This is a genomic window from Levilactobacillus muriae, from assembly GCF_045862015.1.
In the GTDB taxonomy this organism is placed as follows: domain Bacteria; phylum Bacillota; class Bacilli; order Lactobacillales; family Lactobacillaceae; genus Levilactobacillus; species Levilactobacillus muriae.
The window spans coordinates 115,343-161,905 of record NZ_BAAFRU010000009.1; the positions used below are offsets into that span (position 1 = coordinate 115,343).

Annotated in this window: 42 protein-coding genes; 26 read left to right on the forward strand and 16 right to left on the reverse strand. The window is 47.7% G+C overall.

The features are described 5' to 3' along the window. Nucleotides 1-117: 117 nt before the first annotated feature. On the reverse strand, nt 118-1,257 hold the full coding sequence (gene dnaN, locus ACKTSF_RS08140; protein ID WP_407888350.1) for a DNA polymerase III subunit beta: 1,140 nt from the start codon (nt 1,255-1,257) through the stop codon (nt 118-120). 271 nt (nt 1,258-1,528) lie between these two features. Next, nucleotides 1,529-2,887: a chromosomal replication initiator protein DnaA gene (gene dnaA, locus ACKTSF_RS08145; RefSeq protein WP_407888352.1), complete on the reverse strand. Its 1,359-nt coding sequence runs from the start codon at nt 2,885-2,887 to the stop codon at nt 1,529-1,531. A 536-nt stretch (nt 2,888-3,423) separates the two neighbouring features. On the opposite strand from dnaA, the gene rpmH reads away from it, so the two are divergent. The 8 genes from rpmH to ACKTSF_RS08185 all read left to right on the forward strand — a co-directional run bounded on the left by rpmH (nt 3,424) and on the right by ACKTSF_RS08185 (nt 11,186). After that, nucleotides 3,424-3,558 carry a 50S ribosomal protein L34 gene (gene rpmH / locus ACKTSF_RS08150; RefSeq protein WP_081624573.1) on the forward strand — a complete coding sequence of 45 codons (135 nt, stop codon included), beginning with the start codon at nt 3,424-3,426 and terminating at the stop codon, nt 3,556-3,558. Between the two features lie 104 nt (nt 3,559-3,662). Then, nucleotides 3,663-4,019, forward strand: a complete 357-nt coding sequence (gene rnpA / locus ACKTSF_RS08155; protein WP_125701443.1) for a ribonuclease P protein component — start codon at nt 3,663-3,665, stop codon at nt 4,017-4,019. A 2-nt stretch (nt 4,020-4,021) separates the two neighbouring features. After that, nucleotides 4,022-4,855: a membrane protein insertase YidC gene (yidC, locus tag ACKTSF_RS08160; RefSeq protein WP_407888355.1), complete on the forward strand. Its 834-nt coding sequence runs from the start codon at nt 4,022-4,024 to the stop codon at nt 4,853-4,855. An 802-nt stretch (nt 4,856-5,657) separates the two neighbouring features. Then, nucleotides 5,658-6,458, forward strand: a complete 801-nt coding sequence (jag, locus tag ACKTSF_RS08165; RefSeq protein ID WP_407888357.1) for an RNA-binding cell elongation regulator Jag/EloR — start codon at nt 5,658-5,660, stop codon at nt 6,456-6,458. A gap of 256 nt (nt 6,459-6,714) precedes the next feature. Continuing rightward, nucleotides 6,715-8,109 (forward strand): tRNA uridine-5-carboxymethylaminomethyl(34) synthesis GTPase MnmE, encoded by a 1,395-nt coding sequence (mnmE, locus tag ACKTSF_RS08170; protein ID WP_407888359.1) that lies wholly within the window; start codon nt 6,715-6,717, stop codon nt 8,107-8,109. Between the two features lie 69 nt (nt 8,110-8,178). After that, nucleotides 8,179-10,089 (forward strand): tRNA uridine-5-carboxymethylaminomethyl(34) synthesis enzyme MnmG, encoded by a 1,911-nt coding sequence (gene mnmG / locus ACKTSF_RS08175; protein ID WP_407888361.1) that lies wholly within the window; start codon nt 8,179-8,181, stop codon nt 10,087-10,089. A 407-nt stretch (nt 10,090-10,496) separates the two neighbouring features. Then, nucleotides 10,497-10,874, forward strand: a complete 378-nt coding sequence (locus ACKTSF_RS08180; protein ID WP_407888363.1) for a hypothetical protein — start codon at nt 10,497-10,499, stop codon at nt 10,872-10,874. Between the two features lie 81 nt (nt 10,875-10,955). Then, on the forward strand, nt 10,956-11,186 hold the full coding sequence (locus tag ACKTSF_RS08185) for a type II toxin-antitoxin system Phd/YefM family antitoxin (protein ID WP_407888365.1): 231 nt from the start codon (nt 10,956-10,958) through the stop codon (nt 11,184-11,186). 38 nt (nt 11,187-11,224) lie between these two features. Here ACKTSF_RS08185 and ACKTSF_RS08190 read toward each other — a convergent pair whose 3' ends face one another. The 5 genes from ACKTSF_RS08190 to ACKTSF_RS08210 all read right to left on the reverse strand — a co-directional run bounded on the left by ACKTSF_RS08190 (nt 11,225) and on the right by ACKTSF_RS08210 (nt 16,026). Continuing rightward, nucleotides 11,225-11,488, reverse strand: a complete 264-nt coding sequence (locus ACKTSF_RS08190; protein ID WP_407888367.1) for a hypothetical protein — start codon at nt 11,486-11,488, stop codon at nt 11,225-11,227. A 175-nt stretch (nt 11,489-11,663) separates the two neighbouring features. Then, on the reverse strand, nt 11,664-12,347 hold the full coding sequence (locus tag ACKTSF_RS08195; RefSeq protein ID WP_407888369.1) for a YjjG family noncanonical pyrimidine nucleotidase: 684 nt from the start codon (nt 12,345-12,347) through the stop codon (nt 11,664-11,666). A gap of 91 nt (nt 12,348-12,438) precedes the next feature. Further along, a complete protein-coding gene (locus ACKTSF_RS08200; RefSeq protein ID WP_407888371.1) occupies nt 12,439-13,692 on the reverse strand; it encodes a Fic family protein in 1,254 nt (417 codons plus the stop codon). A gap of 243 nt (nt 13,693-13,935) precedes the next feature. After that, on the reverse strand, nt 13,936-15,279 hold the full coding sequence (brnQ, locus tag ACKTSF_RS08205) for a branched-chain amino acid transport system II carrier protein (protein ID WP_407888373.1): 1,344 nt from the start codon (nt 15,277-15,279) through the stop codon (nt 13,936-13,938). Nucleotides 15,280-15,378: 99 nt separating this feature from the next. After that, entirely contained in the window at nt 15,379-16,026 is a 648-nt protein-coding gene (locus ACKTSF_RS08210) for an NAD(P)-dependent oxidoreductase (RefSeq protein ID WP_407888375.1), read from the reverse strand. Nucleotides 16,027-16,147: 121 nt separating this feature from the next. On the opposite strand from ACKTSF_RS08210, the gene ACKTSF_RS08215 reads away from it, so the two are divergent. Further along, nucleotides 16,148-16,729, forward strand: coding sequence for a GNAT family N-acetyltransferase (locus tag ACKTSF_RS08215; RefSeq protein WP_407888377.1), 582 nt, complete (start codon nt 16,148-16,150; stop codon nt 16,727-16,729). A 28-nt stretch (nt 16,730-16,757) separates the two neighbouring features. Here the strand turns inward: ACKTSF_RS08215 and ACKTSF_RS08220 are convergent, their stop codons facing one another. Next, nucleotides 16,758-17,285, reverse strand: coding sequence for an acyl-CoA thioesterase (locus ACKTSF_RS08220; protein ID WP_407888379.1), 528 nt, complete (start codon nt 17,283-17,285; stop codon nt 16,758-16,760). A gap of 156 nt (nt 17,286-17,441) precedes the next feature. On the opposite strand from ACKTSF_RS08220, the gene ACKTSF_RS08225 reads away from it, so the two are divergent. Further along, a complete protein-coding gene (locus ACKTSF_RS08225) occupies nt 17,442-18,653 on the forward strand; it encodes a condensation domain-containing protein (protein ID WP_407888381.1) in 1,212 nt (403 codons plus the stop codon). A gap of 51 nt (nt 18,654-18,704) precedes the next feature. On the opposite strand, the gene ACKTSF_RS08230 is transcribed toward ACKTSF_RS08225, so the two are convergent. From ACKTSF_RS08230 to ACKTSF_RS08240, 3 genes are all read right to left on the reverse strand, one after another. Further along, nucleotides 18,705-20,522 carry a DUF5776 domain-containing protein gene (locus ACKTSF_RS08230; RefSeq protein ID WP_407888382.1) on the reverse strand — a complete coding sequence of 606 codons (1,818 nt, stop codon included), beginning with the start codon at nt 20,520-20,522 and terminating at the stop codon, nt 18,705-18,707. A gap of 247 nt (nt 20,523-20,769) precedes the next feature. Continuing rightward, complete coding sequence (locus tag ACKTSF_RS08235; protein WP_407888383.1) at nt 20,770-22,620, reverse strand: DUF5776 domain-containing protein; 1,851 nt, start codon at nt 22,618-22,620, stop codon at nt 20,770-20,772. A gap of 289 nt (nt 22,621-22,909) precedes the next feature. Then, complete coding sequence (locus ACKTSF_RS08240; protein WP_407888385.1) at nt 22,910-24,103, reverse strand: multidrug effflux MFS transporter; 1,194 nt, start codon at nt 24,101-24,103, stop codon at nt 22,910-22,912. A 342-nt stretch (nt 24,104-24,445) separates the two neighbouring features. On the opposite strand from ACKTSF_RS08240, the gene lepB reads away from it, so the two are divergent. From lepB to ACKTSF_RS08275, 7 genes are all read left to right on the forward strand, one after another. Continuing rightward, on the forward strand, nt 24,446-25,045 hold the full coding sequence (gene lepB / locus ACKTSF_RS08245) for a signal peptidase I (protein ID WP_407888387.1): 600 nt from the start codon (nt 24,446-24,448) through the stop codon (nt 25,043-25,045). 159 nt (nt 25,046-25,204) lie between these two features. After that, nucleotides 25,205-25,891, forward strand: coding sequence for a DUF6198 family protein (locus ACKTSF_RS08250; RefSeq protein WP_407888389.1), 687 nt, complete (start codon nt 25,205-25,207; stop codon nt 25,889-25,891). Beyond that, a complete protein-coding gene (locus ACKTSF_RS08255) occupies nt 25,854-26,309 on the forward strand; it encodes a DUF6198 family protein (protein WP_407888391.1) in 456 nt (151 codons plus the stop codon). Before ACKTSF_RS08250 ends, ACKTSF_RS08255 begins: the two co-directional genes overlap by 38 nt. A gap of 65 nt (nt 26,310-26,374) precedes the next feature. After that, on the forward strand, nt 26,375-26,833 hold the full coding sequence (locus tag ACKTSF_RS08260; protein WP_407888393.1) for a MarR family winged helix-turn-helix transcriptional regulator: 459 nt from the start codon (nt 26,375-26,377) through the stop codon (nt 26,831-26,833). Between the two features lie 170 nt (nt 26,834-27,003). Beyond that, on the forward strand, nt 27,004-27,747 hold the full coding sequence (locus ACKTSF_RS08265; protein ID WP_407888395.1) for an ABC transporter ATP-binding protein: 744 nt from the start codon (nt 27,004-27,006) through the stop codon (nt 27,745-27,747). Next, nucleotides 27,725-28,912: an ABC transporter permease gene (locus ACKTSF_RS08270; protein WP_407888397.1), complete on the forward strand. Its 1,188-nt coding sequence runs from the start codon at nt 27,725-27,727 to the stop codon at nt 28,910-28,912. Before ACKTSF_RS08265 ends, ACKTSF_RS08270 begins: the two co-directional genes overlap by 23 nt. 1 nt (nt 28,913) lies before the next feature. Next, a complete protein-coding gene (locus tag ACKTSF_RS08275) occupies nt 28,914-29,558 on the forward strand; it encodes a TetR/AcrR family transcriptional regulator (protein WP_407888399.1) in 645 nt (214 codons plus the stop codon). A gap of 34 nt (nt 29,559-29,592) precedes the next feature. Here ACKTSF_RS08275 and ACKTSF_RS08280 read toward each other — a convergent pair whose 3' ends face one another. Continuing rightward, nucleotides 29,593-30,519, reverse strand: a complete 927-nt coding sequence (locus ACKTSF_RS08280) for a LysR family transcriptional regulator (RefSeq protein WP_407888401.1) — start codon at nt 30,517-30,519, stop codon at nt 29,593-29,595. Between the two features lie 137 nt (nt 30,520-30,656). On the opposite strand from ACKTSF_RS08280, the gene ACKTSF_RS08285 reads away from it, so the two are divergent. After that, nucleotides 30,657-31,838 (forward strand): NADH-dependent flavin oxidoreductase, encoded by a 1,182-nt coding sequence (locus ACKTSF_RS08285; protein WP_407888403.1) that lies wholly within the window; start codon nt 30,657-30,659, stop codon nt 31,836-31,838. A gap of 267 nt (nt 31,839-32,105) precedes the next feature. Then, entirely contained in the window at nt 32,106-33,437 is a 1,332-nt protein-coding gene (locus ACKTSF_RS08290; protein ID WP_407888405.1) for a C1 family peptidase, read from the forward strand. Nucleotides 33,438-33,917: 480 nt separating this feature from the next. On the opposite strand, the gene ACKTSF_RS08295 is transcribed toward ACKTSF_RS08290, so the two are convergent. The 3 genes from ACKTSF_RS08295 to ACKTSF_RS08305 form a co-directional block, all read right to left on the reverse strand. Then, the gene (locus tag ACKTSF_RS08295; RefSeq protein ID WP_407888407.1) at nt 33,918-34,214 is read right to left on the reverse strand and encodes a transposase; all 297 of its coding nucleotides are present in this window, start codon (nt 34,212-34,214) and stop codon (nt 33,918-33,920) included. A gap of 78 nt (nt 34,215-34,292) precedes the next feature. Next, nucleotides 34,293-34,460 carry a hypothetical protein gene (locus ACKTSF_RS08300; protein WP_407888409.1) on the reverse strand — a complete coding sequence of 56 codons (168 nt, stop codon included), beginning with the start codon at nt 34,458-34,460 and terminating at the stop codon, nt 34,293-34,295. Nucleotides 34,461-34,533: 73 nt separating this feature from the next. Next, nucleotides 34,534-35,076, reverse strand: a complete 543-nt coding sequence (locus tag ACKTSF_RS08305; protein ID WP_407888411.1) for a hypothetical protein — start codon at nt 35,074-35,076, stop codon at nt 34,534-34,536. Between the two features lie 236 nt (nt 35,077-35,312). On the opposite strand from ACKTSF_RS08305, the gene ACKTSF_RS08310 reads away from it, so the two are divergent. Then, entirely contained in the window at nt 35,313-36,140 is an 828-nt protein-coding gene (locus ACKTSF_RS08310) for a DNA/RNA non-specific endonuclease (RefSeq protein WP_407888412.1), read from the forward strand. Between the two features lie 68 nt (nt 36,141-36,208). On the opposite strand, the gene ACKTSF_RS08315 is transcribed toward ACKTSF_RS08310, so the two are convergent. Then, entirely contained in the window at nt 36,209-36,364 is a 156-nt protein-coding gene (locus ACKTSF_RS08315; RefSeq protein WP_164508900.1) for a hypothetical protein, read from the reverse strand. 150 nt (nt 36,365-36,514) lie between these two features. On the opposite strand from ACKTSF_RS08315, the gene ACKTSF_RS08320 reads away from it, so the two are divergent. From ACKTSF_RS08320 to ACKTSF_RS08345, 6 genes are all read left to right on the forward strand, one after another. Next, nucleotides 36,515-37,735, forward strand: a complete 1,221-nt coding sequence (locus ACKTSF_RS08320; protein ID WP_407888415.1) for an RNA-guided endonuclease TnpB family protein — start codon at nt 36,515-36,517, stop codon at nt 37,733-37,735. 230 nt (nt 37,736-37,965) lie between these two features. Next, nucleotides 37,966-39,423 carry a cardiolipin synthase gene (cls, locus tag ACKTSF_RS08325; protein ID WP_407888416.1) on the forward strand — a complete coding sequence of 486 codons (1,458 nt, stop codon included), beginning with the start codon at nt 37,966-37,968 and terminating at the stop codon, nt 39,421-39,423. 226 nt (nt 39,424-39,649) lie between these two features. Next, nucleotides 39,650-40,555, forward strand: coding sequence for a helix-turn-helix domain-containing protein (locus ACKTSF_RS08330; protein ID WP_407888418.1), 906 nt, complete (start codon nt 39,650-39,652; stop codon nt 40,553-40,555). 432 nt (nt 40,556-40,987) lie between these two features. Continuing rightward, on the forward strand, nt 40,988-42,490 hold the full coding sequence (locus tag ACKTSF_RS08335) for an MFS transporter (protein ID WP_407888420.1): 1,503 nt from the start codon (nt 40,988-40,990) through the stop codon (nt 42,488-42,490). 48 nt (nt 42,491-42,538) lie between these two features. After that, the gene (locus tag ACKTSF_RS08340; RefSeq protein WP_407888422.1) at nt 42,539-44,194 is read left to right on the forward strand and encodes a glycoside hydrolase family 43 protein; all 1,656 of its coding nucleotides are present in this window, start codon (nt 42,539-42,541) and stop codon (nt 44,192-44,194) included. A gap of 409 nt (nt 44,195-44,603) precedes the next feature. Continuing rightward, a complete protein-coding gene (locus ACKTSF_RS08345) occupies nt 44,604-46,433 on the forward strand; it encodes a DUF2207 family protein (RefSeq protein WP_407888424.1) in 1,830 nt (609 codons plus the stop codon). Nucleotides 46,434-46,563: the final 130 nt, after the last annotated feature.

A 46,563-nucleotide genomic window follows, 5' to 3' on the forward strand; every position in this document is an offset into this window, starting at 1 on the left:
GGCCCGGGATTTTCTGCTTAATGACGTTAATGCTCAGGACCTAACCGCCTTCTTCCGCACTCTTTTTTACAAAAAAAGCGCCACCCTTTTGAGGTGACGCTCCGTTAGTTTCTAAATTTAGAAGGTTCGTACCGGCGTGATCAATTGAATGAAGTTGCTGGTATCTTCCGTTGGTACTAATGTAAATGGCCGCAAAGCCGACGTGAAGGCTACTCGAATCGTCGTTTGACCAAACGACCGCAGTGCATCCTTCATGTAGTCGGGGTTGAAGGAAATTTCTAGGTCATCCCCGGTGAGTTCCTTGGGATCTAGCGCTTCTTCAACGTTCCCGACATCTGGAGAGTTACTGAAGATGGTCACCTGATTATCCGCTGGCGTTAAGGTCAGCTTAACCACGTTGTTTCGGGATTCGTGGGACAACAATGAGGCCCGTTCAACAGCCGCCAATAATTCTGGCGCTTCGAATTCGACCGTGGTCGAGGCTTCCTTAGGAATTAACCGCGACGTATCTGGGTAGTTCCCTTCCAATAGTCGTGAATAGAACGAGGTGTCCCCGAGTAAGAACAACACTTGGTTTTCGGAGAATTGCATCTTCACGTCACTGTCATCGTCGCCGATCATTCGGGAAAGTTCGGTCAAACTCTTTCCGGGAATGATCACGTCAAAGGCTGCACTACTTGGTGTAGGCAATTCGATTTGGCGCTGTGATAACCGGTGACTATCCGTGGCAACGGCCAGGAATTGATTATCAGCCAACACAAAGTGAACCCCGGTCAAGATTGGCCGACTTTCTTGATTGGAAACGGCAATAACCGTTTGGCTGATCAGTTCCTTGAAGACGGCCCCAGAAAGCACAACGGAATCGGCAGCATCGACTTCTGGTAAGTGTGGATAGTTGTTGGCATCCTGTCCGTTGATGTTAAAGGCTGCGGACCCAGAGGTAATCTCCGTTTGAAACGCATCCTTGACCGTTACCGTCATAGTTTGTTCGGGCAATCGTTTCACAATTTCACTAAAGAAGCGTGCCGTTAAAACGATGGCGCCAGGGTCATCAATGGTGAGCCCAATATCTGGATCATCCGCACGAATCAAGGATTCGATCGAAATGTCAGCGTTAGAACCCGTTAGTAGGAGACCCGCATCACTGGCAACAATTTTGATCCCCGTTAAAATGGGAATCGTGGTCTTAGACGAAATGGCCCGTGACACATTATTGAGTTCCTTAATGAAGGCCGCCCGGTTAATGGAAAATTTCATAAGATTAGACACTCCTTTTTAGTGGTGCGTAGTTTACTTAATTAAAAGAAAAAGACAGTAGCCGTAGTAGAGCAGTGTATTCTGTGGATAACTCGACGAAACAGCCTGTGTTACTAGACTTTCCACCTGTGGATAACTTGTGGAAAACTTTGGCCGTTCTTCTTTTTTATCCACACGCGCCGTTAGCTATACGTCTATCATACCCTAGTTGGTCACCAAAAAACCGTCACGAGTCTGCTAACTTTGTCGCGCTGACTCGGACGATTTCGCCCTAGCGCCGTAATTCATCTTTCAGATTATCGATGTCCTTTTGTAATTCAGCATCGGTCTTCAGTGAATCCTGGATTTTATCGTAGGCGTGGATGACCGTAGTGTGGTCTTTGCCACCAAACTCGTTTCCGATACGTGGTAATGAGGCTTCCGTTAATTCACGCGAGAGGTACATGGCAATCTGCCGTGGCATGACGATGGCTTGCTTGCGTTTCTTCCCCTTTAAATCTTTGAGAGAAACGTGGAAATAGTTGGCCACGCGGTCTTGGATAACCGGAATCGTGATGGCATCCGTGGCATTAGCGAGTTTGAGGCTCTTGAGCGCTTCAGCGGCCAAGTCAGTCGTGATTGGTTGGTGCGTCAACTGATGGTAGGCCTGAACCCGGGCCAATGCGCCCTCGAGTTCTCGCACGTTAGAGTCGATCTGCCCAGCGATATAGCTTAAAGTATCGTCAGGGATGTCGATTTGATCGGCATCGGCTTTATTGCGGAGAATAGCAATTCGCGTTTCCAAGTCTGGTGGTGTGATGTCGACGGATAAGCCCCAAGCGAACCGCGAAACGAGGCGATCCTGTAACTTAGGGATCTCATTGGGTAGTCGATCGGAAGTCAGGACAATCTGCTTCTCATCATCGTAAAGTGCATTAAATGTATGGAAGAACTCTTCTTGGGTTCCTTCCTTATTAGCGAAGAACTGAATATCATCGACCAGTAGCAGATCAACGTTACGATACTCCTGACGGAACTGCTCCTGCGTTCGGGTCTGAATCGCATTAATAAAGTCATTTGTGAAGGCTTCGCTAGTGACATATTTGACCTTGGTGTCCGGGCGATCTTCGAGCATTTTATTGCCGATCGCATGCATCAAGTGGGTTTTACCAAGGCCCACGCCACCGTAGAAGAACAACGGATTATACATCACGCCGGGTTCTTCGGAGACAACTAAGGCCGCTGCGTGGGCCATCTGGTTGCCTTTTCCGATGACGAAAGTGTCAAAAGTGTAGCGGGAATTCAGCGCGGTTTCCTTCATGAAAGTCGGTGTTGGCTCTGCAGTGGCCGGTTCCTCAAGGGTCGCGGTCTTTGCTTTGCGCGTCGCCTGTTGTTGGCGTTCGCTTTCAATAATTAAAATCGGCTGAATATCTTCGTGAGCGGCTTGGTATGCGTATTCTACCAATTGCTGGTCCAGGTGTTGATGGGTCCAGTAATCACGATGCAGGGGTGACGGGAGTTCCAACGTCAATTTGTTGCCATCTAAGGCAATTGGCTTGGCAGTTTCAATCCAAGTCTTGTAGGTCGTTGGTGTGTTATTTTCCTCGAATAACGCCTTGATATCAGTCCATAAAGTTACCATATCTGGCACTGATGTATCCCCCTATTAATTATTTAGATAGTCATTTCCCATTTGAGCGCAAGAGGCCCAAACGAAAACGTAAGTCCAGTGTAGCATGAAGAAAAAAAGTTTTCCACAGGGTATTTGGAGCTGTGTATAATTGTTTCACAGGAAGTGAACAAAGTTATCCACAGGCAAATAAAAATCTGTGGAAAGTTTTGACTGTCTCAAGTTATGCACAGCATCGTGTAGACCGTTACTACAATAGCATCAGGTGTTTCACAAGTTATCCACAGAATCCACTGAACCTACAAAATTAAAATAAACAGGCTGTGGAACAGTGGATAACTGAGTGGGAAAGTCGGGAAAAACTTTTTGTGGATTTTAGAGTTATCCACAGTTAAAGTGCATGAAACAAATTTCGTCGGGGAGAACTTTTTTATGGAAATTCAAAGTTCCTATTTCCATTCGGCGAAATTTATGCTAATATGTTCAGGAAATGCATTTAGTATTTGTCTGGCTTCACCAGATAAAAAATAGTCATAGTTAAGAGAGGAGATTTTACGATGAAGCGCACTTTCCAACCAAAGAAACGTCACCGTTCACGTGTCCACGGCTTCCGCAAGCGTATGAGCACTAGCAATGGCCGTCAAGTTTTAGCACGTCGCCGTCAAAAGGGACGTAAAGTATTGTCTGCATAGGCCGCTGATGGTTCAGTGGTCTTTTTATTTTATCTGCGAGAAGACTGGGACCCTAATCTCTCGCGGACTGTTCAACAAATCGTTGAGAATTTTGGAGATGCACCATGCGAAAATCTTACCGCATTAAGAAAGAAGCGGAATTTCAGCAGGTCTTTGAAACCAGAAATTCGGTGGCAAACCGGCAATTTGTGGTGTATTCAATGGAAAAACCAGATCAACTACATTTTCGAGTTGGCATTTCAGTCGGTAAGAAAATTGGGAACGCGGTCCACCGTAATTGGGTGAAGCGCCGGATTCGGCAGAGTCTACTCGAGTTGAAGCCCTACCTCAAGCAGGATGTGGACTTCCTCGTAATTGCTCGGCCCCGGGCGGATGGCATTTCCATGACTGATGCGAAGAGCAGCCTGATTCATGTTTTGAAACTGGCAAAACTGCTGGATTCCAACTATAGCGAGGAATAAAAGTGAAAAAGTACAAACGTACCCTACTTATGCTAGGTATTGTGAGCTTAGTCTTTATCCTTTCCGCTTGTAGCAATGCACCAATCACCAATCAGAGTACCGGGATTTGGGACGGCTGGATCGTTCTGAACTTCTCTCGGGCAATTATTGGGTTGGCCAACATGTTCGGCGGAAGTTACGGTATCGGGATCATCATCTTTACCATTATCGTGCGGATTATTTTACTCCCACTGATGATCTTCCAGACCCGGAGCATGCGGAAGACGCAGGACTTACAGCCACAATTAAAAGCCTTACAGAAGAAATACTCCTCAAAAGATCGCGAAACGATGCAAAAGATGCAGGCCGAACAGCAAAAGCTGTATTCGGAAGCGGGCGTTCACCCCATGTTGGGTTGTTTGCCAGCTGTCGTTCAGTTGCCAATCATCTGGGCATTGTATCAAGCTATCTGGCGGACGGCCGTTCTGCGGTCTGGGAGCTTCCTGTGGTTGCAATTAGGCCACAAGGACCCGTATTTCATCCTACCTGTCTTGGCCGCTGTCGCCACGCTGATTAGTTCGTGGTTAAGCACCAAGTCAATGCCAGAGTCCAATTCAATGAGTACCATGATGATCGTCGGGATGCCGGTAGTGGTCTTCTTCACTGCCCTGAACGTGCCATCATCACTGTCCTTATACTGGACGATTTCGTATGTGTTCCAAGTTGGCCAAACCTTGTTAATTCAAAATCCGTGGAAGATTCAAGCGGAACGCGATGCCAAGGAAAAGGAAAAGAACGAACACGAACGCACGGTTAAAAAAGCAATTCGACGTGCAAAGCAAAGCAAACGTAAGTAAATAAGTTAGCATAAATGCATTTTATCGGCACAGGACTTCGGTTCTGTGCCTTTTTTGTATAAGAGAGTGAAGCAAGCCGATTAGATTCTGAGCATTAACGAGAATAAGGATTCTGGTCGGCAGCCGCCGGCCAGGAGTCTTATTTTTGTTAAGCGCAGGAATCTGGCTTGCGGAACTCGTTTCAGAGGCCGCATATCTCCGGATATAAAGGCGAGAGAAAACCCAACGAACCAAACCAGAATAGTCATTATCATCTATGCCGAGCCGGTGCTTATCTGGGTTAAGCGCAGAGGCCTGCCCGACTGAACACGTTTCAACAGCCGCATATCTCCGGATATAAAGGCGAGAGCAAGACTAACGAACCAAACTAGAAGAATCAGCAACCTCATTTGCCAGGAGTCTTATTTTTGTTAAGCGGAGGGGGCTGCCCGAGGGAGCGCGTTTCCGAGGCCGCATATCTCCGGATATAAAGGCGAGAGCAAACCCAACGAACTAAGCAAGAGAAATCAGTTCGTTGCGTTGGTCAGACATTCCTTAACGCCATCATCACAGGAGTTAGAACGTCAATCGGGACTGGTTATCGACCGGTATTGCCAATTACTTTCCCTCGGTCCCAACGTCCCCAAAAGCTGCCTTACACGAACTACTTATATAATTTCCCCTCAAAAGTCTCAATACCTATGGCAGCTTAACGGATTTATAGAGACGCATGTGCCCAATCATTTTCAGACTGAATTACGGGGCGTGCCATAAGCATTATGGTATACTGAATTTTAGCGAAAAAGACATGGAGGAATGGACGATGACAATCTACACGGGCAAAACGGAAGAGGCAGCGATTGCGGCGGGGTTAACTGCGCTCAACAGTCGCCGCGACCAAGTCATAATCAAGGTGGTCGCCACTCCGCGGAAGGGTTGGCTGGGAATCGGTCGGCGTGATGCCATGGTGGATGTTGTCCTAAAGACGGTTGCGGTAGCGTCATCCGCTACACCGGAACCACAATCGGTAGCATCGTCGTCAATGGCAAGTTCTACGACGCCAGTTAAGACGGCCGTTGCTTCGGCAGAACCAGTAGTCGCAGAACCGGCTACAGATGAAGCGCCGACATCGTCCGAACCCACAGTGACCCCTCAGGAGCGTCGTAAGCGGCGTGAGGCAGCAATCGAAAGCGTTCAGGACTACTTGGCAACGATTGTGGAACAGCTGGGCATAGACGCCACGATAGACGTTGAAGCGGGTGCCCATCGCCAAGTCCGGTTAGTCTTTACCACGGATAAGGAAGGGTTGCTAATTGGCAAGCATGGCCGAACCATCAACGCCTTACAGAGTTTGGCCCAATTATTCTTGAACCATCACGGCGCTGCTCATGTGGAGCTGGAACTAGATGTGGCGAATTACCGGGAGCGCCGTGCAGCCACGTTGAGCCGCTTAGCGGAGAGTACTGCACGGGAGGTCGTAGCGACTGGAAAACCAATCTATTTGGATCCGATGCCATCGTTTGAACGAAAGCAGATTCACGCCGTTCTGTCGAAGAACCGCTACGTTACGACATATTCAGCTGGGAAGGAACCGCATCGCGCGGTCGTCATCGAACCAGCATAAGTTTCGTTTGACAAACACGCCGTTACCCCTTATAGTGAAGACAATCATTCTTATCAAGTTTGCGATAAAGTAGTGAAAGTACTTTATCCACGCACAGTTAGGTGGCGTGGAGTAGGTGCTTTTTTTTATGGCGTTAAATGATACGCCCGGGGTGAGTGCCTAAGGAGTCAACGGACTTGGATCGGCACTGTCCCACAAAAATCCAAACTTGTTTAGGACAATTCAGACAGCAGTAAATATAAAAGGAGAATGGCTCATGACAGTCACCACAACAGAATTTGATACGATTGCAGCAATATCAACACCGCCTGGTGAAGGTGGCATCTCAATTATTCGATTGAGCGGTGAAGAAGTCTTTGACGTTGCCTGCAAGCTTTTCAAGGGCACGGATTTGACGAAGGTTGCGACCCACACGATTCATTACGGCCACATCATCGACCCCGAGAATGGGGAAGAAGTGGATGAGGTAATGGTCACTGTGATGCGGGCACCCAAGACCTATACCAAAGAAGATATTATTGAGATTAACTGTCACGGTGGTATCGTGGCTACGAATAGGATCCTTCAATTGTGCCTGAGTTATGGGGCGCGATTGGCTGAACCTGGCGAATACACCAAGCGGGCTTTCTTAAATGGCCGGATTGATTTGACTCAGGCAGAATCCGTCATGGATCTGATCCGAGCTAAGACTGACAAGTCGATGAAGGTGGCATTGAACCAATTAGACGGTGACCTGTCGAAATTGCTCAGAAATCTTCGCCAAGACATCTTAGATGCCTTGGCCCAGGTCGAAGTCAACATCGACTATCCCGAATACGATGGCGTAGAAGCGATGACAACGAAGATGCTGTTGGAGAAGGCCCAAGAGGTCAAGCAGCAGATCAAGACGCTATTGGCAACCGCTAAGCAGGGGAAGGTTCTCCGTGAGGGCCTTGCCACAGCAATTATTGGCCGACCAAATGTTGGAAAGAGTAGTCTACTCAACCACTTACTTCACGAGGATAAAGCAATCGTGACTGATGTTGCTGGGACTACGCGTGATGTGATTGAAGAATACGTCAACGTCAAAGGGGTGCCGTTAAAGCTGATCGATACGGCCGGCATCCGCGATACAACGGATAAGGTCGAAAAAATTGGGGTTGAACGGTCGCGTAAGGCGATCAATACAGCTGATTTGGTCATGCTGGTCTTAAACGCTAGCGAGCCTTTAACGACTGAGGATACGCAGCTACTGGACGCCACGGCTGACACGCAACGGATTTTAATTTTAAACAAGACGGATCTACCGCAGAAGCTGGATATGGCGACTTTAAAGCAGGCCGCTGGGGACAGCCCCATCCTTGAGACTTCTATCCTGAAGAGCTCAGGGCTGGATAAGCTAGAAGAAACGATCGCGCATCTATTCTTCGATGAGGGTATTGAATCTAGTCAGAATACCGTGATGGTTACGAACGCCCGCCACATTGGGTTGTTACATCAGGCTAGTGACGCCTTAGACGACGTCATGCAGGGCATCGCTGCGGGGATGCCTGTTGATCTGGTACAGATTGACATGACGCATGCCTGGGATCTGCTCGGTGAGATTACGGGAGACAGCTACCAAGACGAGCTACTCGATCAACTGTTCAGTCAGTTCTGTGTCGGGAAATAACGTTAAATTAAGTCCACAAAGAGACCGTGTGACCGTCGTTACGACGATCACACATGGAGGGAAAGAACCATGACTGAAGTAATTGCATATCCGGGACAGGACTTCGACGTTATCGTCGTCGGGGCCGGTCATGCCGGTAGTGAAGCCGCGCTAGCCGCAGCTCGGATGGGAAACAAGACCTTACTAATGACGATCAACTTGGATATGGTGGCATTTATGCCATGTAATCCATCCGTTGGGGGTCCAGCTAAAGGAATCGTCGTCCGTGAAATTGACGCCTTGGGTGGCGAGATGGGGCGTAATATTGACAAGACTTACGTCCAGATGCGGATGCTGAACACCGGTAAGGGTCCAGCCGTCCGCGCTTTACGTGCCCAAGCTGATAAGCATGCCTACCATGCTGAAATGAAACACACCATCGAACGCGAACCCAACTTAACCTTGCGTCAGGGTATCGTGGATGATTTGATCGTGGAAGATGGTGCCTGCAAAGGGGTCATCACCAACACGGGAGCGCGCTATAGTGCCAAGGCCGTCGTGATTGCGGCTGGAACTGCTGCACGAGGGAAGATCATTATTGGTGAATTGATGTACGCTTCTGGTCCCAACAATTCCCAACCAGCCAACAAATTGACGGCGAACCTGCCTAAGTATGGTTTTGAACTGGAACGCTTTAAGACCGGGACACCACCACGGGTCGACGGGAACACAATTCATTACGACGAGACTGAAGAACAACCGGGTGACAAGGAGCCGAACCACTTTAGCTTCACGACGCCAGATAGCGCCTACCTTGACCTCAAGAACCAATTGTCTTGTTGGTTGACTTACACGAATCAGAAAACACACGAAATTATCAAGGCAAACCTCGACCGCGCACCGATGTTTACGGGCGTTATTGAGGGTGTCGGCCCCCGGTATTGTCCATCGATCGAAGATAAAATCGTCCGATTTGCCGATAAGCCACGCCACCAACTCTTCCTAGAACCAGAAGGCCGAAACACTGATGAATGGTACGTTCAGGGACTTTCAACATCTATGCCGGAAGAAGTGCAACAGAAGATTTTGCACTCTATTCAAGGTCTCGAGGATGCGCAAATGATGCGGCCAGGCTACGCTATCGAATATGATGTCGTTTCCCCTTACCAACTGCGGCCAACCTTGGAAACCAAGCCGTTGAAGAATCTGTTTACGGCGGGGCAAACTAACGGAACTTCTGGGTATGAAGAAGCTGCTGGTCAAGGGCTGCTAGCCGGAATCAATGCCGGGTTGCGGGCATTAGGCAAGCCTGGCTTCACGTTGAAGCGGTCCGATGCCTATATTGGGGTGATGGTCGATGATTTGGTAACTAAAGGCACCAACGAGCCTTATCGTCTATTGACGAGTCGCGCCGAATACCGTTTGATCTTGCGGCACGACAACGCTGACTTACGTTTGACGACCAAGGGTCATGAATTGGGACTAATCAGCGACGATCGTTACGACGCTTTCTTAGCTAAGAAGGCCGCGCTACAGGCTGAACTTGATCGGCTGAACAGTATCCGAATCAAGCCCAACGAGGCCATTAATACCTTCATTGAGAGCAATGGCGACAAGCCCCTGCAAGATGGTGTGTTAGCTGCCGTCTTCTTGCGTCGGCCATATGTGGACTACCAGACGTTGCTGCAGTTCATTCCGGCGCCTGAACAACCGCTAGATCGGCACATCGTGGAAGAAATTGAGATTTCATTGAAGTACGCCGGTTACATCAAGAAAGCCGAGGCCAACGTGGCGAAGCTGAAACGGATGGAAGCTAAGGCGATTCCCGCCAACATCGATTACGATGCGATCGACGGCTTAGCCACTGAAGCGCACCAGAAGTTAAAGAAGATCCAACCTGAAACGTTGGCACAAGCTAGTCGAATCAGTGGGGTCAACCCAGCTGATATCGCGATTTTGAGTGTGTACATCGAACAAGGGAAGATTGCAAAAGTGAAGTAACGAGTAAGGAAGAACGCGATAATTAACGCGTCCTCCCTTTTTTATTATCATTGAATTAATTATTAGTAATTATAGATTAATTACTAATAGCAATACGAAATCTTTACAGGTTCTTTGCAAAAACCACATATAGGCTTGTTAAGCTAACTGATGAGTGAGACGACTGCCCGCTGCTTAATCGGTTTGATGAAAGATCAGTTCTGCTGGTGTATAGGGGTGGTTCCTGCCGTGCGGAAGCAAAAATGGCGTTTGTCACGGGGAATTTGGGATGACATCCTGCGTGGATTAGAGCATAGTAGCTGGTCATGATTAAGTCACTAATAAAAAGAGTGCCTAGGAATCACAGTCAAATTTCGGTAAAATTAAACTCTGGGGAATACAATACAAATCACTGGGGAGTTTTACATATGCGAATGAGTCTGTTGTGTCTGGGAATTATCTTGGTTCTGATCAGTCACGGGTTGCACCACCATACGCTACGTCAGCTGCAATCAGGTACCACGCGGTCACAACGGTGCGTTGCGGTATACCATGGTTTCTTGTATCTCGGTTTGGCATACGTGGCGGTGGGATTGTGGCGACCAGCATGGTTGAATCCGCGAGTCATCAGCCTGCTGTTATTGGTAGATGGTCTGGCTCTCGTCACAAGTTATTATCAGCACCGCCACCAGCAATATCCGGCCACCATGCGGGCATTGTGGCGGCGACAGGCGTGGTATTTAGTCAGTAGTCAGATCTTGCTGGCAGTTGTCTTACTGGGGACGTTGGTGACCTTACCAGCGTAAATTTTAGATGGTCATTCGGAGAACCCGTTAACGCTGGCAAATCAACGCTAATGGGATTTTTAAGTCATTGGGGGACAGATTATGAAACGTTATTCACCGGCTGCCGCACAACAAGCATTGTTGCAAATTTTAGATGAAGTGACACGCAAGCAAGAGCTAGTCGTCGTAACACCGACGGACGGCAACGATGCGAATTCGGCTATCATTGTTGCTAAGGATGAGTGGGAAGCACTGAAAGCCGCTTTAGATGCGACTAAACAACCAGCTCAGGATACGGGTTACCTGGATCTCGATAAGATCGAATGGGGTTAAAAAAAGCCGCGCATCCCTGAAGATAGCGTGGCTAATTGTTAATTCCCACCAAGGATAAATGCTCTACCAATGGAAGAAATTAAGAAAACGATTTGAATAGTCAGGTCGATCCGATTTAACGGATTGGCGTCGGTCGTACTCTCGAAGACGTTAAAATGCAGCATTGCCGTGATTAACGAACTAAAGCAGAGAAAAGCAACGATTTTAGGATCCTGGAGAAACAACATAGCCAACAGTAGAATTAGCGTTAAAATAGTGACGGCAATTTTAGCGGGAGTTGCTGGAAATCGCGTTTCGGTCATGGGTCTTCACCTCGTTTCACTCAAATGAGAATATGAGATTTCGGTTATAACTTGTTACCATCATACCAGAAAATCTGGTTAAAGAGGTAAATTAGTGCTTGAGATTTTATCACAAGCTTTGAATTAAAAAAATCGCCTGTTAGCATCATCGATTGCTAACGGGCGATGCGTCTATCTAGGCGAGTAGAACTTGCTTAAGTGCCGTGTAGGAATCGGCTTCGTAAGTGGGATGGTAATTGACTGAACTAACGGTGTGTTGGGGGTTAAACCAAACGCTGTCGAGATGTGCATTGGTAGCACCCAGAATGTCGGAGTGGAGACTATCACCAACCATCACGGTATTTGCAGGGGTCATCGTCGGATATTGGGTGAAGATGGGCGCGAAGAATCGTTCGTCCGGCTTGTCGTACCCGACATCTTCAGAGATGAAGACACTGTCGAAGAAATGCGTTAGTTGGGAACCCGCAAGACGATTGAGCTGAATGGACTTGGTACCATTGGTTCCTGCAATGACGGTCACGCCAGCACGAATAAGCGCAGTTAGAAAGTCGGTAGCACCAGGCAACGTGTAGTAGTTATGATCGAGCATGCTTTTGTACTGCTTCTCGACGGCGGGGCCATCCACGGTGACACCCATAGCACCGAAAGCTTTGGCGAAGCGCGTGTCCAACAGGGGTGCGCGGTCGGCACCTAGCTCGATTTGGTGCCAGATGTCCTGATTGATTTTAACGTAGGTGGCAAGTCCGCGCTGTACATCGGTCACGCCATATTTTTGGAGCAAGCGGGTAACACCCTCGTTTTCACCACGGGTAAAGTCGAGGAGGGTGTCATCTAAGTCAATAATTGCGTATTTTTTCATGAGAGCGCGCCTTTCGAATTGGTTTTGTCGAGTTTAGCATAAATTCTGGGGATGATAAAGAAAAAATGATTCCCCAGATTTTGGAGAACCATTAGTTAGAAAACAGGACTTGCTGTGTCTTGAGTGTTAATTTATGGGTCTTTGGATTGGCTTGCATCAGTTCAATATAGCCGGATTGAATCAAACTATCTAAGACTTTATTTAAGCGAAAGCGACTGAGGCCGGTGTATTCAGATAGAGACTTGTCTGTCAGCGATTTAACGTACTTTCTGAAGATAGTGGCTTGGCACAGAATAAATAGAACGTTTTCGGCCGATTGTTCAAGCTGGGCGTCATCAGTCAAATTATTCGCCTTTTTAAGGAGGTCAATGTCATCGTCTAGCTTTTCAATAACCTGCTGTTGCCCAGATAATAAGAGTTGCATCATAGAAATGATAAAAAATGTGGCCTCACCAGCATTATAGGGATTCGCCATTTCCACAAATGCTTTGTAGTAGGTGTCCTTATTTTTAAGAATTGCGGAAGAGAAGGTAATAGCTGACATCATGTCTAATTTACGTGAAAGATAAGAGCAAACGATAAAGCGACCCGTTCGTCCGTTTCCATCATAGAAGGGATGAACATATTCGTAGAAGTAGTGAGCAATAAAACATTTGGGAAGGGAAGGAATGTCGTCATCGTTCATTTCGTTAACAAGCTTCCCTAGGTCCGAGATAATCTGTTCTTCAGATTCGTCACCACGATGAACGACGCGATCACCAGAACGAATGATTTCTCCCTCTTTCCTAAACTGTTTGCCATCAGGGAGATCATCGGATTTAATTTCTTGACTAACAAGCTCATCCCAGATTGTTCGGAAGTCTTGGACGTCATGAATCTTGTTATATTTATTGTCTTGGAACTTAATATATTGATTGGCCAGTCCGGAGAAGCGACCTTTGTCACTCTTATTTTGTTTAATACGGTCGATGACGGTGCCCAGCTCTTCTCGAGAGCTACGGACATTTTCAATTTCGTTAGTACTTTGTAGCTCATCAATAAGATTGCTGATAAATACTTGGTCGCGTGCAACTGGGGGGAGCGATAACATTTTCTTTTCAATTTCACTAGAAAGTTTAGTAATCTGTTCCTCAAGTTGGTTAATTTTTAAGACAGGAAGATAAAAAATTTCAAAATGGTTGTTTGTTCTAAATCCACGCTTAAATGGTGAAATTAGTAAGCCGGTTTTTATTGCCAGAAGGTTATCCCGACGCTGCGTTACAGCATCTTGGTAGCCAGTTAAGTTACCAGCAGCCTGATTTTGGTAGTAGATGGATTTTAGACTGGGATATTCTTGAATAGTCATAAACGACCTCCTAATTTTGAAGCGCTTTTGAATGTTGGCGAATAAAACGGGAACCAATAGTAAAAAAATCGCGATTTCTTTAATGTTGCGGGTTAAAAATAGGGTGAACATTCAAAAAATAGCACTTTTTTGAATGTTGATCGTCGGATTTTACCTGGATAATCAAAATATGCCAGTTCTTTGAATATGGAAATTTGGCCATATAAAAACCGCGTCACTTAAGAGCAATGCGGCCTTATAAACTTAAACGGCTTTTGACCGGAACACGCGTCCCAGAATCCAACCCAGGACAACCCCAATCAATGCTGGAACAACCCAGCTGAAGCCTTGTTCGGCTAGTGGTAATTGGTTGTTAAGGGCGAGAATTGCGCGACTCCAGCCGGCCTGTCGGAGACTGCTGGGGAGTGCCGCTATGGCCGAGAAGATGGCCGGTACCAGCGTGAACAACATCGCCAAGCCAAACAGCCAGCGACTGGTACCCAGCAGGGGTGAGAGCACTGCCAGCACAATCAAGACAATCGCTAGTGGGTACAGGAACATCAGCACGGGTGACGAATAGCTGATCAACTTGGTCAGACCCACGTTTGCGAAGAGACAGGGTAACGCGCTGGCCACGACAATCAACCAGGTGTAGGACAGGCGCGGAAACATTTCGTGAAAAGTATCCCCAAACGCCGAGATCAAGCCAATCGCCGTTTTTAGGCAGGCAATAATCACAATCAGAGCTAGAAGAATATTTCCGAATGTGCCAAAGTATTGGTTGGCAATCTGTGCTAGGGTGATACCACCATTGGCGGCTGGTGCGAATTTGCCCAGACTCATCGTCCCCATCAGTGCGAGTAACGTGTAGATCAGGCCCATCAAGACGACACTAATGGTTCCGGACTTGATCACGTCCTTGGCAATTTGACCGGGCTCGGTGACGCCCAGTGCGCGAATACTGTCGATGACGACGATGCCAAACGCTAACGACGCCAAGGCATCTAGCGTGTTGTACCCTTCAGTAAATCCCGTTGCCATCGGACTGGTTGCGTAGGCGCCACGTGCTGGTGTGGAGAAGCCACCCATCGGTTTGATAAAGGTGGCCAGGATTAATAGGCCAAGTAAGATTAGAAAAATTGGTGTTAGCCACTTACCAATGTAGGTCATCAGTTTTCCGGGATTACGGGCCAACAGCCACGCAATCACGAAGAACAGAATAGAAAAGCTAGCTAGGACCAGGCCTTGATGCCCGCGACTCACGAAAGGCGCGAGGCCAATCTGATAGGATGTTGTGGCCAGTCGGGGAAGCGCGAAAAACGGCCCCACAGTCAGGTAGAGCAACACCGTAAATATGTAGGCAAAGGGTCGGTTGACGTTGGTTGCCAGGTCAAAGACACCCTCGCTACGGGTCAGACCGATCCCGGTGACTCCCAAGAGTGGCAGGCCAATTCCAGTCAGGAGGAGGCCGATGACCGCCCACCCAACATTGTGGCCAGCTTGCTGACCCAGAAAGACGGGAAAAATCAGGTTACCGGCGCCGAAGAAGAGACCAAAGAGCATCATGCCGATAAACAGGAGTTCCCGCCAAGATAATCGAGTTTTCAAAGTAATCGCAACTTTCTGTAAGCACAAAGTATGGTCGTGTAGACCTTAGGTAAGCATATCAAAAAAGGGCCTCCGTGGGAACGGGAACCCCCTATAAATTTATTTATCAGCGACCGTGAAGCGCACTTGGTGGTGTTGTGGCTGTTCAATTTCGTCTAAAATAGCGACGGCCATGGTACCGGAGGAGGTTTCAGATTCCTGGTTGGCGTTGACTAAGAGTTCATCGTCACCCACTAAGAATGGTGTTGCAGCGCCGGCGTGGAAGTTCGCCGCCGGTGACACGCCGACCCAGTTGACGTTGTCTACGTCGCGCAGGAAGTTGAGTTCCTTCAACTGATTTTGCGGGATGCTCAGGAAGCTCGCGGCGTTAGGATCTTTGGCAATGTCGTTAACGAACAGGTGGTGATCATCCCCAGTTTGAAGGCTGCCAGCACCCAAGATAAAGACGAGGCGGGGATGCGTCGTTTCCCGTAATTCGGCAACGAGGCGCGTTGCGAGATCAACGTGTTGAAAAGCCAGACTAGGTGCGGTTGCAAAAGCATCGATGACTACGTCGGTCGTTGTGAGGTCGGCGGCGGTTAAGGTAAAGGCATCTTGTACCTTAGTTGTCAGATTAGGATTGGCAGGCAGTGTGGCGAGCTTTTCTGCCGAGCGGGCCAATGCTGTGACGCTGTGACCACGCCGAAGCGCCTCTGCGACTAACGCTGAACCGGTCATCCCGGTAGCACCAATAATTGTGATTTTCATGAAAGGACCTCCTGTATTTGCTGCGATCAGTATACCGGTTTTGGCGGAGTCCGCCAACAATTATGGCTCGACGTGGTTGCGGGTGTGGTAGAGTAAGAGAAAACACCGAGGAGGCACTATCATGAAAAGTGTAGTTCAAGGACAATTGGTTCATTTAACGGAAATGCGTGATGGGGATGCGGAGTGGCTTCAAGATACGCAGTGGGAGCCAGGACTCTTACGGAATTTGTCAGCCGATGCTCTACATCCCTGGACGGCGGCGGAATACGCTGAACTGGCAGCGGACCCGGATAGCGACGATAAATTTTTCTTTATGGTGCGTGCTAATGCGGACGATGGTCTACTAGGTTGGGTCATTCTCGATGAGATTCAGCTGAAGAATCGACGCGCTGAACTGGGAATTGCGCTCCCAGTGGCGAGTGATCGGGGTCAGGGCTACGGCGTGGATACGCTTAACACGATCTTGTCATTTGCCTTCAATGAGTTAGGACTACATAAGGTGACGCTGGACGTCAACGCCAATAATCAAGCGGCGCTGCGGGCATATGCGGCCGTTGGATTTGTTCGTGAGGGTATCAATCGCGAAGCCGTTTATCAGGATGGTCAGTGGCTCGATTTGTATCAATTTGGCATTCTAGCCAAGGAGTGGTGGGTTGTTTCACGTGGAACAATTCCAGACGAAAACACCACCGCCGACAAGTAAAGTCGCAGTGGTGTTTCACATGAAACATTTAGTCGACAGGCCAAGGTGAATCGGTCGTGACGTGCGTATTTAGGGCGACTTGTTCCTGGCGGCGTTCCTTACGTTGTGCCGCTCGTTGCGAATAGCCGGCACAGAGGTAGCGTTGCTCATCAGTGATTGGTGTGACGCCGGGAAGTAGTGCCGTGACGGATTTATCATCGATCACATAGGTAATAAAGCAAGTAAACCCAACGAAGCGGTCGCCAGTTGTCAGGTTCTCGCCAACGATCTTGACGAATACCTCCAGCGAGCGTGTCCCCGTGCCACTGACATAGGCCTCCAGAATCATGGAATCGTCGAGGTGAAATGGTCGTAGAAAACTCACGTGGTCGAAAGACGCGGTTACAACAGTCTTGTGCGTGAGGCGAACGGCCGCTACGGAGGCGCTGTCGTCTACCAGTGAGAGAATCTTACCGCCAAAGACGGTCTGATGTTCATTTAAATCAGGTTGAAAAACGCGGTGCGTGGTCACAATGCGCGTGGCATTGCAGGATACAGGTGTAGGTTGAGTTGTCACAAGCGTCACTCCATTCGTTAACAGTTACCTTCATTCTAACAGACTGAAAATTTGGTTACAGTATTATTAACTTTTCGCTATATCTTGTCGGATTCATAGAGGTTTGGATGATGGTTTTGCTATACTGAACCTAAATTAAGCAGGAGGGGTGATCGTGTGAATTATCGTGGCGAACCGTTGGATTTAATTCCAACGCTAGACTTGGCGCAGACGTATCCATTGTTGGAATGCACGCTAAGTCTGATGCACCCCATCGATGTCAAGCGACTGACGGAGGCGGTTAAAACAACCCAGACGGTGGTTCCACAGATCCTCAGTCGCTATAATCTGCGTCGTAATCGATTCGAGGAGCAACCTGCGAGTCTTGATCGGGTGATCACGGAGTATAGTGCCAGTCACGATCCTGGCCGCGGACAACTGGATGTTTTACAGGGGCCGCAGCTAAAGATTCAAGTGATTCATTACGCCGATTACGATCAGTTGCGATTGATCATGAGTCGATTATTGACTGATGGTGAGGGGTTTAAACACTACCTGTATCTGTTGGCCGCAGCTTATGATGGTCAGAATCTGGCGGACTTTGTGAATGAACGAAGTGTTCGGCGGATTTTGAATTACTTGCGGCATCCCCACCGGCCAATCCCACAAACGACAGACGCGCCAGTGGCGGACGGATTTCCGCAGTTACAAGGAAATGTCCACCATCATAAGGGTGAGGCCCTGATTCCCCGCGTGGAGAGTCGGCGCTTGCGGCAACGCGCACGGCAACAGGGTGTCACCATGAATGCCGTGCTCTTGTCGGCGTATGCGCTAGCGCTATTCTCTTTGACGGGTGAACGACGCCTGGTGATTCCGTATCAAGTTGACTTACGTTTACAGGGACCGGTAGCGGCGACCAATGTGGTACAAGTTGCCAACTTGACCAGCGAGATGGCGGTGCCAATCACGGTGCAGGAAGGGGATACCCTACAGGACGTGGTTGCACGGACTCAGGCAACCATTAGCCAGTTACGTGATAGCTTGGCCTATCTGGCACCATTGGTAGAAATTAACCGGATGAGCCGTGCCCTGCCGCCAGAACTCGTTCGGCGGTTAGCGGGTAAACATCGTGAACAGGCGATGGTCTCCTTTGCCAACTTTGGGCATGTCGACCATACGCGTCTAAAATTTGGCGACACCCGCGTCACGCAGATCTACTTCGCGGGAACCTATCGGGCAATGCCGAATTTTCAATTGACAGTGAGTGCCTATCATGAGGCGTGGACGTTGGCATTTCGGATGCTGGGGTCGGAACCGGACTATCAATTAGGCATTAAAATTCTGAAGAATGTCGTGGCCCAGCTGAATCAGTGGGATCATGGCAAATAAAAACGCGCGTTTTACCATTTCTGGTAAGGCGCGCATTTTTTTGAAAATAAATTAATTGATGGCCTTAACGTAGTTGTGATTAGCGGTAATGTAGCCACCAGCAACGCGATAGCGGAGGGTGCCAGAAGCCGAGGTGCTAGTACCACGGGAGTAATCCCAGCCGAGAATCTTGAAGACTTGATGAGCCTTCTTGGGGTAGTGGCGATTTCGCTGGGTCAAGTTAACGGCGGCATAGCGATTAACGGCGGTCTTGGCCCGAACCTTGGTAGGGACTTCATACTTGCCGGCAATAACAAAGTGCTTATTGGCAGAAATGTAGTGGCCATTCGTCAGTAAGAAACGGGTGGTAGCTCTCTGGGTCACAACCTTCTTGACGGTCAATTGGGTGCCTTGTCGGTAGCTGGTCTTGGGCTGTTTGAGCGTAGCACTATCGTAGCCGTTGATCCCCCCGGGATTGATCACAGTTACAGTTTTAGGAGAATTTTCATAGTAGGCGTGAGTGACGTAGGCTGATTGCGCTGTGATATAACCCGTTTTGCCATATGTGCTAGAGTATCGGTTAGTATCACGAACTTGGTAACGCGCATTACCGGCTTTCGATGTTGTGGTTTCGAGCACGGTAAAGGTGGGCTGCTTCATCTGTGGTTTTTGAACAAACCAGGCGAGCCGGTTGGCAGTCGAGAAGTTCCGGCTACTGTAGAGACCAATCTTCTTGATGGCCGAGACGTTGAATTGCTGGAAGGTCGCAGTGTCGGGTTCAGTTGTTTCGGTCGCGCTAGGAGCTGATGGTGTGCTGGGCTTTGGCGTCGTGAATCGGTAGCTATCCTGTGGCTCCCAAACGTAGGTTTCATTATCAGGTAGATTGGCGGTATTGGCACCACTGTAACGGGCATAGAGTTCATCCAGAGTGTAGGTTGGTCCCTGTGGATCATAATCTTGATAGGCTTGGAGCGGATCGTTATTGATAAAATCAACTGCGCCAGTCCCCACGGATTGCCAGCTTCCCGTAAAGTCGGTAGTTGGCGTGGCATTAATGACCAATCCTGAAGATTGCAATATAAAGCCTTGTTGTATCACCAGATTTTTACTGAAAGTGATGTTCCGCAAGTTGGGTGCTTGGAGAAATAGGGCAGCCGATGAAGCCGGCTTCGACCAATTTCCAATATTTAGTGTTTGTAGAGCATTATCATTCTGAATCAGTTGTCTGTAATTGGTGGCATTATTATTATCTAAGTGGTATAGATCTAAGTTGACTAAGGCTGTATCATTTGCGAATAGCTCCTGAAGTGAATGAGGATGAGCATCTGAGAGACGGGGTGCAGTAAAGGTCTTGAGACTTGAATCGTAGGCAAACATATCCAGAAGTCCAGCAGAGGTCTGATCCATGCTATCATCGACGTTACTAACATCTAAGTAGTCCAATCCAGAAAAGGAGGTCACATTTTCTAAATGGGCAAAAAAGTACGCTGCTGAAGAATCATAATGGCTGTCTTGATTTTCTGCCAAACTTAACTTTCCGGTAAGTTGAACCTTAGTGATTGCGGCTACAAAACTAGCATAAAGAGAGTCATATGAGCTATCCGACTGGCTGGCTACTGACGTGACTAGATCGTTAAGCAGTTGGCCATTTGCTACAGGTGTCGTTGGGGATGAAATCGAATATGGAAGCGCGCCTCCGCTTAACGTGAGCACGCCATTTTTTAGAGTCCATGTCACATCATTGTTTATAGTGCCCTGCTGTGGTAGCGAATCAGCGTGAGCTACCGTTATGTTTGGAATCGTATTGTTACTGTAAGGCTGACTTACTCCCAATAAGGGACTCATCCCCAAGAAAACGCCTAATGTGATCAGTCCAATCTTCCACTTCATCGTTGTATCCCCCTAATAAGTAATTGATCTGTTGTTTAACTTAAGGCAAGTGTAGTGTGTAACTGAAAGATTTAATGGTATTTAGCAGTTGATTTACGGCAATATAAGCAAAGTGGTTAGAATTTGGGCGGTGTTTGGTAACTTAACAAATAGGGATTGGGCAGAATAGGGAGTAATGACACGGTCCGGGGAGTACAAAAAGGGCCTGGGGGATAGTCTCCCAGACCCTTTCGTTGAAAGTACTAACTTAATTCAAAGCCTTAACGTAGTTGTGATTAGCGGTAATGTAGCCACCAGCAACCCGATAGCGGAGGGTGCCAGAAGCCGAGGTGCTAGTACCACGGGAGTAATCCCAGCCGAGAATCTTGAAGACTTGATGAGTCTTCTTGGTGTAGTGGTGATTTCGCTGAGTTAGGTTAACGGTGTCATAGCGATTAACGGCGGTCTTGGCCTGAACCTTGGTAGGAACTTCATACTTGCCGGCGATAACAAAGTGCTTATTGGCGGAAATGTAGTGGCCATTAGTGAGCAGAAAACGTGTCGTTGAACCCTGAGTCACAACCTGCTTGACGATCAACTGCGTCCCTTGTTTGTAACTGGTCTTGGGCTGTTTGAGTGCAGCGCTATCGTAGCCGTGGATGCCCCTAGGGTTGATGACAGTTACGGATGTAGGTGTATTCTCATAGTAAGTTCGGGTGACATAAGTTGATCGAGTTGTGATGTAGCCAGTCTGGCCATAAGTAGCGGAACGACGATTGGTGTCACGAACCTGATAACGCGCGCGACCGGCTGTAGATTTAGTCGTACCCATAACCGTAAAGACGGGTTGCTTCATCTGTGGCTTTTTGACGAACCAGGCAATGCGATGAGCAGCGGAGAAATCCTTGCTGCTGTAGAGGCCAATCTTCTTGATGGCCGAGACGTTGAACTGCTGGAAAGCAGCCGTGTCCGACTCAGCGGGTGCTGGAGTCGACGGCGTTACCGGGGTGACCGGATCGGGTGTGGTGAAACGGGCTTTATCAGTGGGTTGCCAAACATAGGTTTCATTAGCCGGAAGTTCGGCGGTGAGTGTGCCATTGTATAAGCCATAAAGTTCGTCATTCGTATAAGTACTATCGCCTAAAGGATTATTGTTAAGATAACCATCTGTCGGATAATTATTTATGAAGTTAACTTTACCAGCACCAAGGGTTTGCCAAAGGCCAGTGAGGTCGGTGGTTGTATCTGGTCCCGTTAGATGGACGCCAGCAGTGTCTCCCCATTCGGGATCAACAGTATCTTTGGTTAGAATCATGGAAGAGTTTAGTGTAATTTTGGCTATTTGAGGTGAACCAGTAAACATATTCTGGTAATCACAGTCATTGGTGAAACTAAGATTTGCGAGATTCACTTCGCGCAATTTAGGATTATTAGAGAAAAGACTATCTGTGGATGCTACGGGGTTGCTGGGACCAGCGAGGTTTGAAAGATCAGCACTGGCTAAATCTTTATCATTCGCAAATAAATTATCGATATCGATTGCGGAACCTGTGCTAAGATTGAAGTTTGGAAGAGATATTGTTGTTAACGCTGCATTGGATGAAAACATACTACCCATTGAAATGGTAGATGAAGTAGTAGATCCTAAACGACTTAAATCTAAATTTTGCAGATTGGTATATTCTCTAACATGGGTTAAATTAGCAAAGAAGTAAGATGCGCCAATATTTGAGCTCTGAATGGTGAGTTTGTTCGAAATATTTACTTTGGTGATTAAATTTGCGAAATCAATGTTTGCAGGTGACGTACCGTCAGAAACTGTGGCTGTCTTTTCCAAAGTATAGAGTAGCTGTCCCTGCTGTATGTCAAACACATTTCCAGACATGACAGGGAAGGTTCCCCCGCCAAGAGTTAGGGTGCCATCCTTCAGCTGCCATTGAACAAGGGTCCCGTCGGTTTGAGAGCCCAATGTCCCTGAATAATTAGAGGTCGTACTATCTGCCAGTGCCACGCTGGGAGTGTGACCATTTTCGGAATTATTATGACCATTTCCTAGCCCAAATAAAGGACTCAACCCAACAGCTACCCCCAATGCAATTAAACCAAATTTCCATTTCATGCTGCAAGACGCCTCCCTTAAGAATAATTGATCAACGATTTAAACTAATTAACGAAGCCTATATTTAGATTAACATTTCACAAAGGAAAAAGTTGCAATTTTGCCTCGTTAACTCCAATGATAATTTGCATCTATTCGGTGATGAGCAAGCTGTATAAACTAAACTGAAAACGACGTAATTCGCAAGATAATGGTGGTTAAGGTATAGAATTTGCTCAAATATAAGCAAATAAATTCAAAAAAAGACATCCAGAATGACCTTCTGAATGTCTCTTAGATTCAACCTGAATTAGGCTTGAGTCGTTTTCCCTTGAAGCTTCACCAGGCCCAGGGCACCAGCATTGCAGGCAAATAGCATGACCGCCATGGCGGCGTATGATTGTCCTGTCAGACCGACTAACGGTGAGGCTAAGCCCCCGCAGGCGTTCTGTGCCAGGCCGATTACAGCGGACGCACCGCCGGCATTCTTAGAGGCTTGATCCATGATGATAGTTACCGTCAGTGTCAGTAGGGCCCCGATTAAGATGACCATGACCAAGACGAGGGCACTAACAACCCAGACATTGGCCGGGAATAAGAGGCTTGCCAAGAGAACAAGACTAACAGTCGATGCAATCACCAGTAAGCCTGTCACCTGTTGACGGTTGGAGTAGCGCCGGGATAATTGCCCCGGTAAGTTGCTACCGACCACGATGCCCAAGCCGTTGAAGGCGTACAGTAGGCTAAATGTCTGTGGCGCCATGCCAAAGCCCGTTTGGAAGACGAAGGTTGAGGCTGAAATATAACTGAATAAGCCACCATAGACCAGTCCAGTAGCCAGAATCAGTGGCCAGAAAGCCGGTTGAACGACCAGCCGACCCATGGCACCCAGTGAGCTTTGGAAGCCGCCAGTCTGCCGTTCGCTGACAGGTAAAGACTCCGGTAAACCCAGGGCAATCGCTAGAGCAATCACCCAGCCAATCACCGCTAACAGAATGAAGATGGCTTCCCAATCAACGTAATGGATCATAAAGCCCCCGATAATGGGCGCAATGATCGGAAAAACCCCGTTGACGGTGTTGAGTAGCGCGTAGAAGCGTGTCAGTTTCTTCCCAGAGAAGAGGTCGCGCGCAACAGCCCGAGCCATAACCTGCCCGGTCGCGCCTGCTAGGCCTTGAACGAATCGTAGGACGATTAATAAAGTAATAGCATGGATAAACGCCATTGCGAGTGAGACCAGGCCAAAGATAATGAAGCCCACAATGAGAGGCTTACGGCGGCCATATTGGTCCGATAGTGGCCCAGCAATCAGCTGACCGAGTGCCAGTCCAATTAGACAAGCTGTGATGCTCAGTTGCATGAGTGACGCACTCGTGGCAAACTGAGTCCGCATTTGCGGCAAGGCTGGCAGGTACAGGTCAATGGCCAGTGGCCCGGTGGCACTGACGGTCCCCAGCAAAAGTGTAAGCCAGATTTGTCGGCGCCGTGTAAGGATAGGATTCAAAAACAGTCAGCCCTTTCAACGTATTATAATTTTCGCAATAACCAGGGGTGACGACGCTGGACCGCCACTCTACTAGCAGAATGGCGGTCCAGAACGGTCATTATGTAAGGCAAAGCGTATTGTATTATTATTGCTGGAAACCGCTGAATTTGCAAGCCGAAAAGTAACAGGAACCTTGCAATTCCGTCTCAATCGTGTAAATTTTGCGTAAAGCTTGGGACTTTGAGAAGGTTAATGATATGATTAAAAGCGTCCCTGTCAGCCAAAATAAATGTTCGTAGCGCGGCGGGTGGTGTATGATAATAACATAATTAGTGATTCCCGAAAATAAGGAGTGCCATCATGAAAAACTTAAAGGAAATTTTGAGTTGGATTGTGCCAGTCGTCATCGGGCTAGCGATTGCCTTAGCCCTTAAACAGTTCGTGTTCACGCGCGTGCGAGTCGATGGGCCATCCATGGAGCCTAACCTGAACAATAATGAAAAAGTCTTTGCTTGGAAAATGTCGAAGGTCAAGCACCTCAGCGTCATTGTCTTTGACGCCCACGGTGAAGACCCGGCTGCCAAGGCCAATACCAACTACGTGAAGCGGGTCATTGGTCTGCCAGGGGACTCGGTGAAAAGCAAGAATGGTTACATCTATGTGAATAACAAGCGGATTAACCAGAGCTTTATCAGTACTAGCGAACGGACCTCTGGAACTGGCAATTGGACATTGGCTAGCCTCCAACGCCAGAATGATTGGCAGGGCGGTAACAATGGGACAATCGCCACGGTTGTACCTAAAGGCAAGTACTTTGTCTTAGGGGACCACCGCAGCGTGTCTAACGATAGTCGTTACTGGGGCTTCGTTGATAAGGACAAGGTCTTAGGTGTCGTCAAGGTACCGTTCTGGGCTTCCAGCAAGACCAAGCGAGTCAACATCAACTCACTCGCTTACTAGCTTAAAACAATCAAGATAAATAATGCGTCGTCAGTCACAGCCATTGGGGGTTGAGGCTGACGACGTTTTTTTGAAGAGCAACCAGATTAATTTGAAGGAGACGCTTACATTTCACAAGAATCGTAGTATCGTAGGAGTTATATGAAATAAAATGAGGAGATGAATCCCATCAAGAACACATTAAAGCAGCGCTGGACGGCCTTGATTCTAGGCTTGGTCATCAACGCTTTTGGGAGTGGCCTCACGGTAGCTGCCAACATGGGAGCCAGTCCGTGGATGGCGTCCGAAGTTAACCTGAGTGAGTGGTTTAAGATAGGTATTGGCTGGCCGGTATTCGTGGTCAGTTGTCTGGCCGCAGTTGCTAATCAATTTTTACTACGGCGTTGGGAACCACGGCGCTTCTTTGGCGAAATTGGCTTCATGTTTTTCGTGAGCTTTTTCGTCAACTTTTTCACGAATATGTTCTATCGCATGGGCATTCTCAAACTGTCGATGTTTACCCGCGGTTTTCTCGCAGTGGCGGGAGTCACAATCTTCTGTATTGCCATTTCGCTGTATCAGCGGGCCAACCTGGTCATGCATCCCAATGACGATACGACGAATATTTTGCGGTTCATGTACTGTCATGGCAATGTGCTTCACGCGCAGCTGTTGAATTTCATTCCACCCGTCACAATTATCGTGGTCAGCTGGATCGTGACCCACAACCTCTTCGCGATTAATCTGGGGACGGTCTTCGCGTTGATCTTCACGGGTACGATTATTAATCTAACGGATCGGTTTATTTGGCCGGAGCTCAAACACAACTTTGCGGTACGTCCTGTCGAGGAGCCGACAAACGATTAAGAATCCACTGCCCCAGCGCTGGCTGGCGTTAGTATTGGCGTTAGTCGTCAATGCGTTTGGTAATGGACTGTCGGTGGCGTCCAACATGGGAACTAGTCCTTGGACGGCGTCGAAAGTTAATCTGAGTCATTGGCTGGGCACGAGTGTGGGCCTGGCCATCTTTGTGGTCAGCTGTCTGGCAACGATTGCTAACCAGCTGCTTTTAACCTGTCACGATAACGTGGTGATTGCCCAATTGCTCACGTTTACGCCGCCGGTCACTATCATCTTAGTGTGCTGGATCAACACGCATCAACTGCATGCGGTCAATTGTGGGACGCTGTTTACGTTGCTCTTCAATGGGGCTCTGATTGGTTTGGCAGATCGCTTTGTTTGGCCGCAACTTCACCATAATTTTAGGGCGAAGCCGGTTCACTGAGCAGCTTGACTTTTTGGTGGATTTAGAATATGCTTGCGCACGTAGTTTAGGGAAGGAGGCGGCTCATGGTCACCACAGGAAATGACTCAGACATTGTGAAATGGCTTTCGATTGCGAACCGGTATACACGGATTGCCTTGGATCGGCGACTACAGCCGTATCGCCTGAATGCTAGCATGTACTACTATATTCTCCGGCTCCACGAGCAGCCACGGCTCACGCAAGATAAGTTGATCAGTCTGACTTATCTCAACCCCAGTAACGTGACGCGAGCGGTTAATCAGTTGGTCAACTTAGGTTACGTGCGTAAGCGCCAGTCCAAGCTGGATCGGCGGGTCTATGAGCTATCGTTGACCAAGCGTGGTGAACGACTCTATCCGGAAATTGTCAAAATTCGGCAAGAGGTAGCAAACAGTCTGCTTACGGAAATTCCAACGGCGGATCACGATGCTTTGGTTGAACAGATTCGCCAGTTGGCACTGACGGCGGTGGCCAACGAGACACCAGGACAAGCGCAGGATTAAAATAAAATAGGTTGGATGGTGGCTCACTAATAGATGGTGAGCCATTTTTGTGACATTTATTTGTAACCGGTTACAAATAAGGATTGACAGGAGCCACTGGGGGTCGTATGCTTAGTTCGTAAATGAGTGAGCACACGCTCATGATGAGAAGCAAGTTAGGAGGAGTTAACATGGCAACCAACACGATTGACGTACGAGATGTGGCGAAGAAGTTCGGCAACAATCCCGTGCTCAAAAAAATCAGTTTACAACTACCCGTTGGCCAGATCATGGGGCTGATTGGTCCCTCGGGTGCCGGTAAGACGACGTTGGTCAAGGCGATCCTGGGGATGGAGAAGGTTGATGCTGGGACGACGACGGTATTGGGAACGGCGATGCCGAACCGCAAAGTCATGCAGCGCATTGGCTACATGGCCCAGAGCGATGCACTCTACGAGGACTTAACGGCGCGGGAGAACATTCGATTTTTTGCTGAATTGATGAGCGTTCCGAAAAAGGATTTGACGGGGGCCATCGCACATGCGGCTCAGGTTGTGAATTTAAATGATGCCCTTGATCGCCGCGTGTCGGCGTATTCCGGGGGGATGAAGCGGCGGTTGTCTTTGGCCATTGCGTTGGTTCAAGACCCAGAGCTATTAATCCTGGATGAACCGACCGTAGGGATTGATCCCGAATTACGGCAACAAATTTGGTCGGAACTCTATCAACTTAAGGCGCAAGGCAAGTCGATACTGGTCACGACGCACGTGATGGATGAGGCCGAACACTGCGATTACCTCATGTTGATTCGTGAGGGGATCGCTTTGGCGCAAGGGACGCCGGCACAGTTGGAAAAGGATTATGATGTGACAACGATCGAACAAGTCTTTTTGAAAGCGGGGCGACTACAAGATGAGAGTCATCGCAATCTTTAAACGTGTTTTACGTGAAATGATCCGGGACAAACGGACGCTGGCACTGATGTTCATCGCACCCCTGTTCATCCTGACGTTGATGTATTTTCTCTTCAACACGAGTTCGGATACCGTGGCGAAGATTGGCGTCAGTCGAGTGGATACGACGGTGGTCACAGCCATCAAAAACAAGCATGTTAAAATAACCCACTATAGCGCCAACGCAACGGCGAAGGATAAGGTGCGAGAGGACAATCTCGCTGCCTTCATCAAGCAAAAGGATGGTAAGCTGACGGTGACGTATCAGAACAGCCAGCCCAGCGACTCGGCTCTGGTGCGTCAGGCGTTGCAGGGCGGTCTGACGAAGATCAAAGTTCAAGCTTTGGCTGCCGCGACGCAAGCTCAGAAAAAGGCCTTGCAACAACAGGCCAAAGTGTTGCAGACCTTAGTTGCGCAACAACAAAAGATGGCGGCTGCTCAGGGTGCGAAGACGGGTACACTGCCAGTTCAATCGCAACAGACGAAGCTCAAGGCGCCGACAACTTACAGCATCACGAGCCACTATCTCTATGGCAGTTCGGACTCAACTTTCTTTGACACGTTCCTGCCAATTCTATTGGGATTCTTTGTGTTCTTCTTCGTCTTCCTAATCTCAGGGATCTCGCTGCTAAACGAACGGACGACGGGAACATTGACACGCTTGCTGGCGACACCGATTCGCCGTGGGGAGATTATCACTGGTTATCTGATGGGGTATGGGTTGTTCGCGTTGGTTCAGACCGTAATCACCGTCACCTTTGCGTTGACAGTCTTTCGGATCCATATGATTGGGAGTGTCTGGCTGATTCTCTTGATTAACTTTCTTTTGGCACTGGTGGCCTTATCCATGGGGATCTTCGTATCAACCTTTGCCAATTCGGAATTTCAAATGATGCAATTCATCCCGATTCTCGTGATTCCACAGGTCTTCTTCTCTGGGTTGATTCCGGTCGACCAGATGGCTAACTGGCTGCAGTGGATTGCGCACATCTTCCCACTCTACTATGGCGGAAATGCCTTGATGAATGTCGCTACCCGGGGTGTGGGCTTCGCTGGCATTGCCGGGGAGTTAAGCATTCTGGTACTGTTTGCGGTTCTTTTCACCGTTTTGAATGTCGTTGGCATGAAGCGTTATCGGAGGGTCTAAGATGGAAAAAGATACGAGTGTTAGCGCGGCGTTTCAGGCCGTCATGGCGGCGAATGGTGATATTCCGCCCAAACAACAGCAGGTCCTAGCGGCGAGTCTGGAACTCTTTGCACAGCAGGGGTTTGACAATACGACGACCAAGCAGATTGCTGAAAAGGCCGGTGTTGCTGAAGGAACCGTGTATCGGCGATATAAGAATAAGGATGAACTGCTAGCAGGGGTGTTGGCCCCTTTCATGACCCAGGTCTTGCCCAACCTGATCCAGGAGTTTGCCCAGCAAGTGGTGGCGCAGCCGTATCTAACCCGTCACGAAATGCTTCGTGCAATCGTTGAGGACCGTCTCGCCTTTATGAAGGAGAATGGTGCCATCCTGCGAATTTTGATTCGCGAGGTTTCGGTAAGAAATGACTTAAGAAGTCAATTTGTGATGTACGCGACGCCGCTACTTCAGGATAATTTATTTCCGGTGTTGGATCGACTAAAGGCTAGTGGTGAGCTGGTTGACTGGCCTGATTCGCGGACTGCGCAATTCATGATTGGGACAATGCTTACGGAATTGGTGCGGGTCGTTTTACTCCCAGAAGATGTAACCGTTGCTGCACCAACTATTATTGAATTTATAGAAAAGGGTTTAGCACCCCAATAATAGGATTAAGAAAAGTGGCGGTTACGTCACTTTTTTAGTCGTCACGGTGTTTAATTTGCGTCGCAGGATCGATATCGAAGACATTTTGGGCAACATGCAGAAAGGCCATCATTTCCGGTGTGTTTTCCTTGCTGGTCCGGTGAGCCATGATGAGTTGGTAGGTCAATAGATGCGGATCGAGGGGGATGGATCGGACAGTCGGAGCGATCACCGCTGGTGTGGGTAGGAGGGTCCAGCCGCAGCCATGTTCAACCAGTTGCTGAATCGTCGAGAGGCTGTTCAACGTCAGGGCAGGCTGCAAGAAGAGGTGATTTTCTGCCATAAAGTGTCGTGTGATTTCGCCCAGCACCATCTGGAAGTTACAGCCGATAAAGGGCTGATGGAGGAGTGAGGTTAATTGCTGGGCATGCGTGACCTGGGGCAATGAGAAGGGATAAGCCGTTGGTACTAGGATGCTGAAAGATTGATTGTGCATGATGCGATAGAAAAATGCACTGTGGTGCGCCGATTTAGGGCCGATGTAGACATCACTTTGGTTGTCGGTCACGGCTTTTTCTGCTGCGAGCGAAGGCATTTCGTGGATATCGAGGTGGTACTGCGGATATTCTTGGAGAAATTGACTACCCAGTTCGGGAAGAATTTGAGTGGCCATACTTTCGGATAGGGCAATTGAGAGATGGCCAGATTTGGATTGTGCAAGTTCGTGCATAGTTTGGTCGAGGTCACTGAGTTGTTGTTTAATCTTTTGGAGGCCAGCGAGGTATTGGGCGCCGGCATAGGTCAAGCGAGTGGGCTTAGTTGTCCGGTCGATCAGCTGAATACCAAGTTGCTGTTCAGCTTCCTTAATCGTCCGGCTGATATAGGGTTGAGAAACGAATAGATGCTGGGAAGCGGCTGTGATACTCCCCAAATTTTTAACTGCCGTTAGAATTTCGGCGAGTCGCGTGGTACTGAATGCCATGGTAATCACCTCACTATTAGTATAACCATTCGGTTCTGAAAACGGTATCACAAAAGTATTCGACTTTGTGATTTATCAAACTATACTGGAATTATTCAGTTAGGATTCTTCAGAATAGGTAGGAAAGGTGAATTCAGATGCGTAAAAAGTACAAGTTTCTTGAACCCTATACGTTTGCGAACGGCGTCAAAGTAAAGAACCGGGTGGTTATTCCGCCAATGACCGAAGCCTCAGGTTTTGAGGAAGGGTCGATCACGTCCGATGAGCTTCGGTATTTTCGGATGCATAGCGGTGGTGCGGGACTGTTCATTTCTCCCGTCGCTAATGTTTCAGTGAGTGGTAAGGGATTCGAGGGTGAGCTGGCCATTACCGATGATCGCTACCTGCCTGGTTTAACGAAGATGGCCAGTGCTATGAAACAGAATGGCACCAAGGCGATTCTACAGATCTTCCATGCGGGGCGCATGTCGAATTCTAAAGTTTTACGTGGTGAACGGCCCGTCAGTGCGAGTGTCGTCGCTGCCGAACGACCAAATGCCGAGGTGCCCCGTGAGCTGACCAGCGACGAGATTAATCAAATTATCACGGACTTTGGTGACGCCACACGGCGGGCTATCCTAGCTGGATTCGATGGCGTCGAACTCCATGGGGCGAATACTTATCTGTTGCAACAGTTTTTCTCTCCGCACTCTAATCGGCGAACCGATAAGTGGGGCGGCGATGTTGATGGCCGAATGAGTTTCGCATTGGCCGTGATCAAACGGTGCCACGAGGTGATCGTGCAGTATGCCGACCGGCCATTTATTCTCGGCTACCGGCTCTCACCCGAAGAGATTGAGAGGCCCGGAATTCGACTGGCTGATACGCTGCATCTGGTGGATGTCTTGTGTGGCCAACCGTTGGATTATCTGCATATCTCGATGGGGTACACTTGGCGGACATCACTTAATGACCAGGCCGATACGGAACCGCTGATCTTGAAGATTAAGCGACAGGTTGCGGGTCGATTACCATTGATTGCCGTTGGATCCGTGGAAAAACCGGCCGATGCGGAGGCAGTCATGGCTGCTGGCATCGATTTTGTGGCATTGGGTCGCGAAATGTTGCGGGAGCCCAACTGGGTTCAAAAGGTTGAGACCGATGATGAAGCTGGCATTCGCTACACTATTTCCGAACAGGACCTGGATGAACTGGGGATCACGCCAGCAATGTGGCATTTCTTAGTTGTCAGATTGCAGTCAGCGATGCATATTTCAAATCAGCCGGATTACGACAAGGATCAATTTGACCATAAGTTAGCACCACACGAAGGCGCCTAAACGCTGGTGGGGTGCGAGGAGCCTGGGATAAAACCCCAGACTCTTTTTTCGCTCTTCTAAACTATATTGCTGAAACGTGGGACAGAAGGCCGCTGACTCCGCTATCAGCCTTAATGCTCGTCAGCTAACCGTCTTTTGTCCCACTCTCTTTGTATGAGTTGCCAAGATTAATTGCGTCCATCCCGGGAAAGGGTTAGAATGAATTTAGATTAAATTATGAGATTTCAATGAGATTTCTTGTAAGCCATTTGAGAGAGGAGTCATTTTATGTCAGAAAACAAGACCGATCATGAATTAACTGCTGCCGAAACGGCGGATTTACACGCTGATCTCCAGCAACAGCCTGCCCACGACGTCGTGAGCCGGGCGGTCATTAAAAACGGGGTGCTCGCTGCTGCTGAGGATCCACAAGCGGCCGTGCGATTGAACCGAACCTTTTCCGTGGAACTTGATACCGGGAAGGTCTCTAATCAAAAGCATTCTGGTCGTTGCTGGCTCTTCTCCACTTTGAATACAATTCGCCATCAATTTGCGGCGAAGTATAATGTGAAGGATTTTGAACTGTCACAGAGTTACCTGTTCTTCTGGGATAAGGTTGAACGGGCCAATATCTTTTATGACAATATTTTACGGACGGCGGACAAGCCAATCGATGATCGGGAAGTTGCGTTCTACCTGAGCCGACCTGGTGATGACGGTGGTCAGTGGGCCATGGGGGCCGCACTTGTTCAAAAATACGGGGTCGTTCCCACCAGTGCAATGCCAGAATCCTTTAACACCAACGACACGACTGGTTTTGCAACCACGCTGAACCTGAAGCTGCGTAAGGATGCATTAGCCTTACGGCAGTTGGTGGCTGATGGTGCCACTGAAGATCAGATTGCGACGACGCGGGCCCAAGCCTTGAAGGAAGTTTATCGGATGGCGGCCTATTCATTTGGCGAACCACCGACAACGTTTGATCTCGAATACAAGGACGATAAGCACCAGTATCACCGCGATGCTGGCTTAACGCCCCGGGGCTTTTTTGAAAAATACTTTGATATTGATTTGGACGACTATGTTGTGATCTCCAATTCACCAGACAAGCCATTTGATCAGTTGTATAGCTTACCCAGCCAGGATAATATCGTTGGTGGCAAGCACATTACCTTCTTGAACCTGCCGATGGCAGAGTTGAAGCGGACGGCAATCGCCCAATTACAGAGTGGTGAGGCCGTTTGGTTTGGCAACGATGTCTTACAACAGATGAGTCGTGAACGGGGATTCCTCGATAGTCAATTGTTTAAGACGGCCGACTTGTTTGGCATTGACCTGAGTCTGACAAAGGCGCAACGGCTGGCAACGGGTGAGGCCGAAGTGACCCACGCGATGACGCTGACCGGGGTTGACTTAGTTGCTGATGACTCGACGCGTTGGAAGGTTGAAAATAGTTGGGGTGAGAAGAATGGCGACAAGGGTTACTTTGTGATGACGGATGACTGGATGGATGATTTTGTCTATGAAGTCGTCGTTCACAAGCGTTTCTTGACCCCTGAACAACAAGCTGTGTTAGCGACAACGCCTCGGGCCTTACCTGCTTGGGATTCCTTACAATAATTAAGATGGAAAGTATCTTGACAGTCATGTTGAGATACTTTTTTACTTCCGAAAATCTACGCGGAAAATTAAAAAGCCGCCCCTGGTTAGGAAGCGGCGGTCGTTGCTTGGTTAGGCAACGGCATGTCATCGTTAATGACAAAAATAAAGTTGGTTAAATCGGTTTCTGAATTAAACTCATCTTAAATCGAAAATATGAAGAAATTGTGAAGAAAAAATCCGGATTATTGATATAAACAATTAGTTATTACTTTAAATTTGAGTGAATGCGGTCAATTCAGGCATTATATTACCTTTTTCTAATTGATTAGGCACATTTATTACTGAATTATGGGTGAGTCAGGGGGCTATATTTGAAAATAAATACGATAATTTATGAATGCCATAACTAAAATACAATTGTTTAAATTAAAAAGTCGCCAACTAAATTTTAGTCGGTGACTTTTCATTTATAAGTGTCGTATCTGTTAGTTTCAGAATTTAATGATGAAAGAGTCCGTGGTGGGGGTGAGCAACGAGTGGGTGCGGTTGACCATCGTGGTAACCCGGACGGAAGCGATCAATCTGCATTTGCTTCGTACGTTCGCGTTCAATCCGTAGTTGTGTCTTCAGTTGACGATTCTTCCAGAATCCGTGAGCCGCGACCGTTACAGGGATGACTTGCAAGAGGACCGTGGCCGGAATGATCCAGCTTTTGTCACTGATTAGGTCGGTGAGCCGATGAATATCCTCTTGATCCAGTGGGGCAGCAATTGGTAAACATTTATGTTTTAACATCTGTCATCACACTCCTTTAGGCCCTATCATAACCCAAAGTGTGGGTACTGTCAGCCGTTGTGTTCCACGTGAAACAAACTAGCGGTTACGCCAATGGCTAATGAGGTGGAGTACTCCTAAGATTGCCGCAATCCCTAAGATGCCGGTCTCTAACATAGCAATTCCGCTGACATGGCGAAACTGTTGGTAGAGTAAGACGCCGCCAATTAGCAGAAGGCCGCATAATCCGGATAATATTCTTTTCATGACGACCGCCTCCAAACTAAAAAACGACACCACATTTGCGGCGTCGTTTCGGATTACATGACTACCCAATTAATTAGTTGCCAACCTTGACCATAACGGCTTGGGTGACATCGTTGTCGATATCGCGCGAAATGTGGTAACCGGCGACTTTCAGCTTGGTGGCCTTGTTGGTGCCAGTCAGCGTCTTCTTAACGGTGAACTTTTGTGTCATCGGAATGTCGGACAGCTTACCTTTGAAGTTGATGACAGTATTGTCACCCTTAGTCTTGAAGGTCGTGTTCAACTCGCCAGACTTGTTCAATGCATTAGCTTTCTTGGCGGCAGCATAGGTCTTGTAGAATTTGTTGACGTTGTAGACCGTTACCTTACCGTCTTTGTTAAAGCGGTAGGCTTCCATCCCGGAATTACTCTTGGCGTTGACCGCACCGGTCACGTACCAGAGCTTGGTTGAGTTAGTCAACGTCGACTTCACGTCGGCCTTCTTCGTCGTTTTGTTTTTAAAACTTGCTTGTTGGGTACTCCCCGATTTACTACTCTTACTGCTGCAGCCGGCTAAGCCAATGGTCAAAATGGCCAATAGGCTAAAGACGGCAGCCAGTGTCCGGGTCTTCTTCATAATCCAATCACCTCATCAAAAATGATAACAGTTTTAGAGTCCGCGTACAAATAGCGTGCTCCCCGTTCTCCAACAGTATAGCATGCTGGCTTCCGGAAAAACCGGAACGCTCCGTTAAAAAAGCGTTAAGTTCCCGTAACAAAATTGGTGGAATTTGGAAAAGCAAAGACGAACACATGTTTTTCTGATAAAATATAACTTAAGCGCATCATGGCATTTGAGAGGGGAATTTGATTATGAGTAAACGGCACAATCGCCGGGGTCGACGGGGAAGTCGTATTTCTATTTATGCAGCAATCCTGCTGATTTTTATTGGGGCTATCGGCAGTATGGGTAGTCAGGGTAACTCGACGGCACGGCATCTGACGACTGCCGTCAACAAGGTCGTAGGGACATCAGCTAGCAGCCAGTCTACTGACAATGCGACCAACAGCGCACCGAAGCAATCAGTCGCAAGTAAGGCGTTGGCACAGCAAAAATATCAAGGAACCCAAATTGTTGCAGTCAATCACAACAAGCCCACGTTTAGTCAGTCGCAACTGTCCACCAAGAAGGGTGGTTGGGCCACTTACGGGACGTTGGATAAGTTGAACCGAGTCACAACGGCAAACGCATTATTAAATAAGCAACTAATGCCAACGGCCAAGCGAGAACCACTGTACGTCAGTCCGACAGGTTGGAAGAATAAACCGTACACAGTCAATGGTAAGCGGGGGTATCTATACAATCGAAGCCATTTGATCGGGTACCAGCTGACGGGGCAGAACAATAACCTGAAAAATTTGATGACCGGGACGCGATCACTCAATGATCCGGGGATGACGGCTTACGAGAATCCGGTGGCAAGTTATTTGAAGAGCCATCCTAGCGATTACGTCCGTTATCAGGTGGAGCCGGTCTTTCGGGGTAGCGAACTGGTTGCACGTGGGGTTCACATGCAGGCGCAATCGGTTGGAAGCAAAGGTGTCTCGTATAACGTCTACATCTTTAACATTCAGGCGGGCGTTAAGATTAATTACAGTAGTGGGACCAGTCAATACGGTGACCCAGCTGCTGCGTTCTAAGATAGGTGACGATTCGTAAAGCGCGTAACTTCTCAGTTGGGAAGCGACGCGCTTTTTGTGAACGTGTTTTACCGTCGATTCATGTAGCGATAGATGAGATAGAGGACAAGGCCGACAATCAGAATCGTCCCAATCATGGGGTTTTCGCGAAATATCCAGTGGAAGATGCGCACAGAGTGGAGTCCATGCAGGCCGCCGATTAAAGTATAGAACTGTGTAAACATGGAAGACCTCCTAATGATTTATTTAAAACTAAGCAGAAAACCTGCGATTTTAATCGCGTGATGAATGCCAGAATTCGACATTTTAAAACATGCGTTCCCCTAGAAGACTAAACATGGTATACTTAACCCAATCTACAGGGGAGGTATCCGTTGGTTAAATTAGGGCGAACAATCAAGCTGAGACTCTATCCGGACACTAATCAAGCAGAACAATTTCTAGCGATGAGCCAGGAGTATCAACGACTAGCTAACATTGTCAGTCAATGGATTTTTGACCATGATTTTCAGTTGAGCTGGCTAAAAATCAATCACCATCTGTACAAAATATTTAGACAAAAATCAGAGCTCAATAGCCAGATGATTCAGTCTGTCTTTCGGACGGTCTCAGCGCGCTATAAGACTGTTCGAGAACAAATGAAACAACATCCTTACCGCTACAAGAACGCAGAAAATAAATGGACTCAAGTTTCTAGAGACCTGAACTGGTTGGTGAAGCCAATTCAGTTTCGTCGACCACAAGCAGATTTGGTTCGCCAAAGTAATTATTCTTTCGTCAATGGCATGACCCAGATCTCCATCACCACCCTTGGGAAGCGAACGAAGCTAGCTTTTACCAATAAAGGTTTTGAAGACTACTTTCAGGGCGACTGGAAGTTAGGGACTGGCAAACTGGTCCACAACCAAGGAAAATGGTTCCTACATATTGGCATCACTAAGAATGTAGCTGATTTTGACAAAGAAAATAGTCCCCAGATTGTCGGTATTGACCGTGGCTTGCGCTTCTTGGCTACCGCCCACGACCATCTGGGAAAGACTACCTTTTTCGATGGCCAGAAGATCCTACTTCGGCGAAAAAAGTTCTTGGAGAATCGGCGTCGCCTTCAAAGCAAAGGGTCCAAGTCAGCCAAGAAGAAGCTGAAGCAACTGGCCCAACGAGAGAACCGCTGGATGGCCGATGTGAATCATCGGTTGACTAAGACACTCGTTGCATTATACGGTTCGCATACGGTTTTTGTTTTGGAAGACTTAACTAACGTAACCTTCAATACCGAAGATTTACCAAAATCCTTACGTAACAGCCATCGTTCTTGGGCCTTTTTCCAACTGGAAGTATTCCTAACGTATAAAGCGCAAGCGGTTCAGAGTACCGTCGTGAAGGTATCACCAGCATATACCTCACAACGCTGTCCAAAGTGTGGGCTGATTGCGAAGACTAATCGCCATCATGACACGCACGAGTATTGGTGTGCGCAGTGCCAGTATCGTTGCAATGATGATCGATTGGGCGCAATGAATATTGAGATACTTGGACAGGAATGGTTGAGCGATGTCAAACGACCAAAGATTCAAAAGCTAACAACTACCGGGTAAACCTGGTAGTTAAACGGGTAGCCGTCAATTACCCGACGATGTTGCCACTACGAGTAGGAGTGTCTAATAGGCATGTTGGACTACTGTGTTGTAAGACACGTGAGCGACAAGCCTCTGAATTCATTCAGAGGCAATTGACAGCAATTATAGTCGAAAATTTTAAAAAAACTAAAGACTTTTGAGTGTTTTGGCGTATGATAAAAAGACAGAGAGTAGAGGAGGGTTTACCCGTGAGCGTGAATTATATGCTTATCTTTGAAATTGTCGTCGTCATTAACTCGGCGTTAGCCTTGGTGACGGTATTTCGAGAAAAGCGCGATATCGCCGCAACTTGGGCCTGGATGTTGGTGCTCGTCTTATTGCCGGTGGTGGGTTTTATTGCCTACGCCTTCATTGGACGAAAGTTACCGAAGGGCCGGATGTTTCGATTACAACATCAAGTGGCGGTTCAACTGAATGAACGGTTGAGTCAGCAGCGTGAACAACTGGGCACGGAGATTATGCCGGCCGATAAGATTAGCCACTCGGTCATCAACATGGTCAATATGTTTATGGAGACTGATCAGGCATTCCTAGCTCGGCAAAACCGGGTGAAAATTTTTACGGACGGGCATGATCTCTTTCACACGATGATGGAAGACATTGAGCGCGCTCACTCCAGTATTCACATTGAATTTTACACCTTTTATAACGATAAGATTGGAAATGAGATTCTGAACTTGCTGGTCAAAAAGGCCGCTGCCGGTGTTGAGGTCCGTGTCATCTACGATCCATGGGGGTCGATGGGCACGTGGAAGCGATTCTTCAAGCCGCTAATGGCAGTTGGAGGACACGTGGAACCCTTCCTGGGGACGCGTTCAGCCGTTATTGATTTCCGGCTGAACTTCCGTGATCACCGTAAAGTTGTGACGATTGATGGTCAGGTTGGGTACGTCGGAGGGTTTAACATTGGCGATCAGTACTTAGGGCGCAAGGAAAAATTCGGCTATTGGCGTGATACGCATCTGCGGATCGTGGGGTCAGGGGTGTTTTCGCTACAGGCCCGCTTCATGTTGGACTGGAATGCCACGGATAAGGACCATCCCTTCAATGACCGGAAGATTGACACCCGTTATTTCCCATTGAGTAAGGTTAAAGGCAACACGAGTCTTCAGATTGTCTCAAGCGGACCAGATTCTGACCTGCAACAGATCAAGATGGGCTATATGCGCCTCATTCAAACGGCGGAGAAGTCCTTGTGGATTCAAACACCTTATTTAATTCCTGACGATAGTGTCTTGGATTCCTTACGAATCGCGGCCATGGCCGGAATTGATGTCCGCATCATGATTCCTGACAAGCCGGACCACGCGTTTGTGTACCGGGCAACCCAGTACTACGCCCGTCAGTTGGCGGATGATGGCGTCAAAATTTACTACTATCACAATGGATTCATCCACGCCAAGACGATTGTGGTGGATGGCCGAATCGCCTCAGTGGGGTCGGCAAACATGGACTACCGGAGCTTCAAGCTGAATTTCGAAATCAATGCCTTTATTTACGATGAGGGCATTGCTCGTGAATTAGAGGGCATCTATGAAAAAGATATGGCACACAGCGAGCTGATCACGCCAGAGAAGTTTGATCAGCAGTCCTTGTATTTGAAATTTAAGCAAACGGCATCACGTTTACTGTCACCAATTCTGTAAAAGTAAAATCATGAACTCCTAGTCGCTGGACTAGGAGTTTTTTTAGGCTGTCAATGGCGTGCCGATGGGACGAGCAGGCTGAAGTAGAGCGGTCAGTTAAGGTTGGTTGTTTATTTTTACTAACTTAGCGGTTATAATGAGTTTATAACAATAAAACGGTTACAAAACGAATGAGTCATTTGATCAGGGTGAGAGGAGACGGCGTGAAGACTGAGGAGGTTTTATCATGAAGCGCTTTGTTTCATTACCAGTCGTAGATTCCAGTCTCTACTTATTTGGCGGTCATATGCGAACGGTTCCCGGGGGCTGGCAGTTTTTTGAACAGAAACACCAAGCTTTTGAGTTGATGTGCGTGATTGATGGCCGTCAAACAACGGAAATTAAAAATTTAGTCACATACGATTATGGTGCGGGGGATACCATTATCATTTCCCCGGGAACGCTGCATACCAATCAAAATAGCAGCGCAGATCAGGATATGACTTATATTTGTTTCCATTTCAACATTGAAAATTTAGCCTTGAAGTCGGAAATTATCGGTAAGATTGCGAATACGGTCATTCCTGCCGACCAGCCGATTGCGCAGTCAGCGGTCAGAACAGCCAAGAAGATGGTGGCCTATAGTGCCAATCAAAAATTGAGTAAGGAACAGGCTAATCTTAAAATTCAAATTGCCGTTTTGGAATTCTTCTATGATCTGACGGAGAATCTGCAAAGCTATGAGTCACGCCACGGTGAGAAGTATACGGAGAATGAAGCCAAGACCAGTCGACAGATTGCGACGATGATCAAGGAACGTATCGAGCGCGATGAAGCGGTAAACTTTACTTTCGGTGATATTTGCCAAAAGATTGGAATCAGTAGTGGTTACGGGCATCGAACGTTTAAAAAGGTTTATGGTGTCACGCCACTTCACTACATCGAAAGTCAAAAATATAACAAGGCTAAGATGTTACTGGGGTCACCGGAGTATTCGATTGAAGACGTTGCGGACCTGATGGGGGCGAGCAGCGTATCCAATTTTAGTAAGCAGTTTAAAAAATGGGCCGGCACAACGCCAAGCAAGTATCAACGACAAATGAAGCAAAAGCGGCGTGTGCGGACGGTTAAGGAAAGTGGCTATTTCGAGTAGTTTCACGTGCACAAAGTAACAGCTCTGTCCGGTAAAAGGTTAATTTACCGGGCTTTTATTTTGTAAATAAGGTCACAATTTGACTAAAAACAGTCATGAAATAAGATAGCCATTTCTTCTGGAAGCGATTACAATGCAGTTGTAGTTAGCTAACGAAATAAAACAGCGGGTTAGCGTTTGGCCATGCTAAGTTCGTTGTTCTCAAGCTTCAGCAATGAGACTTGAGAGGGAGGTAAGTGGAAAGCTGGCTAGCACTGGTCGTGAAGCTTACCGAGTTGTTCAATAAATGATGTGAGTTTCAGCAATTTTTTTACCTACCTTGGTTGGTTGCATTTACCAACCAGATGACATAATTTCAACGGACGTTTTCGTAAATCCAATTGACTTACGAAAGGCGTTACAAACATTTTCCTTTGAAAGGAGTTTTCGCATATGGCCTCAAATAGTCAGGCTGATGCCACAAAGGCTCAAGACAATCCGCGCGATGAGTTTGCCAAACTTTCTTGGCGCGAGCGTATTAGTTATGGTGCCGGGGATTTAGCTCAAAACTTAATCTTTGGTACGATTGGGTCAATGTTACTTTTCTACTTAACCACTGTTTACGGGATTTCCGCCGCAGTTGGTGCCACGATTTTCTTAGTTGTTCGTTGGGTTAACGTTTTCTGGGATCCGTGGGTTGGTGCCTTCGTTGATAAGCACAACTTCAAGTCTGGGAAATACCGTCCTTACTTAATCTACTGTGGGATTCCAATGACGATCTTCGCCGCAATGCTCTTCTTGCCAATCGATGCCGTTCGAGGCAGTATTATGTATGCCTTCATCGCTTACTTGGCAACGGCCTTGATCTACTCCTTCGTTAACATTCCTTATGGGGCCTTGAACGCTTCATTAACGCGTGATAACGATGAAGTTTCCACTTTGACTACGGTTCGTATGACCGAAGCCAACATTGGTAATTTATTGGTCTACACTTTCCTGCCATTATTTGTTCAAATGGCTTCTCCTAACCCACAATCAAAAGATATTGGGTTCTTCGGAATTCACATGAACTTAGGGGATTACACCTCACCAAAAGCTGGGAAGGCTTACTTCTTAGTTATGGGTATCTACATGGTCATTGGTTTCATTATGTTAATGTGCACTTACTTCGGGATTAAGGAACGGGTCTTGCCTACTGCTAAGGAATCCGCTGCTGTTAAGTATTCCGACCTGTGGGTTGAATTTAAGCAAAACAAGCCACTGCAAGTGTTAGGATCATTCTTCCTGATTGGCTTTACTTTCATGTTCTTTGGGAACACTGTATGGCCATTCTACATGCAATACAATATCGGTCACTCCGAATGGATGGCTTCCATCAACTTGGTTGGTTCCATTCCTGGTATCTTCTTGGTATTCTTATGGCCAATCATCCGTAAGAAGATCGGGAAACGTCAATTCTTCTACGCCTTCTTGGCTCTGTTCATTATTGGGACATTAGTTCTGTGGGTTTGGGCTATGCCAGCCTTCAAGAACGCTACTGCTCTTGGTTACATTGGTCGTTTCTTACAACAATGGGGGATCACTGCTGCTACTGGTTACATGTGGTCATTGGTTCCAGAAGTTGTTTCTTATGGTGAATACAAGTCTAAGAAGCGTGTGGCTGGTATCATCAACGCCATCATGGGTCTGTTCTTCAAGATTGGGTTAGCACTTGGTGGGATCATTCCTGGTTACATCAACGCCTTCTTCAAGTTTGATGGGACTAAGACGAGCCAAACCTCTGGTGCTTTGATGGGTATCCAATGGTCAATGATCTGGTTACCAATCATCTTTGCTTTGATCGCGATGTGGATCATGAGCAAGTACACCTTGTCTGACGCTGACGTTAAGCGGATGAACGAAGAACTCAATGCTGAACGTCAAGCACAACTTGATGCTGGTACTGATGAAATCTAGTCACTAGCTCTGGTTAACTAATTTTGTTAAGGAAAGGAAGATTCTTTTATGAAGATTCAAAACCCCGTTTTACCTGGTTTTAACGCGGATCCTAGTATGATTCGGGTTGACGACACTTATTACATTGCTAACTCAACGTTTGAATGGTTCCCAGGTGTCCGGATTCATGCATCAAAGGACATGGTTCACTGGAACTTGTTGCCATCACCACTTTCAACAACTACATTGTTGGACATGGTTGGTAACCCAGCATCTGGTGGGATTTGGGCACCAGACCTGAGCTACGCCGATGGTAAGTTCTGGTTGATCTACACCGACGTTAAGATCACCGACGGTCCATTTAAGGACATGACCAACTACTTAACCACGGCTACGGATATCCGCGGACCATGGACTGACCCAATTAAGGTCAACGGTGTTGGTTTCGATGCTTCCTTGTTCCATGACGATGATGGTCGCAAGTACCTGGTTCAACAAACCTGGGATCACCGTGAATATCACCACCCATTCGACGGGATTACCTTGACTGAATTTGACACTGATACGATGCAGCTGAAGCCAGAAACGGCACGGAACCTTTACAATGGGACCGACGTTAAATTGGTTGAAGGTCCACATCTGTACAATATCAACGGCTACTACTACCTGTTTGCTGCCCAAGGTGGGACTGTCTTTACCCACCAAGAAGTTGTTGCGCGTTCCAAGACGCTTGACAAGTTATCCTTCGAAAGCGAACCAGATGGTCCATTCATCACCAACATGGATACCCCAGACTTCTACTTACAAAAGCAAGGTCATGGTGCCTTAGTTAACACACCAGGTGGCGAATGGTACTACGCATCATTGGTTTCTCGTCCTTGGAACCACAAGAACGAATCTGCCTATGACCCACGTGGGTGGAGCACACTCGGTCGTGAAACTTCCATTCAAAAAGTTGAATGGGACGATGCTGGCTGGCCACGCGTTGTTGGCGGTCACGGTGGCCAAGTTGAGGTTGAAGCACCTAAGGATGCTATCTTGACAAAAGCACCTAAAGACCATTCACAACACGACGAATTCGACAAGTCAGAACTCGACTTGAACTGGAACACCTTACGTCAACCATTCACCAAGAAGTTGGGGACGGTCGGCAATGGTGAATTAAAGCTAGTTGGTAACCAATCCTTATCCAGCAACTTTGATGTTTCCTTTGTTGCACGGCGTTGGCAAGCATTTAACTTTGATGCTGAAACCAAAGTTAAGTTCGACCCATACACGTATCAACAAATGGCCGGTTTGGCTAACTTCTATAATGACAAGCACTATTCTTCAATCTTCATTACTTGGGATGAAAAGAAGGGTCACGTTATCGAAGTTGCCCAAAACGATAACAACAACTACACGTCTTACTTGAAGGATGATGCAATTGCCATTCCTAATGGGACCGACTACGTTTGGTTCCGGACGAAGGTTCGCAAGCAATCTTACACTTACGAATACTCATTTGATGGTAAGAAGTGGGAAACTGTTCCAGTTGAACTGGATGCTGCCATCCTCTCTGATGACTATGTCCTACAGACCTCTGGTGGGTTCTTCACCGGTGCCTTTGTTGGATTATACGCTGTCGACTACGCTGGTTACGGTCAAGCCGCTACGTTCGATCACTTCGATTACAAAGAACTGCCTGACGATGTTGCTGCCAAAAACCTCGTTTCTGAGGACTAATTGATTGGCACGATTCGTAGCTGGGTGTATGATAGCGCCAAGGTAATGAGTCGGTGAACTGGATTGAGACCGTTTGACGGTCAATTCACCGGGGAGTAACCGGTGCCAGCAACAGATGAAGTATGTGAATATGTAGAGAAAGTCCCCCCGAGTAATCGGAGGGGCTTTTTCTGTTCGGGGTTAACTGTGACTCTACAGGAGTGTGGGTGGGATAGCGAGGATGTTGCCTTGCTATCGTTTTATCCATTAAGTAGTCATTAAAAATGATGAATGAGTGGGTGAAATGATTGCGAGGCGGATACTTAGGCGTCAGGCGGTCGGTCTGGTAAGCTAACATAACTAAACACATTGTAAGTTGGGCCTTACTGCTAGCTATGCTAAAATATGGGTAGTAAGAAGGAGTGGTTGGATGCTGAAACGACGGGGATTTTGGCGCTTGATTTTAGGCCTACTAATAGGTATGGCGTTCTGTGTGTGGGGTCAATCCGTGCAAGCAAGCGCGGACTATACGATTTCACCATATCAGGTGAACGTTCAGGTCCTTAAAAACGGGGATGCCAATGTCACTCAGACAATGACGTACAAGTTTGATGACGACTATCACGGGGTATTTGATATCCAGGATACACGCGGGATTCAGGGGGGCAAAGTGACTGGTGTTCAGTATCAAGTCAATAATGGCGGCGTGGTGTCCGGGGTAGCAGCAACTGATGGCCAAAATGGCAGTTATGAATTAACACAAACTAAGCGGCACTTGAAGGTCAAGCTGTATCAGGCTGTAAGCGATGGTGATCAGCTGAAGGTGATCTACCGATTTCATCTGCGGGGAGTCGTTAAGAACTATCGCGATACTGCGGAATTGAATTGGAAGGTCATTGGGACTGGCTGGGATGTGCAGTTAAACCACGTTAAGATAACAATTCAACTGCCACAGACAAAAATCTCTAAGCTTCAGGCATGGACACATGGACCGTTGTCTGGACACACGCAGGTTGATCGTCAGCGCGGAAGAGTCATCATGACGATCGCGCAGAATCCAGCAAATTCATTTGTTGAAAGTCACCTGTTATTTCCGACGACGGTGACGTCAACTAATCCCAACAAGGTCGCTAAGGCGCATTTAGCGGCTGCCCAACAGCAAGAAGCCAAGCTGGCCCAGCAAGCTAATCAGAAGCGTCAACAGGCGCAGTGGCAGCGCTGGGGTGTTTTCCTGGCATTGGTTGCCTTGTTGATTGGTTTTGGAACACGCTCGTGGTGGTGGTATCATCGTCACCCGGCGAACCGATACGAACATCCGACACCTATTAACCATGCGTTTGATGTTCCAAGTGTTGCGCCAGCATTGGCGCAATCATTAGTTGATGGGACTTCTCCCAATACGGATGCCTTGGCCGGAGAGATCTTGACAGCGGCAGCACGGAAAGAGATTACGTTGGAACCAGTTAAGAATGGTCGTAAGGCAACTGTGAAATTGACCAAGAACGGGGAACAGACAAATAGTTTTCTTGAGAGATGTTTTGCTCAGGTCGGTAGTGATAATAGTTTTACTCTACAGGAATTGAAAAAGTTCGGAAAAAACGATGAAACTGGCGAGCTAAATAAGTGGTTTCGTGAGTGGCAAGAGCCAATTGATGCTGCGGCGGACGGTTACTATGATGAAGAAAACTTACGCCTACGCGAACGTCTCATTGGAACGCGGTTAGGTTTGAGCGCTTTGATTATACTTACTGCGGCGGCCAGCTGGCTGCTGGGAATGACAGTTGGTAAATTTGGGACTGCGATTGGTCTTGCCGGTTTGATCACGTTCTGGATACTTGTTCATCGGTTTTATCAACGAATTGGGCGACACAATGCCAAGGGTTTAGCTCAGGTTAATGAATTAGCCGGATTTCAGCGCATGCTAAAAGATATTGGTCATTTTAATACTGCCGAGATTGGTGATTTAATTCTATGGGAACAGATTCTGCCCTATGCGGCAGCCTTTGGATTAGCGCAACAAGTAGCTGATAAGCTGGCCGTGGACTTCGGCTCAGAGGCGTTGGATACGGATTTGGTCGTCTTCTATCCCTTATTCTATGGTGGATTTGGATTGCCATTGGGTGATGCTCTGGGTGATAGCTTGTCAAGTGCCTTACAGTCGGCAGACAATAGTAGCAGTAGCTCTATTGGAGGATCGGGTGGCTTTTCTGGCGGCAGTTCCGGTGGTTTTGGTGGCGGATCCGGTGGTGGCGCCTTCTAAATACTAAAGGTTGAAAGTACTCAAATAGCCTTCAGCCCTTGGGACGCTTGGACTGGAGTTAGTAAATTTAGTCATTTGGCATCATCGAGCCTTACCTAATAATCTGGTCAGATTATTAGGTAAGGCTTTT

Excerpts from the sequence above, each read along its gene's own strand:
- dnaN (WP_407888350.1), bottom strand. The coding sequence starts at position 1,257 with ATGAAATTTTCCATTAACCGGGCGGCCTTCATTAAGGAACTCAATAAT.
- rpmH (WP_081624573.1), top strand. The coding sequence starts at position 3,424 with ATGAAGCGCACTTTCCAACCAAAGAAACGTCACCGTTCACGTGTCCAC.
- rnpA (WP_125701443.1), top strand. The coding sequence starts at position 3,663 with ATGCGAAAATCTTACCGCATTAAGAAAGAAGCGGAATTTCAGCAGGTC.
- jag (WP_407888357.1), top strand. The coding sequence starts at position 5,658 with ATGACAATCTACACGGGCAAAACGGAAGAGGCAGCGATTGCGGCGGGG.
- mnmE (WP_407888359.1), top strand. The coding sequence starts at position 6,715 with ATGACAGTCACCACAACAGAATTTGATACGATTGCAGCAATATCAACA.
- mnmG (WP_407888361.1), top strand. The coding sequence starts at position 8,179 with ATGACTGAAGTAATTGCATATCCGGGACAGGACTTCGACGTTATCGTC.
- ACKTSF_RS08180 (WP_407888363.1), top strand. The coding sequence starts at position 10,497 with ATGCGAATGAGTCTGTTGTGTCTGGGAATTATCTTGGTTCTGATCAGT.
- ACKTSF_RS08185 (WP_407888365.1), top strand. The coding sequence starts at position 10,956 with ATGAAACGTTATTCACCGGCTGCCGCACAACAAGCATTGTTGCAAATT.
- ACKTSF_RS08190 (WP_407888367.1), bottom strand. The coding sequence starts at position 11,488 with ATGACCGAAACGCGATTTCCAGCAACTCCCGCTAAAATTGCCGTCACT.
- ACKTSF_RS08195 (WP_407888369.1), bottom strand. The coding sequence starts at position 12,347 with ATGAAAAAATACGCAATTATTGACTTAGATGACACCCTCCTCGACTTT.
- ACKTSF_RS08200 (WP_407888371.1), bottom strand. The coding sequence starts at position 13,692 with ATGACTATTCAAGAATATCCCAGTCTAAAATCCATCTACTACCAAAAT.
- ACKTSF_RS08210 (WP_407888375.1), bottom strand. The coding sequence starts at position 16,026 with ATGAAAATCACAATTATTGGTGCTACCGGGATGACCGGTTCAGCGTTA.
- ACKTSF_RS08215 (WP_407888377.1), top strand. The coding sequence starts at position 16,148 with ATGAAAAGTGTAGTTCAAGGACAATTGGTTCATTTAACGGAAATGCGT.
- ACKTSF_RS08230 (WP_407888382.1), bottom strand. The coding sequence starts at position 20,522 with ATGAAGTGGAAGATTGGACTGATCACATTAGGCGTTTTCTTGGGGATG.
- ACKTSF_RS08235 (WP_407888383.1), bottom strand. The coding sequence starts at position 22,620 with ATGAAATGGAAATTTGGTTTAATTGCATTGGGGGTAGCTGTTGGGTTG.
- lepB (WP_407888387.1), top strand. The coding sequence starts at position 24,446 with ATGAAAAACTTAAAGGAAATTTTGAGTTGGATTGTGCCAGTCGTCATC.
- ACKTSF_RS08250 (WP_407888389.1), top strand. The coding sequence starts at position 25,205 with ATGAATCCCATCAAGAACACATTAAAGCAGCGCTGGACGGCCTTGATT.
- ACKTSF_RS08260 (WP_407888393.1), top strand. The coding sequence starts at position 26,375 with ATGGTCACCACAGGAAATGACTCAGACATTGTGAAATGGCTTTCGATT.
- ACKTSF_RS08265 (WP_407888395.1), top strand. The coding sequence starts at position 27,004 with ATGGCAACCAACACGATTGACGTACGAGATGTGGCGAAGAAGTTCGGC.
- ACKTSF_RS08270 (WP_407888397.1), top strand. The coding sequence starts at position 27,725 with ATGAGAGTCATCGCAATCTTTAAACGTGTTTTACGTGAAATGATCCGG.
- ACKTSF_RS08275 (WP_407888399.1), top strand. The coding sequence starts at position 28,914 with ATGGAAAAAGATACGAGTGTTAGCGCGGCGTTTCAGGCCGTCATGGCG.
- ACKTSF_RS08280 (WP_407888401.1), bottom strand. The coding sequence starts at position 30,519 with ATGGCATTCAGTACCACGCGACTCGCCGAAATTCTAACGGCAGTTAAA.
- ACKTSF_RS08285 (WP_407888403.1), top strand. The coding sequence starts at position 30,657 with ATGCGTAAAAAGTACAAGTTTCTTGAACCCTATACGTTTGCGAACGGC.
- ACKTSF_RS08290 (WP_407888405.1), top strand. The coding sequence starts at position 32,106 with ATGTCAGAAAACAAGACCGATCATGAATTAACTGCTGCCGAAACGGCG.
- ACKTSF_RS08295 (WP_407888407.1), bottom strand. The coding sequence starts at position 34,214 with ATGTTAAAACATAAATGTTTACCAATTGCTGCCCCACTGGATCAAGAG.
- ACKTSF_RS08300 (WP_407888409.1), bottom strand. The coding sequence starts at position 34,460 with ATGAAAAGAATATTATCCGGATTATGCGGCCTTCTGCTAATTGGCGGC.
- ACKTSF_RS08305 (WP_407888411.1), bottom strand. The coding sequence starts at position 35,076 with ATGAAGAAGACCCGGACACTGGCTGCCGTCTTTAGCCTATTGGCCATT.
- ACKTSF_RS08310 (WP_407888412.1), top strand. The coding sequence starts at position 35,313 with ATGAGTAAACGGCACAATCGCCGGGGTCGACGGGGAAGTCGTATTTCT.
- ACKTSF_RS08315 (WP_164508900.1), bottom strand. The coding sequence starts at position 36,364 with ATGTTTACACAGTTCTATACTTTAATCGGCGGCCTGCATGGACTCCAC.
- ACKTSF_RS08330 (WP_407888418.1), top strand. The coding sequence starts at position 39,650 with ATGAAGCGCTTTGTTTCATTACCAGTCGTAGATTCCAGTCTCTACTTA.
- ACKTSF_RS08335 (WP_407888420.1), top strand. The coding sequence starts at position 40,988 with ATGGCCTCAAATAGTCAGGCTGATGCCACAAAGGCTCAAGACAATCCG.
- ACKTSF_RS08340 (WP_407888422.1), top strand. The coding sequence starts at position 42,539 with ATGAAGATTCAAAACCCCGTTTTACCTGGTTTTAACGCGGATCCTAGT.
- ACKTSF_RS08345 (WP_407888424.1), top strand. The coding sequence starts at position 44,604 with ATGCTGAAACGACGGGGATTTTGGCGCTTGATTTTAGGCCTACTAATA.